The organism is Mesorhizobium sp. CA12, from assembly GCF_020165255.1.
Lineage (GTDB): Bacteria > Pseudomonadota > Alphaproteobacteria > Rhizobiales > Rhizobiaceae > Mesorhizobium.
Window position 1 is genome coordinate 1 of sequence record NZ_JAIUHT010000018.1, and the last position, 56882, is coordinate 56882.

The 56882-nt window shown below is 63.7% G+C and carries 53 protein-coding genes, 1 tRNA gene and 1 riboswitch (1 of these 55 running past the window's edge); of the genes, 28 read left to right on the forward strand and 26 right to left on the reverse strand.

Annotated elements, in window-relative coordinates:
* Window positions 1-89: 89 nt before the first annotated feature.
* Window positions 90-4112: a peptidoglycan-binding protein gene (locus tag LB520_RS24275; protein ID WP_224639653.1), complete on the reverse strand. Its 4023-nt coding sequence runs from the start codon at window positions 4110-4112 to the stop codon at window positions 90-92.
* A gap of 449 nt (window positions 4113-4561) precedes the next feature.
* On the opposite strand from LB520_RS24275, the gene LB520_RS24280 reads away from it, so the two are divergent.
* The 7 genes from LB520_RS24280 (at window position 4562) to LB520_RS24310 (ending at window position 13526) form a co-directional block, all read left to right on the forward strand.
* Window positions 4562-5026, forward strand: a complete 465-nt coding sequence (locus LB520_RS24280) for a MerR family transcriptional regulator (RefSeq protein ID WP_095766190.1) — start codon at window positions 4562-4564, stop codon at window positions 5024-5026.
* Window positions 5027-5260: 234 nt separating this feature from the next.
* The gene (locus tag LB520_RS24285) at window positions 5261-7057 is read left to right on the forward strand and encodes an acyl-CoA dehydrogenase (RefSeq protein WP_224639654.1); all 1797 of its coding nucleotides are present in this window, start codon (window positions 5261-5263) and stop codon (window positions 7055-7057) included.
* Window positions 7058-7109: 52 nt separating this feature from the next.
* Window positions 7110-8282, forward strand: a complete 1173-nt coding sequence (locus tag LB520_RS24290; RefSeq protein WP_095765911.1) for an acyl-CoA dehydrogenase family protein — start codon at window positions 7110-7112, stop codon at window positions 8280-8282.
* A gap of 33 nt (window positions 8283-8315) precedes the next feature.
* Window positions 8316-9524, forward strand: coding sequence for an acetyl-CoA C-acetyltransferase (locus LB520_RS24295; RefSeq protein WP_224627308.1), 1209 nt, complete (start codon window positions 8316-8318; stop codon window positions 9522-9524).
* Between the two features lie 14 nt (window positions 9525-9538).
* Window positions 9539-11758, forward strand: a complete 2220-nt coding sequence (locus tag LB520_RS24300) for a 3-hydroxyacyl-CoA dehydrogenase NAD-binding domain-containing protein (protein ID WP_224639655.1) — start codon at window positions 9539-9541, stop codon at window positions 11756-11758.
* A 229-nt stretch (window positions 11759-11987) separates the two neighbouring features.
* Complete coding sequence (locus tag LB520_RS24305; RefSeq protein WP_224639656.1) at window positions 11988-12629, forward strand: helix-turn-helix transcriptional regulator; 642 nt, start codon at window positions 11988-11990, stop codon at window positions 12627-12629.
* Between the two features lie 12 nt (window positions 12630-12641).
* On the forward strand, window positions 12642-13526 hold the full coding sequence (locus LB520_RS24310; RefSeq protein ID WP_411969937.1) for a thermonuclease family protein: 885 nt from the start codon (window positions 12642-12644) through the stop codon (window positions 13524-13526).
* Here LB520_RS24310 and LB520_RS24315 read toward each other — a convergent pair.
* Window positions 13489-15138 carry a lysine--tRNA ligase gene (locus LB520_RS24315; RefSeq protein WP_224639658.1) on the reverse strand — a complete coding sequence of 550 codons (1650 nt, stop codon included), beginning with the start codon at window positions 15136-15138 and terminating at the stop codon, window positions 13489-13491. The genes LB520_RS24310 and LB520_RS24315 overlap by 38 nt on opposite strands.
* 212 nt (window positions 15139-15350) lie before the next feature.
* Between LB520_RS24315 and LB520_RS24320 the strand changes: the two genes are divergently transcribed.
* Window positions 15351-15764, forward strand: coding sequence for a tellurite resistance TerB family protein (locus LB520_RS24320; protein WP_095765904.1), 414 nt, complete (start codon window positions 15351-15353; stop codon window positions 15762-15764).
* 78 nt (window positions 15765-15842) lie between these two features.
* On the opposite strand, the gene LB520_RS24325 is transcribed toward LB520_RS24320, so the two are convergent.
* Entirely contained in the window at window positions 15843-16694 is an 852-nt protein-coding gene (locus tag LB520_RS24325) for a transporter substrate-binding domain-containing protein (RefSeq protein ID WP_411966455.1), read from the reverse strand.
* 249 nt (window positions 16695-16943) lie between these two features.
* On the opposite strand from LB520_RS24325, the gene LB520_RS24330 reads away from it, so the two are divergent.
* The 3 genes from LB520_RS24330 (at window position 16944) to LB520_RS24340 (ending at window position 19173) form a co-directional block, all read left to right on the forward strand.
* On the forward strand, window positions 16944-17675 hold the full coding sequence (locus tag LB520_RS24330; protein ID WP_095765903.1) for a LuxR family transcriptional regulator: 732 nt from the start codon (window positions 16944-16946) through the stop codon (window positions 17673-17675).
* Window positions 17676-17773: 98 nt separating this feature from the next.
* Window positions 17774-18412 (forward strand): acyl-homoserine-lactone synthase, encoded by a 639-nt coding sequence (locus LB520_RS24335; protein WP_095765902.1) that lies wholly within the window; start codon window positions 17774-17776, stop codon window positions 18410-18412.
* Window positions 18413-18423: 11 nt separating this feature from the next.
* A complete protein-coding gene (locus LB520_RS24340) occupies window positions 18424-19173 on the forward strand; it encodes an enoyl-CoA hydratase-related protein (RefSeq protein ID WP_140845695.1) in 750 nt (249 codons plus the stop codon).
* Window positions 19174-19292: 119 nt separating this feature from the next.
* Here the strand turns inward: LB520_RS24340 and ppk2 are convergent, their stop codons facing one another.
* Complete coding sequence (ppk2, locus tag LB520_RS24345) at window positions 19293-20198, reverse strand: polyphosphate kinase 2 (RefSeq protein ID WP_224639659.1); 906 nt, start codon at window positions 20196-20198, stop codon at window positions 19293-19295.
* Window positions 20199-20383: 185 nt separating this feature from the next.
* Between ppk2 and LB520_RS24350 the strand changes: the two genes are divergently transcribed.
* The 3 genes from LB520_RS24350 (at window position 20384) to LB520_RS24360 (ending at window position 23572) form a co-directional block, all read left to right on the forward strand.
* Window positions 20384-21649, forward strand: coding sequence for an ATP-binding protein (locus tag LB520_RS24350; protein WP_095765900.1), 1266 nt, complete (start codon window positions 20384-20386; stop codon window positions 21647-21649).
* Window positions 21650-21757: 108 nt separating this feature from the next.
* Window positions 21758-22480, forward strand: a complete 723-nt coding sequence (phoU, locus tag LB520_RS24355) for a phosphate signaling complex protein PhoU (RefSeq protein ID WP_095765899.1) — start codon at window positions 21758-21760, stop codon at window positions 22478-22480.
* A gap of 87 nt (window positions 22481-22567) precedes the next feature.
* The gene (locus LB520_RS24360; protein ID WP_224639660.1) at window positions 22568-23572 is read left to right on the forward strand and encodes a magnesium and cobalt transport protein CorA; all 1005 of its coding nucleotides are present in this window, start codon (window positions 22568-22570) and stop codon (window positions 23570-23572) included.
* Between the two features lie 143 nt (window positions 23573-23715).
* On the opposite strand, the gene LB520_RS24365 is transcribed toward LB520_RS24360, so the two are convergent.
* Entirely contained in the window at window positions 23716-24234 is a 519-nt protein-coding gene (locus tag LB520_RS24365) for a GcrA family cell cycle regulator (RefSeq protein ID WP_095765897.1), read from the reverse strand.
* Between the two features lie 357 nt (window positions 24235-24591).
* On the opposite strand from LB520_RS24365, the gene LB520_RS24370 reads away from it, so the two are divergent.
* The 3 genes from LB520_RS24370 to LB520_RS24380 all read left to right on the forward strand — a co-directional run bounded on the left by LB520_RS24370 (window position 24592) and on the right by LB520_RS24380 (window position 27872).
* Entirely contained in the window at window positions 24592-25791 is a 1200-nt protein-coding gene (locus LB520_RS24370; protein WP_140845698.1) for an aspartate aminotransferase family protein, read from the forward strand.
* Between the two features lie 16 nt (window positions 25792-25807).
* Window positions 25808-26719 carry an ornithine carbamoyltransferase gene (argF, locus tag LB520_RS24375; protein WP_140845699.1) on the forward strand — a complete coding sequence of 304 codons (912 nt, stop codon included), beginning with the start codon at window positions 25808-25810 and terminating at the stop codon, window positions 26717-26719.
* 124 nt (window positions 26720-26843) lie between these two features.
* Window positions 26844-27872, forward strand: coding sequence for an Hsp33 family molecular chaperone (locus LB520_RS24380; RefSeq protein ID WP_140845700.1), 1029 nt, complete (start codon window positions 26844-26846; stop codon window positions 27870-27872).
* A gap of 202 nt (window positions 27873-28074) precedes the next feature.
* Here LB520_RS24380 and apaG read toward each other — a convergent pair whose 3' ends face one another.
* Window positions 28075-28467 (reverse strand): Co2+/Mg2+ efflux protein ApaG, encoded by a 393-nt coding sequence (gene apaG / locus LB520_RS24385; RefSeq protein WP_095765893.1) that lies wholly within the window; start codon window positions 28465-28467, stop codon window positions 28075-28077.
* A gap of 343 nt (window positions 28468-28810) precedes the next feature.
* On the opposite strand from apaG, the gene LB520_RS24390 reads away from it, so the two are divergent.
* A complete protein-coding gene (locus LB520_RS24390; RefSeq protein WP_224639661.1) occupies window positions 28811-29956 on the forward strand; it encodes a ceramide glucosyltransferase in 1146 nt (381 codons plus the stop codon).
* Window positions 29957-30038: 82 nt separating this feature from the next.
* Here LB520_RS24390 and LB520_RS24395 read toward each other — a convergent pair whose 3' ends face one another.
* The gene (locus tag LB520_RS24395; protein ID WP_224639662.1) at window positions 30039-31229 is read right to left on the reverse strand and encodes an O-succinylhomoserine sulfhydrylase; all 1191 of its coding nucleotides are present in this window, start codon (window positions 31227-31229) and stop codon (window positions 30039-30041) included.
* 56 nt (window positions 31230-31285) lie between these two features.
* Window positions 31286-31363: riboswitch (SAM riboswitch) on the reverse strand.
* 116 nt (window positions 31364-31479) lie between these two features.
* On the opposite strand from LB520_RS24395, the gene LB520_RS24400 reads away from it, so the two are divergent.
* Window positions 31480-32574 (forward strand): 2'-deoxycytidine 5'-triphosphate deaminase, encoded by a 1095-nt coding sequence (locus LB520_RS24400; protein ID WP_224639663.1) that lies wholly within the window; start codon window positions 31480-31482, stop codon window positions 32572-32574.
* A 177-nt stretch (window positions 32575-32751) separates the two neighbouring features.
* Here LB520_RS24400 and LB520_RS29200 read toward each other — a convergent pair whose 3' ends face one another.
* The 5 genes from LB520_RS29200 to chvE all read right to left on the reverse strand — a co-directional run bounded on the left by LB520_RS29200 (window position 32752) and on the right by chvE (window position 38336).
* Complete coding sequence (locus tag LB520_RS29200) at window positions 32752-32874, reverse strand: hypothetical protein (RefSeq protein ID WP_263481479.1); 123 nt, start codon at window positions 32872-32874, stop codon at window positions 32752-32754.
* Between the two features lie 186 nt (window positions 32875-33060).
* Entirely contained in the window at window positions 33061-34056 is a 996-nt protein-coding gene (gene araD1, locus LB520_RS24405) for an AraD1 family protein (RefSeq protein WP_224639664.1), read from the reverse strand.
* Between the two features lie 197 nt (window positions 34057-34253).
* Window positions 34254-35549 (reverse strand): multiple monosaccharide ABC transporter permease, encoded by a 1296-nt coding sequence (gene mmsB / locus LB520_RS24410; protein ID WP_224627329.1) that lies wholly within the window; start codon window positions 35547-35549, stop codon window positions 34254-34256.
* Window positions 35546-37078 carry a multiple monosaccharide ABC transporter ATP-binding protein gene (gene mmsA / locus LB520_RS24415; RefSeq protein ID WP_224639665.1) on the reverse strand — a complete coding sequence of 511 codons (1533 nt, stop codon included), beginning with the start codon at window positions 37076-37078 and terminating at the stop codon, window positions 35546-35548. Before mmsA ends, mmsB begins: the two co-directional genes overlap by 4 nt.
* A 187-nt stretch (window positions 37079-37265) precedes the next feature.
* Window positions 37266-38336: a multiple monosaccharide ABC transporter substrate-binding protein gene (gene chvE / locus LB520_RS24420; protein ID WP_095765887.1), complete on the reverse strand. Its 1071-nt coding sequence runs from the start codon at window positions 38334-38336 to the stop codon at window positions 37266-37268.
* 293 nt (window positions 38337-38629) lie between these two features.
* On the opposite strand from chvE, the gene LB520_RS24425 reads away from it, so the two are divergent.
* On the forward strand, window positions 38630-39619 hold the full coding sequence (locus LB520_RS24425) for a LysR family transcriptional regulator (protein ID WP_095765886.1): 990 nt from the start codon (window positions 38630-38632) through the stop codon (window positions 39617-39619).
* 102 nt (window positions 39620-39721) lie between these two features.
* On the forward strand, window positions 39722-40057 hold the full coding sequence (locus LB520_RS24430; protein ID WP_095765885.1) for a protamine-2 (modular protein): 336 nt from the start codon (window positions 39722-39724) through the stop codon (window positions 40055-40057).
* Window positions 40058-40677: 620 nt separating this feature from the next.
* Here LB520_RS24430 and LB520_RS29320 read toward each other — a convergent pair.
* The 7 genes from LB520_RS29320 to LB520_RS24465 form a co-directional block, all read right to left on the reverse strand.
* The gene (locus tag LB520_RS29320; protein ID WP_140843975.1) at window positions 40678-41631 is read right to left on the reverse strand and encodes a glycosyltransferase family 4 protein; all 954 of its coding nucleotides are present in this window, start codon (window positions 41629-41631) and stop codon (window positions 40678-40680) included.
* Window positions 41628-42485: a glycosyltransferase family 2 protein gene (locus LB520_RS24440; protein ID WP_224512952.1), complete on the reverse strand. Its 858-nt coding sequence runs from the start codon at window positions 42483-42485 to the stop codon at window positions 41628-41630. Before LB520_RS24440 ends, LB520_RS29320 begins: the two co-directional genes overlap by 4 nt.
* 144 nt (window positions 42486-42629) lie before the next feature.
* Window positions 42630-43427, reverse strand: coding sequence for a sulfotransferase family protein (locus LB520_RS24445; protein WP_224639666.1), 798 nt, complete (start codon window positions 43425-43427; stop codon window positions 42630-42632).
* Between the two features lie 104 nt (window positions 43428-43531).
* Complete coding sequence (locus LB520_RS24450; RefSeq protein WP_224639667.1) at window positions 43532-43876, reverse strand: hypothetical protein; 345 nt, start codon at window positions 43874-43876, stop codon at window positions 43532-43534.
* A 337-nt stretch (window positions 43877-44213) separates the two neighbouring features.
* Window positions 44214-44411: a hypothetical protein gene (locus tag LB520_RS24455; protein WP_224639668.1), complete on the reverse strand. Its 198-nt coding sequence runs from the start codon at window positions 44409-44411 to the stop codon at window positions 44214-44216.
* A gap of 104 nt (window positions 44412-44515) precedes the next feature.
* Window positions 44516-44872 (reverse strand): hypothetical protein, encoded by a 357-nt coding sequence (locus LB520_RS24460; RefSeq protein WP_224639669.1) that lies wholly within the window; start codon window positions 44870-44872, stop codon window positions 44516-44518.
* A gap of 4 nt (window positions 44873-44876) precedes the next feature.
* Entirely contained in the window at window positions 44877-45233 is a 357-nt protein-coding gene (locus LB520_RS24465) for a peptidoglycan-binding domain-containing protein (protein WP_140843985.1), read from the reverse strand.
* Window positions 45234-45710: 477 nt separating this feature from the next.
* Between LB520_RS24465 and LB520_RS24470 the strand changes: the two genes are divergently transcribed.
* Entirely contained in the window at window positions 45711-46838 is a 1128-nt protein-coding gene (locus LB520_RS24470) for an acyltransferase family protein (protein ID WP_224639670.1), read from the forward strand.
* 18 nt (window positions 46839-46856) lie between these two features.
* Complete coding sequence (locus LB520_RS24475) at window positions 46857-47477, forward strand: HEPN domain-containing protein (RefSeq protein WP_224639671.1); 621 nt, start codon at window positions 46857-46859, stop codon at window positions 47475-47477.
* Between the two features lie 102 nt (window positions 47478-47579).
* Here the strand turns inward: LB520_RS24475 and LB520_RS24480 are convergent.
* A tRNA-Gly gene (locus LB520_RS24480) sits at window positions 47580-47653 on the reverse strand.
* A 139-nt stretch (window positions 47654-47792) separates the two neighbouring features.
* On the opposite strand from LB520_RS24480, the gene LB520_RS24485 reads away from it, so the two are divergent.
* Window positions 47793-48062 carry a DUF6460 domain-containing protein gene (locus tag LB520_RS24485; protein ID WP_181166832.1) on the forward strand — a complete coding sequence of 90 codons (270 nt, stop codon included), beginning with the start codon at window positions 47793-47795 and terminating at the stop codon, window positions 48060-48062.
* 12 nt (window positions 48063-48074) lie between these two features.
* Here the strand turns inward: LB520_RS24485 and LB520_RS24490 are convergent, their stop codons facing one another.
* Window positions 48075-48977 (reverse strand): histone deacetylase, encoded by a 903-nt coding sequence (locus tag LB520_RS24490; protein WP_224639672.1) that lies wholly within the window; start codon window positions 48975-48977, stop codon window positions 48075-48077.
* Between the two features lie 123 nt (window positions 48978-49100).
* Between LB520_RS24490 and LB520_RS24495 the strand changes: the two genes are divergently transcribed.
* Window positions 49101-50435 carry an MATE family efflux transporter gene (locus tag LB520_RS24495; RefSeq protein WP_224639673.1) on the forward strand — a complete coding sequence of 445 codons (1335 nt, stop codon included), beginning with the start codon at window positions 49101-49103 and terminating at the stop codon, window positions 50433-50435.
* Here LB520_RS24495 and LB520_RS24500 read toward each other — a convergent pair.
* Both LB520_RS24500 and LB520_RS24505 read right to left on the reverse strand, forming a co-directional pair.
* Window positions 50428-51519: a quinone-dependent dihydroorotate dehydrogenase gene (locus tag LB520_RS24500; RefSeq protein WP_224639674.1), complete on the reverse strand. Its 1092-nt coding sequence runs from the start codon at window positions 51517-51519 to the stop codon at window positions 50428-50430. The genes LB520_RS24495 and LB520_RS24500 overlap by 8 nt on opposite strands.
* Window positions 51516-51863, reverse strand: a complete 348-nt coding sequence (locus tag LB520_RS24505) for a DUF952 domain-containing protein (protein ID WP_224639675.1) — start codon at window positions 51861-51863, stop codon at window positions 51516-51518. The genes LB520_RS24500 and LB520_RS24505 overlap by 4 nt, the downstream gene beginning before the upstream one ends.
* Window positions 51864-51975: 112 nt before the next feature.
* Here LB520_RS24505 and LB520_RS24510 point away from each other — a divergent pair, with 112 nt between their 5' ends.
* Window positions 51976-52407, forward strand: coding sequence for a hypothetical protein (locus LB520_RS24510; RefSeq protein ID WP_095765880.1), 432 nt, complete (start codon window positions 51976-51978; stop codon window positions 52405-52407).
* Between the two features lie 126 nt (window positions 52408-52533).
* Window positions 52534-53193, forward strand: a complete 660-nt coding sequence (locus LB520_RS24515) for a response regulator transcription factor (RefSeq protein ID WP_095766186.1) — start codon at window positions 52534-52536, stop codon at window positions 53191-53193.
* 97 nt (window positions 53194-53290) lie between these two features.
* On the opposite strand, the gene LB520_RS24520 is transcribed toward LB520_RS24515, so the two are convergent.
* Complete coding sequence (locus LB520_RS24520) at window positions 53291-54550, reverse strand: MDR family MFS transporter (RefSeq protein WP_224639676.1); 1260 nt, start codon at window positions 54548-54550, stop codon at window positions 53291-53293.
* A gap of 117 nt (window positions 54551-54667) precedes the next feature.
* Window positions 54668-55324: an O-methyltransferase gene (locus LB520_RS24525; protein ID WP_224639677.1), complete on the reverse strand. Its 657-nt coding sequence runs from the start codon at window positions 55322-55324 to the stop codon at window positions 54668-54670.
* 83 nt (window positions 55325-55407) lie between these two features.
* Here LB520_RS24525 and LB520_RS24530 point away from each other — a divergent pair, with 83 nt between their 5' ends.
* Entirely contained in the window at window positions 55408-56043 is a 636-nt protein-coding gene (locus LB520_RS24530) for a TetR family transcriptional regulator (RefSeq protein ID WP_224608724.1), read from the forward strand.
* A gap of 16 nt (window positions 56044-56059) precedes the next feature.
* Here LB520_RS24530 and LB520_RS24535 read toward each other — a convergent pair whose 3' ends face one another.
* Window positions 56060-56882: the final stretch of a PAS-domain containing protein gene (locus LB520_RS24535; RefSeq protein WP_176476946.1), read on the reverse strand. 2663 nt of this gene lie beyond the right edge of the window; 823 of the gene's 3486 nt are visible here — the last part of the coding sequence; its start codon lies off the right edge, out of view; the stop codon is at window positions 56060-56062.

Here is a 56882-nt window from a genome sequence, read left to right on the forward strand (position 1 = left end):
ACGCCCGCGCCCGCGCCGAAACAAAAACCATCTCAATCAGTTAACAGGCAAATGTGTGGCAGGGCGTCGCATATGCGACGCGTCCGCCGTTATTTGTGCGCCAAGAGCGCCTTGACGAGCGGCGCGTCGATCTCGCCCGTCGGCTTCATCTTGTTGTCGGTCTGAAAGGCCATGATGGCGGTCTTGGTCTTGCCGCCCATCACGCCGTCGGCGCCGCCGGCATCATAGCCGTTCTTGTTGAGGATCAGCTGGATGTTCTTCACCGCCTTCTTCATATCGATGCCGGCGGTCGTCTGCGGAGTGCTGTCCTGCCAGGACTCCGGAACGTCGGCCGAGTTGGCGGCCGCGTTGAGCGGCTTGGCCTTCCACAATTCCGTGGCGGCGCGCGCCCGCTCGAGTTGTTCGGGCCTGAGCGCATTGGCGATCTCGTCGCGCTTGGCCGCAGCGTCCTTGTCGCCGGTCTTGGCGACGAGCGCGAACCACTTGTAGGATTCCTCCAGGTTCTGTTTCATGCCGACGCCCTTGGCGGCCAGGATGCCGAGGTTGAACTGGCTGTCTTTGACGCCGAGGTCGGCGGCTTCCTGGAACCAGTGCGTCGCCGATTCATTGTCGGTCACGCCGTCCGCCGCCATGGCGAACAGCACCGCCAGATTGTGCATGGCGCTGGCATTGCCCTGTTCGGCGGCGAGCTGATAGTAGGTCTTGGCCTTCTTGATGTCGCGCGCGACGCCGATGCCTTTTTCGTAGAAATTGCCGATGCGGTATTCGGCCGGCGCGAAGCCGAGCTCGGCCGACTGCTCGTACCATTTGGCGGCCGCCTTCATGTCTTCCTTCACGCCGCGCGATTCCGCATAGCGCGAGCCGATCTCGAACAGCGCCTTGGCGTCGCCGCCGGCGGCCGCGTCGTGCAGCGCCACCGGACCGATTTCGGAAGGGATATCGAATTTGGCCGCGGCTGCCTGGCTCCCGGCCGGCGGCACGGCGCCTGTCGTGTCGACGGACGTGGCCGTCGGTGTGCTGGCGGCGGCGCCCTCGGCTGCCGGACTGGCCGTCATGGGGTCCTTGGCCATCGGCTGCGTGTCGCCATCCGTATCCGCCGCGGAGACGGCTGCGGCGGCGGGTTCGGGCGGCGTTGCCGAAGCCATGGGAGCCGGCACCGGCGCGGCAGGCGCAGCAAGCGCCACTGGCGCGGGCGCCGGTTCGGCGGGCATGGCTGCGGCATTTTCGGGACTGGAAGACGTAGAAGCGGCGAGTGCCGCGTCCTTGACGGGCTCGGCCTGCCTGACGGGCCGGGCCGCGCCGCTTTCGTCCTGTGCTGTTTCCGTGTCGACCGTCTGCGGAGAGACGACCGGTGCGGGCTGGTTGTTGGCCGTCTCGACCGGATCTGACAAAAAGGCCTTGCCCAACTGCAGGCCGGCCAGCGCCATCATGATCGCGGCCGCCGCCATCAGGATCGGCTTGCGCCGCGCCTTGAGCAGGTCGCCTATCCTCAGCGCCTTCACCGGGCCGGTCAGGGTCGATTGCCGCTTCAGCGTGTCGGCTTCCGCGGCTGCGGCCTGGGCCGCGCGGCGGGCCGCGGCGATGAAATCGGACTTGGCGGCATCGCTCTCGTTGCGCTTGACCGGCTGGCCGCCGCGCTCGTCGCGCACGCGTTTCATGATAGCGTTGAGGTCCGGCGCGCCGGAACCGGGCTCCAACGGCCGGTTGGCGGCCTTGGGGTCGAGCGGCTCGTCGATGTCGACGTTTGGCACGTCGCCGGCCGGCGCAGCGCCGGCAAGCAGCTGCGTGTCTGCTTCCTTCTTGCCCTTGAAAGCGCGCGCCAGGCCGCTGAACATCGATCTCCTGCGGCCGGCCGTCTCGCTCTTGTCGCCGATCGCATCCGGCCCGAGGGCCGCCATGGCTGCTGCCGCCGCGGCCTCGGCAGGCGTGCGCGGCGCGTCTGGCTCATCGCGCATGATCGCAGCCGCACGGCCTTCGAGACCGGCCATGTCCCCCGTGAGCGGCAGCGGCTGGTCGATATCCATCGAAGGCGCGTCCTGCACCGCGATCTTGCCGCCGCGGCCGCCGCGCTTGCCGGTCGGCTGCGGATCCACCAGTTCGCTGACCGCTTCGCTGGTCTCATCCGATTCGAGCGAGCCGAGCCTGTCGACGATCTTGAGCAGCGTGTCGTGGATCGCCTCGAAGGTGCGCGAATTGCGCTCGTCGGAGCGACGGGTGAGCGCTTCGAGCGTCTTCAGGTCCTGGGCGAGGCCGGCCACGGCGGTCGCGTTGCTCTGGGCCGTGCTGGACGTCGACTCGGCAAGCGATCTGACGGCGCTTTCAGCCGCCTCGCGCGCCACGGTCAGGATGGAATCGCGCGTGCCCGCCAGCGACTTCTCGATCTCGTTGAGGCGCGGGCTGATGTCCTCGAATTCGGGCAGCGGCGTGCCGGGCTTGGAAAGATGCGCCGACAGGCCGGCGACCTGCGCCTCCAGGCTGCGGATCAGCGCCGGATCGATGCCCGCGACCTGCTGCGCGGACATTTCCAGCCGGCTGGAAATATCCTCGAGCCGGCTCTCCAGCCCGCGGATCGCCGCGTCGTTGGCAGGATCCGGCGTGCGTGTCTCGATACGCTTGGCCAAAGCGGTGAAGCGGGCGTCGATCGCTTCCATGATGCCGGCGCTCTCATCCTGGCGCATGCGCTGATCGAGCCTGTCCGCGACCTCGTCCAGCCGACGCTCGAGATCGCGAAACAGGATATTGCCCTGTTCCATCGCATCGCCCTGGCGGCGCTCGATTAACGTGGACAGCGCCTCGAAGCGCTGTTCCAGGCCTTGGAAGATATGATCGGCGTCGGGCATGGCCTGCGCGCGGTCCATCTTGTCGGTGATCAAGGCGATCTGCTTGCCGAGCCGCTCCATGGCCTGCTCGGGCAGGTCTGCCCTGCCGGCCAACTGATCCACACGGCTGGTAAGAAGGTTGAGGTGATCAATGACTTCCGCGCCGGGCCGCGACTGCGCAACCTCTTCGATCTGCGCCGCCAGCGAAGCCATGCGCTTCTCGATCCGGCCGAAGGTCTCGGGGTCGAAGGCATTGGCCTGCGCGGCCACCGTCGAGGCGACGATGGCGCGGGAAATCTCGTCCAGCCGCTCGTCGATCATGGCCAGCGTCTCGCCGCCGCGCATAGTCTGCTGGCTGGCGAAACGGTCGACCGCGCCGGCAAGCGTGCGCACCTTTTCCTCCAGAGAGCGCAGCGAAAGCGATTCCGGCAGATTGTTGACGGCGCTGCTGATCTGTTCGAGCCGGTCGGTCAGCACCGAAAGGCTCGGGCCTTCCGCGCGCTTGCGCTGATCGGCGTCGACGCGGTCTTCGAAGGCGCTCCAGCGGCGGTCGAAATCGTCCCAGCGGCGGTCGACCTTCTGCACGCTTTCCTCGCGTGCCAGCGTGTCCAGCGCGCCCTTCACCTGTTCCAGCTCCAGCCGCAGCAGGTTGACGCTGCGGTCGTCGCTCTTTTCGGCCAGTGTCTGGATGGCGCCCGAAAGCCGCTCGAATTCGAGGCCGAGCTCGGCGCTGCTCTTATCCGGCAGGCCGTTGGCGCCGCGCTGCATAGCGCGGTCGATGTCCTGGCGAAACGCCTCGAATTCGCGCTGCAGACCGGCGGTCATCTGGTGGCGCAATTCCTCGCGCAGCCCGCGCAATTCGACGGCGATCTTGCCGACCATGGCGACGCTGTCTTCCTGGCCGCGCACCCGGTCGATGTCACGCGCGATCGCCTGATAGCCCTGGTCGAAGGCGGGCGCGGCGGGCGCCGGATTTTGCGGCGCGCGCGGTTGCGGCCGCTGATACTGTGAGCCAGGATTCTGCGCCGCCGGGTTCTGCTGCGGCCGGTCCAGGGGTCTTTGCGCGGCATAGGTGTCTTCGTACCAGCGCGGCTGGCCGTAAGGCTGCGTGCTTGGATAACGCGGCTCGACGGGCGGCCGCCGCAGGTCGGGGCGATCGGGCATGTCGGCGCGCGTGCGGTCCAGCCGCTGCTCCAGGGTTTCGAGCGAGCGGTTCAGTTCTTCGAGCGAGGCGTGCGGCCGGCGTTGCCTGCCGGCATTGAGTGTATCGAGATAGGACCGCTTGCTGTTCATCGATGCGCCCGTGTTCAGAATGGCCGGCCGGAGGCCGGTCTCCCATTAGCCTGTCGGAAACGAAGCGAGCCGAGCGGTTTTGCTGCGGAGGAAGACGGGCTTCCCGGGTTTTCACCCACGCTTCGAAAACCGTGAAAAATTCTCTACAGGATAAACACGGGTGACCGACATGCGCACATTTCGCCCAACGTGGTAAACAAGGCGTTAACCAAGCTTAAGAAGCCGCGCACAATCGTGAGCCGCCTGACTGGTGCGGCATAAAGCTCCGTTTTGACAACGCCCTTGCGTCACCTTGCGGCTGTCGATATAGGATTGACGTAAACGTAAAAGGTGCGAACCGTGCCTCTTGCGATTGTTTTGTTGCAACCACGATTGGAAGCACGCCCCCGCTTCCACTCAGGCGACGCTTGGTCCGCGACCGCGACGCCGCCAGGGGAAAGCCAGTGACCATGAAACTTGTTTCGCCCGGCGAAGCCGCGGCCAATACCAATGAGATCCCGGTCGAAGCCGGCGAGGAATTCGTCCGCATCGGCGAGATGGCCAAGAAATACGGTGTGACGCTGCGCACGCTGCGTTTCTATGAAGACAAGGGCCTGCTCAATCCGCATCGCGACGGCTCGACCCGTCTCTATACGCGCCGCGACAAGGCTCGCCTGAAGCTGATCCTGCTCGGCCGCAAGGTCGGGTTCTCGCTGCGCGACGTCAAGCAGATGATGGATCTCTACGATCCGACCGGCACCAACACCAGGCAGTTGCGGCTGGCCCTCGACAAGTCGGAGAAGCAACTCGCCCGCCTGCAGAAGCAGCGTGCGCTGATCGACGACGCCATCGGCGAGTTGAGCAACTCGATGTCCGTCGTGCGCCAGATGCTCGTCGAGCGCACCGCGGCGCCGCAGGCAAGCGCCGCCGGCTGAACGCACGCGTTCAACGGCGACAATCCAAAAACTGAAAGCCGCGTGGCCATAGCCGCGCGGCTTTTTTGTCGCCAGGATGCCTGACCACTCACAAAATTTTTGACTGCGACGAAGTTGACGTTTACGCAAACGTCAATATTTGCTATCGCAGCATCGACATTTGCCCGGCCTCCTGTCCAGGATGTGGACAGGCGACTTGCTGGTCGGGCCGGGACCGTAAGGGCGGAGGAAGGCATGACGATCTACAGGGCGCCGATCCAGGACACGCTGTTCGTGCTCAATGATGTGCTTGGCTATCAGCGCTATTCCAATCTTCCGGGCTTCTCGGATGCGACGCCCGACGTGCTCGAGGCGATCCTCGCCGAGGGTGCCAAGCTGGCCGAAAACGTCATGCATCCGCTGAACCGCGTCGGCGACATGGAAGGCTGCGTGCGCCATGACGACGGCTCGGTAACGACGCCGAAGGGCTTCAAGGACGCCTACGACCAGTATCGCGAAGGCGGCTGGATGGGGCTTGCGGCACCCGTCGAGTTCGGCGGCCAAGGCCTGCCCTACACGGTGCACCAGGCTGTTTCCGAATATATGGTTTCCGCCAACATGGCGCTGATGATGTATCCCGGCCTGACGCAAGGCGCGATCGCGGCGATCGTCACCCACGGCACGGAGGAGCAGAAGGCGACATGGCTGCCCAGGCTGATCGAGGGCACCTGGACCGGTACCATGAACCTGACCGAGCCGCATTGCGGCACCGACCTTGGCCTGCTGCGCACCAAGGCCGTTCCCAACGGCGACGGCAGCTACAGAATCTCCGGCCAGAAGATCTTCATCTCCGCCGGCGAGCACGACATGGCAGACAACATCGTCCACCTGGTGCTTGCCCGCGCCGAAGGCGCGCCGGAAGGCGTCAAGGGCATCTCGCTGTTCATCGTGCCGAAGTTCAAGCTCGATGCCTCGGGCAATCCCGGTGAGAGGAACACCGTCTCCTGCGGCTCGATCGAGGAGAAGATGGGCATCCATGGCAACTCGACCTGCGTCATGAATTATGACGAGGCGGAGGGCACGCTGCTCGGCGAATTGAACGGCGGCTTGAAGGCCATGTTCACGATGATGAACGAGGCCCGACTCGGCGTCGGCCTGCAGGGGCTTTCGGTCTCCGAGATCGCCTACCAGAACGCCGTCTCCTACGCCAAGGACCGCCTGCAGGGCCGCTCGCTGTCGGGCGTCAAGGCGCCGGACAAGAAGGCCGACCCGATCATCGTCCATCCCGACATCCGCCGCTCGCTGATGACCATGAAGGCCTTCAACGAGGCCGGCCGCGCGCTAGCGCTGTGGACGGCGATCAAGTCCGACGTCGCGCATCGCTCCGGTGACGACAAGGACCGCCAGGCGGCCGACGACTACACCGGCCTGATGACCCCGGTGGTCAAGGGCGTGCTCACCGACAAGGGTTTCGACCACGCGGTTATGGCGCAGCAGGTGTTCGGCGGCCACGGCTACATCGAAGAACACGGCATGAGCCAGTTCGTGCGCGACGCCCGCATCGCCATGATCTATGAAGGCGCCAACGGCATCCAGGCGCTCGACCTCGTCGGCCGAAAGCTGGCGCAGAATGGCGGTCGCGCCGTGCAGGCCTTCTTCAAGGAAGTCGGCGAGTTCTGCGAGGAAAACCGCACTGATGAGAAGATGGCGCCCTTCACCAAGGCGCTGAAGAAGGGCCTCAACGACCTGCAGGCGGCCACCATGTGGCTGGTGCAGAACGCCATGGCCAAGCCCGACAATGCCGGTGCGGCCTCGAGCGACTACATGCATCTCTTCGGCCTTGTGGCGCTGGGCTACATGTGGGCGCAGATGGCGAAATCCGCTGAGGCGAAGCTCGCGGACGGCGCCAACGGCGCTGGCGCGTTCTACGACGCCAAGCTCACGACCGCGCGCTTCTTCATGGAGCGCGTCATGCCGGAAACGGCGGCGCGTCTCGCCCGCATATCGAGTGGCGCGGACACGCTAATGGCGCTGCCGGCGGAAGCGTTCTAGGTTTGGCGGGCCGGCACCGCCGGCCCACAAGTGTCGGAACGCGGAGGAAATCGTGGCGACAAATCCAGCCGAAATTCTTGGTCTTCCAAAGCCCGCCTGGGCGGCGGACGAGGTCGGCATGCTCTACGATATGGCATCGCGCTTCATGGCCGAGGAGATCGCGCCGCGTTACGACGAGTTCGAGAAGAACGAGATGTTCGACCGCGAGAGCTGGCTGAAGGCGGGAGCGGCCGGCCTGCTCTGCGCTTCCATGCCGGAGCAATACGGCGGCTCGGGCGGCACCTTCGCGCATGAGAGCGCCATCATCGAGGCGATCGGCCATGTCGGCGTCGACGGCTTCGGCATCGGCCTGCACAATTCGATCGTAGCACCCTACATCCTGCATTACGGTTCCGAAGAGCAGAAGCAGAAATGGTTGCCCAAGCTCGCAACCGGCGAGCTGATCGGCGCCATCGCCATGACCGAGCCCGGCGCCGGTTCCGACCTGCAGGGCGTCAAGACCCGCGCCGAGAAGGACGGCAACCATTACAAGATCAGCGGCTCGAAGACCTTCATCACCAATGGCCAGCTCGCCAACCTGATCATCGTCGTCACCAAGACAGATCCGGACAAGGGCGCCAAGGGCACGTCGCTGATCGTCGTCGAGACCGATGAGGTGGAGGGCTTCGAGCGCGGCCGCAACCTCGATAAGATCGGGCTGAAGTCGAACGACACGTCCGAGCTGTTCTTCAATGACGTGCGCGTGCCGACCTCCAATCTGCTCGGCCACGAGGAAGGCAAGGGCTTCGTCCAGCTGATGCAGCAATTGCCGCAGGAGCGGCTGCAGATCGGCACCGGGGCGATCGCCATGATCGAGCGGGCGCTGGCGCTGACCATCGACTACGTCAAGGAACGCAAAGCCTTCGGCAAGGCCGTCATCGATTTCCAGAACACCCAGTTCAAACTGGCCGAGTTGAAGACCGAGGCCACGATCGGCCGCGTCTTCTACAATGATTGCGTCGCCCGCCATATCGACGGCGGCCTGGATCCGGTCACCGCCTCGATGGCCAAATACTGGCTCAGCGACCTGCAAGGCAAAGTCGTCGACGAATGCCTTCAACTGCATGGCGGCTATGGCTACATGAATGAATATCCGATCGCCCGCATGTACCGCGACGCCCGCGTCCAGCGCATCTATGGCGGCACCAACGAAATCATGAAATTGCTGATCGGGCGCTCTCTGTGAGCGCGGCGGCCGGCAAAGCCAAGGAGCACGAAAATGACTGAGGCTTACGTCTATGACGCCGTGCGCACGCCGCGTGGCAAGGGCAAGAAGGATGGCTCGCTGCACGAGGTGCCGGCGGTGCGGCTCGCCGCAAGGACGCTTGAGGCGCTGCGCGACCGCAATGGGCTCGACACCGGCAATGTCGACGACATCATCTTCGGTTGCGTCGATCCGGTCGGCGAGGCGGGCTCCGTCATTCCGCGCGCCGCCGCCTTCGAGGCCGGCTACGACACCAAGGCACCCGGCATGCAGATCTCGCGCTTCTGCGCCTCGGGTCTCGACGCCATCAATTTCGGCGCCGCCAAGATCGCGCAAGGGGCGGATGAGATCGTCATTGCCGGCGGCGTCGAATCCATGTCGCGCGTCGGCATGGGCATGTCGGGCGGCGCCTGGTTCATGGACCCCTCCGTTGGCCTGCCCGGCTGGTTCGTGCCGCAGGGCATCTCGGCCGACCTGATCGCCACCAAATACGGGTTTTCCCGCGATGACGTCGATGCCTACGCCGTCGAGAGCCAGAAGCGCGCCGCCAAGGCCTGGGGCGAGGGCCGTTTCAAGAATTCGGTGATCCCGATCAAGGACCAGAATGGTCTCACCATCCTCGATCATGACGAGCACATGCGGCCCACGACCGACATGCAGTCGCTGGCCTCGCTCAATCCATCCTTCGTCATGCCCGGCGAAATGGGCGGCTTCGACGCGGTCGCCGTGCAGAAACATCCGGAAGTCGAGGAAGTGAACCACGTCCACCATGCAGGCAATTCCTCGGGCATCGTCGATGGCGCCGCCGCCGTGCTGCTCGGCTCCAAGAAGGCCGGCAAGGCGATGGGGCTGAAGCCGCGCGCCCGCATCCGCGCCTTCGCCAATATCGGCTCGGAACCGGTGCTGATGCTGACCGGTCCGGTCGACGTCACCGAGAAGCTCCTGAAGCGCGCCAAGATGAAGCAGTCGGACATCGACCTGTTCGAGCTCAACGAGGCCTTCGCCTCAGTCGTGCTGCGCTACATGCAGGCCTTCGACATCCCGCACGACCAGATCAACGTCAATGGCGGCGCGATCGCGATGGGCCATCCGCTCGGCGCCACCGGCGCCATGATCCTGGGCACGGTGCTGGACGAGTTGGAGCGCCGCGACCTCAACACCGCGCTGGTCACGCTCTGCATCGGCGCCGGCATGGGCACCGCCACCATCATCGAACGCGTCTGACGGGGAGAGAAGAGATGAGCTACACCAATTTCACCCTCGACGCCGACGCCGACGGCATTGCACTGATCACCTGGGACATGCCGGACCGCTCGATGAACGTCTTTACCGAGGAGGTGATGCGCGAGTTGAACGCCATAGTCGATCATGTGGCCGGCGATGCCGCCATCAAGGGCGCGGTCATCACCTCCGGCAAGGACTCTTTCTCCGGCGGCGCCGATATCACCATGCTGCAGAAGATGCTGGCGACCTTTGCCGTCGACAAGGAGAAGGACCTCGACAAGGCGACCAAGGCGCTGTTCGATAATGCCGGCTATATGACCGGCCTGTTCCGCAAGATCGAAACTTCCGGCAAGCCTTGGGTGTCGGCGATCAACGGCACCTGCGTGGGCGGCGCCTTCGAGATGTCGCTCGCCTGCCACGGCCGCGTCGCCGCCGACAGCGACAAGGTGAAGATGGCGCTTCCCGAAGTGAAGATTGGTATCTTCCCCGGCGCCGGCGGCACCCAGCGCGTGCCGCGGCTGACCGACCAGCAGCAGGCGCTGCAGATGCTGACCACCGGGCAGAACTTGACGCCGCAAAAGGCGAAGGCGATGGGCCTGATCCACGAGATCGCCGAGCCTTCGAAACTGGTCGAGACCGCCAAGGCGATGATCCGGAACGGCCTGAAGCCGGTCGCGCCCTGGGACGAGAAGGGTTTCAAGCTGCCGGGCGGCCCGATCTATTCGGCGGCCGGCGCCAATCTCTGGCCGCCGGCGATCGCCATCCTGCGTCGCGAAACCTACGGCAATTATCCTGCCGCGGCCGCGATCCTGAAATGCGTCTATGAAGGCCTGCTGGTGCCCTTCGACACGGCGCTCAGGATCGAGCAGCGCTATTTCACCGAAATCATGCAGTCGAAGGAAGCGGCGGCGATGATCCGCTCGCTGTTCGTCTCGCTGCAGGAATTGAACAAGGGCGCGCGCCGGCCGGCCAACGTACCGGAGACCAAGTTCAAGAAGATCGGGGTCCTCGGCGCCGGCTTCATGGGTGCCGGCATCGCCTATGTCACCGCACGAGCCGGCATTCCCGTGGTGCTGCTCGACCGCGATCTGCCGTCGGCCGAGAAGGGCAAGGCGCATTCCGACAGCCTGATGGCCGATCAGGTCAAGAAGGGCCGCGCCAAACCCGAGGACAAGGACAAGCTTCTGTCGTTGATCACCCCGACGGCGGACTATGCCGACCTTGCCGGCTGCGATCTGGTCGTCGAGGCGGTCTTCGAGGATTCGAGCGTCAAGAAGGAAGCCACGGAGAAGGCCGAAGCGGTGCTGAAATCGTCGGCAATCTTCGCTTCCAACACGTCCACCATACCGATCACCGCCCTGGCGAAGAATTCGGCGCGGCCGAAGAACTTCATCGGCATCCACTTCTTCTCGCCGGTCGACAAGATGATGCTGGTCGAGATCATCCTCGGCAAGAAGACGGGCGACAAGGCCTTGGCCGTCGCCTTCGACTTCGTGCGCGCCATCAAGAAGACGCCGATCGTCGTCAACGACACGCGCGGCTTCTACGTCAACCGCTGCGTGCTGCGCTACATGTCGGAAGCTTATAAGATGCTGATCGAAGGTGTGCCTGCACCGATGATCGAGAACGCCGCCAAGGCTGCCGGCATGCCGGTCGGCCCGCTGGCGCTGACCGACGAGACGGCCGTCGACCTTGCTCAGAAGATCATGAAGCAGACCATCAGGGATCTGGGCGAGAAGGCCGTCGATCCCGGGCAGATGGCGCTGATCAACACCATGGTCGACACGCATGGCCGCTTCGGCCGCAAGAACGGCAAGGGTTTCTACGATTATCCGGCGAAGCCGGCGAAGAAGAAGCTGTGGCCGGGCCTGAAGGATCTCTATCCGCAGCTGAAGCCCGAAAAGATCAATTATGAGGAGCTGAAGCAGCGCCTCTTGGTGACCATCGCGCTGGAAGCGGCGCGGGTGATGGAAGAAGGCATTGTCACCGATCCGCGCGAGGCGGACGTCGGCTCGATCCTCGCTTTCGGCTTCGCTCCCTTTACCGGCGGCGCGCTATCCTACATCGACGGCATCGGCGCCAAGCGTTTCGTCAAGATCGCCAAGGGGCTGCAGAAGAAGTATGGCGCCGAGTTCAAGGCGCCGAAGCTTCTGCTCGACATGGCCGAGAAGGGCGAGACCTTCTACCAGCGCTTCGACCCCTATCAGAAAGGCGAGGTCCGAGAGGCGGCCTGATCAACCCAAGATGTATGTCTGGGGGCGAATGGCCCGCACCATGGCCACGGCGTCCAGCCGTGGCCCTTATAGGGTCGGCGACAAAAGCCGGCTCGATTAGTGTGCCGAACCAGGCCCATCTGTGCCTGCGTATCACTTTCCATCCCGGCCCACCGCGACCGGTGGACAATGGTGTGGTCGCGCGCTAGACAGGCTTGAGGCATTTTTTCCTGTTTGAAGGAGAGCGCGCGTGCTCTCACACGATCGCGTATGGGCCGCCATTGACGCTCTCGCCGAGCGCTATTCGCTATCGGCTTCCGGTCTTGCCCGGCGCGCGGGCCTCGATTCGACGGCCTTCAACAAGTCGAAGCGCCTGTCGTCCGATGGCCGGCCGCGCTGGCCCTCGACCGAATCGCTGGCCAAGATCATCGAGGCCACCGGCGCGTCGCTCGAGGAATTCACCGGACTGGTCGAAGGGCGCGGCGGCGTCTCCATAGCCCAACAGCGCAGCGCCGTCCCGCTGCTTGGCTTCGCCCAGGCCGGCGCGGGCGGCTTCTTCGACGATGCCGGCTATCCCGCAGGGCAGGGCTGGGATCTGGTCGAGCTTCCGGCGCGGGCGACCGAGACGTCCTACGCGCTGCAGGTGCAGGGCGATTCCATGCTGCCGCTCTACCGCAATGGCGATGTGCTGATCGTCGAACCGGGCGCGCCGACGCGCAAGGGCGACCGTGTCGTCGTCAAGACCACCGCCGGCGAGGTAATGGCCAAGGTGCTCGACCGGCAAACGGTGAAATCGATCGTGCTGGTTTCGCTCAACCCCGCCCATCCGGACCGTGACATTCCGACGCGCGATATCGAATGGATGGCGCGCATCGTCTGGGCGAGCCAGTAGGGCCCCGGACCGGTGCGGCTTCTTCAAACAGCCCTGACGATTCTGGCAATTCCCGTGATGGCGGCGCTCGTCGTAATCGGCGGACGGACGGTCAAGGGCCACGAAAGCGGCATCACGGTCGATCAGATCGATCCCATCGCCGATGCGCTTCCCACCGGCGGCGATACCCTTTCCGGTTCCGATACGGAGCGAGAGCCCGCGACCTCGGCCATTCCGGCGCCGGCCGCTCCGCAGCCGCCGAAGCCCGCCGCTCGTTCGAGGGCCATCGATCCCGACGTCGTGGCGCCGCCGGACCTGTCTGACCAGGAACTCGAACGGGTGGAACCGCGCGCACCGCTCAGTGATCTGGCGCTGGCCGGGCCGCCCAAGCCGCCCAAAACGAAGATGCCGGGCGACTGGAACGGCACAAAATTGTTCCAGCCGGTCGCCACCGCCGCCGGGCTTATCGAGTCGAAGGGCTACGCGGTCGCCGTGTCCGGCGTGGATGTCGTCAAGGCCGACGAAACCTGTAGCGACGCGGGCAAGAGCTGGGCCTGCGGCACGCGCGCCAGAACAGCCTTCCGCGCCTTCCTGCGTGGCCGTGCGGTCGCCTGCACGGTGCCGCCGGACGGGGGCCGCGACATCATTACCGCCGAATGCCATATCGGCAACCAGGACATCGGCCAGTGGTTGGTCGAGAATGGCTGGGCGCGCGCGGCGCAAGGCGGTCCCTATGTCGAGGCCGGGGGCAAGGCCCGCGCCGCAAGGAAAGGTATTTTCGGCCCGGCGCCGAAGCTTGACGGCCTACCGGCGCTGCCGGCCGCGTCAGGGCCGGCGCCGGTCGCGCCGGATTCGATCCTGCCGGCTGATGGGGGCGCGGTTACGCCGCCAGTTGACCAGCCAGCGCCCGCTCAATGAGCGCGCGCGTCTCGGCGATGCCGTAAAGCGCCGCGAAGGAACCGAAGCGCGGCCCGCGTTCCTGGCCGATCAGCACCTGGTAGATCATCTGGAAGAAGGCGACCGACACGCCGGGTCCGCCTTCCGGGCTCTGCTTGGAATGATCCTGGTAGCGCTCGATCTTACGCGCGACATTGAGCGCGGCGTTCTGGATCGCCTCGCCATCGGCGCCCTGCGGCAGCGCGCCGAGCGCGTCGGAGAGCTTGGCCAGCGCCTCGCGCTCCACCTCGTCGGCGGCGCGGTAGACCTTGGTCGGCTTCACGAAGTCGTCGAAATAGCGGATCGCGTAGCCGGTCAGGCGGTCGAGCTCCGGATGCGTCTTCGGCGTCACGCCCGGCGCATGCCGCGAGATGAAGCCCCACAGCACCGCCTTGTCATGCGCATTGGAGGCGCTGACCAGGTTGAGCAGCAGCGCGAAGGGCACCGGCAGGTCGATGGCCGGCGGGCTGCCGTCATGCATGTGCCAGACCGGATTGCCGAGCCGCTCCTTCCAGTCCTGGCGCGGATAGGCGCCAAGGAAAGCGTAATACTCGTCCACCGCCTTCGGGATGACGTCGAAATAGAGCTTCTTCGCCTGCCGCGGCCGCTGATACATATAGAGGCCGAGGCTCTCCGTCGGCGCGTAGGTCAGCCATTCGTCGATGGTCAGGCCGTTGCCCTTCGACTTCGAGATCTTCTGGCCTTCCTCGTCGAGGAACAGCTCGTAGACGAAATGCTCCGGCGCGCGTCCGCCGAGGATGTTGCAGATGCGGTCGTAGATCGCCGCGTTGGTCTGGTGGTCCTTGCCGAACATCTCGAAATCGACGCCGAGCGCTGCCCAGCGCATGCCGAAATCCGGCTTCCACTGCAGCTTCACACGGCCGCCGGTGACAGGCACCGTCGTCTCGGTGCCTTCGTCGTCGAAGGTGATGGTGCCGGCCTTGGCGTCGACATTTATCATCGGCACGTAGAGCACGCGGCCGCTCTTCGGCGAGATCGGCAGGAACGGGCTGTAGGTCGCCTGGCGCTCCGGCCCGAGCGTCGGCAGCATCACGCCCATGATCTCGTCATAGCGTTCGGCGGCGCGCCGCAGCACCTCGTCGAAACGGCCGGCCTTGTAGTACTGCGTTGCGCTGGCGAATTCGTAGTCGAAGCCGAACGTGTCGAGGAAGCGGCACAGCATCGCATTATTGTGGTCGGCGAAGCTCGCATAGTCGCCGCCGAACGGATTGGGCACCGAGGTAAGCGGCATATGCAGATAGGGCTCAAGCGCGGCGCGGTCCGGCACGCTCTCCGGGATCTTGCGCATGCCGTCCATGTCGTCGGAGAAGCACAGAAGCTTGGTCTTGACCTTATCTTGCGTCAGCACCCGGAAGGCATGCCGCACCATGGTCGTGCGCGCCACCTCGCCGAAGGTGCCGATATGCGGCAGGCCGGACGGGCCATAGCCGGTCTCGAACAGGACGGTCTCGGGAAAGTCCTTGCCCTTGTAGCGGGCGATGACTTTCTTGGCTTCCTCGAACGGCCAGGCCTTGCTCTCGGCCGCCGCGGCAAGCATCTCGGGAGTGAGATCGATGATGTTTGATCCCGTCATGTCAAAGTTCCAGTCATGGCCGTCTTCGCGGCGGATAAGGATTTGTCGACCGGTCTCTAGGCGTGACAGGCTGGAGCGTCAACGATTTGCGGCGCTTTTCCTTGCGACGCCGCGATAGCGCTCCTACGTTCGGGGCCTATCATCCAGTGCATGTCATCCAAAAGTGTGTCACGGTTTTGGAAAGATGACATGCGCGCCTTCAGGAGTTTTGAATGCCCTCATTGACGCCGCACGAAGCCCTGATCCACCTGATGGTCATCACATCGGCCTCCGATCGCGACATGACCGATGTCGAGCTGGAGCGTATCGGCGACGTCGTCCGCTCCTGGCCGGTGTTCGTCGACTTCAACCAGGACAGGCTGGTTGCAGTGGCACAGGCGTGTCAGAAGGCGCTGCATGAGAAGGACGGGCTGGAAGGCGTGCTGGCGCGCGTCGCCGAGGCGCTGCCGGAGCGGCTGCGCGACACCGCTTATGCGGCTGCTTTCGAGGTTGCCGCCGTCGATCTCGAAATGCGCATGGAGGAAGTGCGCGTCCTCCAGCTCATCCGCCTCAAGCTCGACCTCGATACGCTGACCGTCGCCGCGATCGCCCGCGCGGCCAAGGCGCGCTTGCGCTCGCTGACATGAAGCAATCCAGGAAAAGTCTGAGCGGTTAGGCTCGGCGACTTCGCCGCAGCCTTCTGTTCGGAATTTCTGGATAACCGGTTAGAAAAAACTCACCGGGAAATAGCGCAGGTAAAACTCGGCGAAGGTGCCCTTGATCGAGATTTCCTGCAGCGCGTAGTCGAAGGCGGCGGCAAGCGCTGTGTCGTTCTTGCGGGTGGCGATCGCCATGCCCGAGCCCAGATATTCCGGCGCCAGATACGGACCGCCGGCGAAGCGGCAGCAGCCGGCGGCGTCCGAGCCGCCCAGCCAGAAAGCAAAGCGCATGCCATCGCCGAAGGCGGCGTCGACCTTGCCGGCCTTGAGGTCGGCATAGAGGTCTTCCGGTGTATCGAAGGTCACCACCTGCACGGTGTTAAAGTAGTCCCGCAGCATTTTCTCATGCGCCGAGCCGGCGACGACGCCGACCCGCTTGCTGCGCAGCTTGTCGAGGATCGGCTCGCCGAAGGCCTTCGCCTTGGGCATGATGAAGCGCGCCGGGAATTGCATGTAGGAGCGCGAGAAGGCGTATTTCTCGCGGCTGTCCGGCGTCGCGGCGATGCCGGCGATGATCGCCTCGCCTTCGCCTTTCTGCAGAGCATCGTCCAATTCGTTCCACGGCAAAGCCTGGACCTGGCATTTTTCGGCGACGCCCAGTTCCGCGCAGATCGCCCGCGCCAGATCGATGTGGAAACCCGACAGGCGGCCGGCGCCGTCGAGGAAGTTGAACGGCGGAAAATCGGTGGTGGTGAGGAATCTGAGCCGCGGCAGCGCGGAAAGATCGGGCTTCGGCAGCCGTTCCTTGGCGTCCCACAGCACCGGCACCTGCGGCTCCGCCGCCTGAGTCGGTCCGGCAAGGGGCAGCGCGCCGGTCAGTGCCGATATCAGGGCCAGAAATATCCACCGCAATTTCACGACAAGGCTCCGCCCAGACAGCTTTCTTGGCTTTTCGTATGAAAAGGGGGGCAGGCACAACGGTTTTTGATTTCAAGCCGCCAAATTCAGCGTATGCTTTAGCACGTGTGCAAGTGACCTTGCGTGCCGGAAGGGGGAAGCTGCCGGTTTTGCTGAGGAGATTGCGACGCGGGGGTTGATGACGAAGGGGGGTTCGGGCATCTACCGTCGGTAATGAAAAAGCAGAAGCAACATGGGGTAGATGTTGCGATGGGCCTGTTCGACAGAACGCTGGAATACATAGACCAGTTGCAGCATGCTGGCACCGCGGCCGCGGTCTGCGAGAGGCTGCTCGGCATCACCTCGAGCTTCGGCCTGACCGCACTGATGGCGGGAACCGTGCCGCAGCCGGGCACGCCGCGCGGCCGGCAGAAACAGCATGTGATGCTTTGCGATTGGCCCGGCGAATGGCTGGAGCGCTATGTGGCGCGCAACTATGTCGACCACGACCCGGTCGTCAGCCACATGAAGCAGCTTCAGGCGCCGTTCCAATGGCGGGACGCTTCCAAGAACGCCCTGATCGACAAGAACAGCGACGAAGTCATGGGCGACGCGCGCGAGTTCAAGCTGCGCGACGGCCTGGCGTTTCCGCTGGTCACGCTCGACGGCCAGATCGTGATGGTCTCGCTGGGCGGCGAATCCGTTGAACTGTCGGATGCGGAATTCGGAATGGTCTCGCTCGCGTCGACCTATGCGATCGGCCGCGCCATGCAACTGCACACCAAGGCCGACAGCGTCATCGATCACATAGAATTGACGGCGCGTGAGCGGGAGTGCCTGCAATGGGCCGCCGTCGGCAAGTCCGAATGGGAGATCTCGCAAATCCTCGGCATCTCGGAACACACTTCCGAGAAACACCTTCTTAACGCCAAGAGCAAACTCGGGGCAGCCAACCGGGTACAGGCGGTCGCGGAGGCGATTAGGCGCGGTTATATTAGCTAGGTCGGCCGTGCCGACCTGGAAATTCTTGCCTGCGCCTTCGCGCAATATTTTAAGGGACATCACGGCCGTATCTTCCTCTTAAGCCCAGGAGACGGCTAATGCTCTTTGCCCTTACCACTCAGGAACTGATGGAACGCCCCGACCTTTGGGAGGCGGTCCATCGCTTGCGCTACAAGATCTTCGTCGAGGAGATGGGTTGGACCGATCTCGACCGTCCGGACCAGCTCGAGATCGACCAGTTCGATCATGACGAGGCCGAACACCACCTCGTCATCCGCAACGGCGAACTGGCTGGTTACCAGCGCATGCTGCCGACCACACGGCCGCATCTTCTGACGGATGTTCTGTCGGATCTCTGCGAAGGACCGTCCCCTTCGGGGCCGAATGTGTGGGAACTGACCCGCTACGCGGTGGCTCCGGGTTTTCGCGACGGCAAACGCGGCGTCTCGACGGTCGGCACCGAGCTGATCGCCGGCTTCGTCGAATGGGGCCTGAAGCGCAACGTCAACCAGGTCATCATCGAGTTCGAGCCGATGTGGGTGCTGCGCGCCCTGCAACTGCACTTCCTGGCGACGCCGCTCGGTTACCAGCGCACCTATGGCAACCAGCAGGTCGTGGCGACGCTGCTCACCTTCACCGAGCATACGCTCGATGTCGTGCGGGCCCGCCGCAACCACCATCTGCCGGTGCTGAACCGGGGCTATCCCGGTCTGCTCGGCCTCAAGCAGGCTTCGTGATGGAGGCGGTCATGAGTTTCCATCCCGAACCGGAACTGCGCGGCCATACGCTGGTCGTCACCGTGTCCTCGCATGACGGCCGGCCGGTGCTCGACAGGCACGCCTATGCGAGCCTTGCGAGGACCTTGCGCGATGCGGCGGTCAACGACGAGGTCCGCGTCGTCATGCTGCGCGGCCTTGCCGGGTGCTTCTGCCTTGGCGGCGACTTCTCGGAGTTCCTCGACGCCACCAAGCACCGAGAGCTGATCGCCGCCGTCACCGACATGTTCCGCATGTTGGCGACCTTCCCCAAGCCGGTCCTTGCCTGCGTCGACGGCGATGCCGTCGGCGTCGGCTGCACCATCCTGTTCCATTGCGACATGGTGATCGCTTCCAGGGGCAGCACCTTCAGGGTGCCGTTCGTCGATTTTGGCCTGGTGCCGGACGCGGCGACCAGCATTCTGGCGCCCCAGAAGCTCGGCTATGCCGGCGCCTTCCGTTTCTTCTGCTTGGGCGATACGCTGGGCGTCGAAGACGCCAAGGCGCTTGGCCTGGTCGGCGAGATCGTGACGCAAGGCAGCGCCGAGGAAGCAACGCTGGCGAGGGCGAAACAGCTGGCCAAGAAGCCTGTTGCGGCATTGCTGCAGACGCGCAGCCTCCTCAAGGGAGATACGGACGTGTTGTGCGACCGCATCGACCACGAGATCACGCTGTTCCAGCAGGCGCTTCAGGATGACACCACGCTGAAGCGGCTGCAGCGGATTGCTCGCCTGGCCGCCTGAGCGCCCGGCATGAAACCTCAGCGCCGCGCGAGCCGAAAGGCGCGCGGCGCTGTAACTCGTCCGGAACCGCGTTACCCCGCGGGTAGGGCAGGCCAGCGGTTCCAGACGAAGAACAACAACTAGTCTTTAAGGAATTCCGGCCCCTCGCCGATGATCTTCTTGTCGGGCTTGCCGACGGCGTCGAGGTCCCTTCCGTCATAGGGCAGGGAAAGCAGGATACGCTGGATCACCGCAAGCCGGGCGCGTCGCTTGTCATTGGCCCGCACGACGACCCAGGGCGAGAACTCCTTATGTGTGCGCTCGATCATCTGGTCGCGCGCCCTGGTGTAGTCGTCCCACTTGCCGACGCCGGCGATGTCGATCGGCGAGAACTTCCAGTTCTTCAGCGGCGACCAGCGGCGGTCATGGAACCGTTCGAGCTGCGTTTCGCGGCCGATATTCAGCCAGAATTTGAAGAAATGGATGCCTTCGTTGCAGATCATCCGCTCGAAATGCGGCGTCTCGTCCAGGAATTTCTCGTGCTGCTCCGGCGTGCAGAACCCCATGACCGGCTCGACGCCGGCGCGGTTGTACCAGGAGCGGTCAAAAGTGACGAACTCGCCCGAGGCCGGGAAATGGTCGACATAGCGCTGGTAATACCATTGCCCCGCCTCGGTCGGCGTCGGCTTGGGCAGCGCGACGTTGCGGGCCGTGCGCGGGTTCATATATTGCCGCAGCACGAAGATCGTACCGCCCTTGCCGGCCGCGTCCCTGCCCTCGAAAAGCGCCATCACCCGCTTGCCGGTGGCCTGTAGCCAGGCCTGCGCCTTGACCAGTTCGATCTGCAGCTCCTCGAGCTTCTTTTCGTAGTCCTCGCTTTTCATCTTCTTGTCGTAAGGATAGCCGCCGGCGGTAAGCTTGTTGTCCTCGATCCAGTCAGGCAGCACCGGATTGTCGATGTCGAACTCGCGCTCCTTGCCGCCGATCTTGATCTTGATCGGTGCCGTGGCCGGCACCGCTTCAGCCGTTTCCTTGGCTTTTTTCATCCGGACGAACCTTTCCAGTTTGCGGACTCATGCTATGGAGCCTGTGCAGCGCAAAGACGCTGCAGCATTTTGATCTTGCGCATGAACCTTCGCGAAAATCGATCCTGATTTCCAGGGTCCCATGCGTCAGGCCGGTCCAGCGAGCCGGCTGACCGGTCGAACGGGATGCGGGGTGGCGCGGGCCTATGGCAGAGACGGGCGCGGGACAAGACAACAAGGGGCGAGCCTTGGCCGGACGGCTGGCGCGCAACCGCTGGCTGCTTGGCGCAGGCGTTCTCGCGGTCCTTGCCGTTTATTTTTTCGCCGGCTCATCCGCCTATGTGCTGCTGCTGGCCCTGGCCGCGCTGGCGGCCGCGGCGATGCTGCCCGCAGATGCCGAACGCCAGCCGGCCGATGTGGGGGCAGCGATCGAGGCTAGCGGGCTGCAGAGGCTCTCCGGCGAATATCTGGCCGCCGCGGTCGCCGACCCGCTGATCATCTTCGACCATTCCGCCACCATCGTTCACGCCAACGCTGCCGCCTTCGCCGCCTTTGGAGGACTGGCGCCCGGTATGTCGCTGTCGCTCAAGTTCCGCGCCCCGGAAATGCAGGCGCTGCTCGACGGCATCCTTGCCGGGGAAGTCGCTTCCGATGCGGTCGACTACACCGAAAAGCTGCCGGTGGAACGCACATATCGGGTCAGCGCGTCCACGGTCGGCCATGCTACAGGCCTTTACGTGCTGGTGTTCAAGGATCAAAGCGAGACGCGTCGCATCGATCGCATGCGCGCCGACTTCATCGCCAATGCCAGCCATGAGCTGCGCACGCCGCTTGCCTCGATCGCCGGCTTCATCGAGACGCTGCGCGGGCCGGCGCGCAACGATCCGGCGGCGCGCGACCAGTTCCTGCAGATCATGCAGAACCAGACCGGCCGGATGGCCCGCCTGATCGACGATCTGCTCTCACTGTCGCGGTTGGAGATGAAACCCTATCTGGGACCGGGCACGGAAGTCGATCTTCGCCAGACGATCGACAGCGTCATCGATTCGCTGGGGCCGCTGGCCAGTGAGAACGGCGTCGTCATCGAGCGGGAGTTCGCCAACGCGCCGCTTGTCGTCCCCGGCGATCGCGACGAGTTGTTCCAGGTCTTCGAGAATCTCCTCGAGAATGCCTGCAAATACGGCCAGTCAGGCGGGCGCGTCACCGTATCGGTCGCCGGCGGCGAGGATGGCCAGCAGCCGGGCTTCGACGTCACGATAAGGGATTATGGTCCGGGCATTGCCGAAGAGCACATCCCGCGCATCACCGAGCGCTTCTACCGCGTCGATGTCGAAAACAGCCGCGCCCAGAAAGGCACCGGGCTTGGCCTTTCGATCGTCAAGCATATATTGACCCGTCATAACGCAAGATTGTCCATCAAGTCGGAAGTCGGCAAGGGCGCGGCGTTCACGGTTCATTTGCCGGCTCGCTGATCGTATATCGGTTACCAACCGGGATTTTCTTCTTTCTGTCATGCGGTTCACGTATCAGCGACGGATTGAGGGAACGCACCAGCCGGCTCAAGCCGGGAAGGCATATCCATGCAGTCCGTTCATATCGCCAGTGCCTATGATGAAGAGCTGAAATTCCTGTCGAAGCGCATCGCCGCGATGGGCGGCCATGCCGAGCGCATGGTCGAACAGGCGGTCGCGGCCCTGGTGAATGTCGACCATGGCCTCGCGCAGAAGGTCATTCAGGACGATCTCGTCCTCGACGAAGGACAGCGCGAGATCGACGACAAGGCCATCATCATCATCGCCAGGCGCCAGCCGATGGCGACGGATCTTCGCGAGATCGTCGGCGCGATCCGTATCTCGGCCGATATCGAGCGTGTCGGCGACTTGGGCAAGAACGTCGCCAAGCGGGTGGCCTCGGTGGACGGCCGCCAGCCGAATAGCCTTTTCCGCGGTATCGAGGCGCTTGCCAATCTGGCGCTGACGCAGCTCAAGGAAGTGCTCGACGTCTACGCCTCGCGCTCGGTCGAGAGGATTGGCCTCGTGCGCGACCGGGACGACCAGATCGACGCCATGTACACCTCGCTGTTCCGCGAGCTCTTGACCTACATGATGGAAGATCCGCGCAACATCACACCGTGCACGCATCTTCTGTTCTGCGCCAAGAACATCGAGCGCATCGGCGATCACGCGACCAATATCGCCGAGACGATCTATTACATCGTCACGGGCGACCAGATGCCAGCCGACCGGCCGAAAGGCGACAAGACCGACAAGGTCGTGCTTCCCGGCCCGGTGCCAGCTAAGTGAACCGCCGCCTCTCGAACGGCTTCCTGATTTAGGATAAGCTCCTCCAGGGACAGCGATTTTGTCAGTCGCAGTCTCGGGAGGTTTGCGATGGAACAAGTTCGAAACCTGACCCCGGCCCCAACGTCGGGCATCATTGCATCCAGCGTCTATTCGGGCGGCAAGCGCATCGCCGACATCGCCATCGAACAGGCCGGCGAATGGACGGCAAAACCCGGCCATGTCGTCTGGATCGGCCTGCTCGAGCCCGATCGCAACCTGCTGCTCCGGGTGCAGGCGCAATTCCATTTGCATGATTTGGCGATCGAGGATGCCGAGCATCCGCATGCGCGCCCGAAGATCGAGCAATATGGCGACGCCCTCTTCATCGTTGCCCGCACCGCGCAATTGATCGACGGCCGTGTCACTTTCGGCGAGACGCATCTGTTTGTCGGCGCCGGCTACATTGTCAGCGTCCGGCACGGCCCGTCGACCTCCTACGCCGCCGTGCGCCAGCACTGGGAGAGCTGCCCGCATTCGCTCGCCAAAGGCGAGGATTTCGTCCTCTACGCCATCCTCGACTTCATCGTCGACAACTACATGCCGGTGCTGGAGCAGATCGAGGACGAGGTCGAGGCGATTGAGGACAAGGTGCTTCTGAAGCCGATGACCGGTTCCGATATCGAGCGGCTTTACATGCTGCGCCGCGATCTGCTGCGGCTGCGCAATGCGGCGCTGCCGCTGGTCGAGGTCTGCCGCCGGCTGACCAGCGCCGACCTGCCGCAGATACATGCCGCCATGCATCCGCTGTTTCGCGACGTGACCGACCACATCCGCACCGTGCAGGAAAAGATCGACTCCCTGCGCGAGGTTCTGGCCTTCGCCTTCGAAGCCAGTCTGCTGGTCGGGCAGAGCCAGGAAACCGCGATATCCAAGAAGCTCGCCTCATGGGCGGCCATCCTGGCGGTGCCCACGGCCTTCGCCGGCATCTACGGCATGAACTTCTCCGACATGCCGGAACTGAAGATGGAATACGGCTATCCGGCCGTCCTGGTGGCGATCGCGCTCATCTGCGCGTTCCTGTACTGGCGGTTCAAGAAGAATGGATGGCTGTGAAATAGGGGAGTAAGTCAGTAAGGGAGTAGGGGGCGAGTAGCGAATAGGGAGTAGCGAGTAGGGGAAATAAGTTGCCCTCTTCGCGAAACTCCATCCAGCTCTATTCGCTATTCGCTATTCGCTATTCGCTATTCGCTATTCGCTCAGCGCGCCCTGCGCCGCTCGCCCGCCGGCTGGAACGCCACCCGGGAATGATACTTGCAATAGGGCCCCGTTTCGGCGGCGTCGTTGCCGCAGAAGTTGAAGTCTTCCGACAGCGGATCGCCGTTCGGCCATTTGCAGGTGCGTTCGGTCAGCTCGACGAGCTGCAGATGCCGCGAGATCGGCACGACCACGTTCTCGACCGGCCGGATATAGTGGCGCGCGACCGGCTCGGCGTCGAACTGCACCTGCAGCGCGGTGGCGCCGATGGTGGTGGTCACGTGACGCGTGGCACTCGCGGCGCGGGTCACCGATTTCTGCATCGAGGCGCCTTGCGTCGCCTTCTTCTGGCGCGCCGGAGCAGCCGTTGCGCGGCCCCGGCCCGACAGCTTCAGGCGATGCACCTTGCCGATGACGGCGTTGCGGCTCACCCCGCCGAGCTGTGCGGCGATCTGGCTGGCGCTCAGACCCTCCGACCACAATTTCCTGAGAAGTTCGACCCGCTCGTCAGTCCAGTTCATGAGACCGCGCTCCTGCTGAGGCGTACGGCAGTCAGAATCCTTTCCCGCCCCCGGCTCTCGCCGGGCAAACAACACCACATATACCGGGTGATTAGGTCCGCCGCACGAAATCTAGTTATTTCTCGACTACAAATACCTTATGCGCTGACTCGGTGACAAGAGTCCCCAGGGCAACACGATTCGGTTTTTTCGGTTTTCCCCAACTTGCCGGCCTACTTATGAGCCGACGTGGCGTCAGGGGCTTGCCACGCGCTTCTGCGTGACGTTTTCGTTGACTTCATGGCCGAAAAACATGATAACCCGCAAAGGCCGCCGCATTGGCGGCTTTTTTGATTTCCGGTTCCGGAGACGCATATAATGAGCGGTTCGGCGCTTTACGAGACCTTTGCCCGCGCACCCCTGGCGTTCGACCGTGGGGAGGGGACCTGGCTGGTCACCGACAAGGGCGAGCGATATCTCGACTTCGCCGGCGGCATCGCGGTGAATTCGCTGGGCCACAGCCATCCGCATCTGGTCGCGGCGCTCACCGGGCAGGCCGCCAAGCTGTGGCACGTCTCCAACCTCTATGAGATCCCGGAACAGCGCCGGCTGGGCGAGCGGCTGACTGAGGCGACCTTTGCAGACAAGGTGTTCTTCACCAATTCCGGTGCCGAGGCACTGGAATGCGCCATCAAGACGGCCAGGCGCTATCAATTCGTCAAGGGCCGTCCCGAGCGCTTCCGCATCATCACCTTCGAGGGTGCCTTTCACGGCCGCACGCTGGCGACGATCGCCGCCGGCGGCCAGTACAAATACCTCGAAGGCTTCGGCCCGAAGGTCGAGGGATTCGACCAGGTGGCTTTCGACGACATCGACGCCGCTGAAAAGGCGATCACGCCGGAGACCGCGGCGATCCTGATCGAGCCGGTGCAAGGCGAGGGCGGCATACGCCCGGTGCCGACGCAATCGCTGAAGCGGCTGCGGCAACTCTGCGACAAGCACGGCCTGCTTTTGATCTTCGACGAGGTCCAGTGCGGCATCGGCCGCACCGGCAAGCTGTTCGCACATGAATGGTCAGGCGTCACGCCCGATCTGATGGCGATCGCCAAGGGCATCGGCGGCGGCTTCCCGATGGGCGCCTGCCTTGCCACCGACGAGGCGGCGACCGGCATGACGGCCGGCGTGCACGGCACGACCTTCGGCGGCAATCCGCTGGCGATGGCCGTCGGCAACGCCGTGCTCGACGTGGTGCTGGCCGGCGGCTTCCTCGAGGACGTGCAGCGCAAGGCGCTGCTTCTGAAGCAGGGCCTTGCGGCGGTGGCCGATGAATTCCCCGACGTCATCGAGGGCATCAGGGGAACCGGCCTTATGCTCGGCCTGAAATGCGCCATGCCCAACGCCAAGGTGAATATGGCGCTGCGCGACCAGCACCTGCTTGCCGTGCCGGCGGGCGACAACGTCATCCGCCTCCTGCCGCCGCTCACCGTCACCGACGAGGAGATCGGCGAGGCGCTGGAGCGCATTCGCGGCGGCGCCAAGCGCCTGACCGACGCGATTGCCGCCGAAGCCGCCAAATAATTTCTGGAACCTGCCGATGAGTGTTCGCCACTTCACCGATCTGTCCGCCGTTTCCGCGGGCGACCTGCGCATCATGCTTGACGACGCGGTGGCGCGAAAGACCAGGCTCAAGGCGGGTGAGCGTTCAAAACCGCTCGATGGCAAGGTGCTGGCCATGATCTTCGACAAGCCGTCGACGCGCACGCGCGTGTCCTTCGATGTCGGCATGCGCCAGCTCGGCGGCGAGACCATCATGTTGACCGGCACCGAGATGCAGCTCGGCCGTTCGGAGACCATCGCCGACACGGCGAAAGTGCTGTCGCGCTATGTCGACGCCATCATGATCCGCACCACCTCGCACGACCGGCTGCTGGAGCTCACCGAGAACGCCACCGTTCCGGTCATCAACGGGCTGACCGACGACACGCATCCCTGCCAGCTCATGGCCGACATCATGACCTTTGAGGAGCATCGCGGTCCGGTGTCCGGCAAGACCTTCGCCTGGACCGGCGACGGCAACAATGTGCTGCATTCGCTCCTGGAGGCCTCGGCGCGGTTTAGCTTCAACCTCAATGTCGCGGTGCCGGAAGGCAGCGAGCCTTTCGAGAAATATGTCGACTGGTCGAAAGCCAATGGCGGCAAGGTCCGGTTTTCCAGGTCCGCCGAGGAAGCCGTCGACCAGGCCGACTGCGTCGTTACCGACAGCTGGGTCTCCATGGGCCAGGAGCATCGCGCCCGCGGCCACAACGTCTTCCTGCCCTATCAGGTCAATGCGGCGCTGATGGCGAAAGCCAAGCCCGATGCATTGTTCATGCACTGCCTGCCGGCGCATCGCGGCGAGGAGGTCACCGACGAGGTGATCGACGGCCCGCATTCGGTGGTCTTCGACGAGGCCGAGAACCGGCTGCACGCCCAGAAGGCGGTGCTGGCCTGGTGTCTGGGCGCGTGAGAAGGGCTGGACCTGACCGCTTCCGGCCCGATCGGGCTCAACTTGATCTGGGGACATGTGATGCCTATTTGCGGGCCATCACGTAAATCGAACGCGCTTCGACGCATGCGGCTCACCGGGCGGCATGGCTGCGCCCCGGAGTATTGTCATGTTGGAAACCCAGACCTTGGCTGAGCATAAACCCCAACTCGGTGAATTCGGCTTCGCCGGCGACGATCACGTCGTGCCTTACGAGGTCGCGCCGCTCGATGTGCGCGGCCGCACCGTGCAGCTCGGGCCGATGCTCGACGCTATTCTGAGCCGCCACGATTACCCCGAGCCGGTCGCCCGCCTGCTGGCGGAAGCCTGCGTGCTCACCGTGCTGCTCGGCACTTCGCTGAAGTTCGAAGGCAAGTTCATCCTGCAGACCCGCACCGACGGTCCGGTCGACATGCTGGTGGCCGATTTCACCACGCCGCATGCGCTGCGCGCCTATGCGCGCTTCGATGCCGACCGGCTGCAGGCGCTGACCGCCGCCGGCGAGACCTCGCAGCAGACGCTGCTCGGCGACGGCGTCTTGGCCTTGACGATCGACCAGGGTGCGCATACGCAGCGCTACCAAGGCATCGTCCAGCTCGACGGCACCTCGCTCGAGGACGCCGCGCGCACCTATTTCCGGCAGTCGGAGCAGATCCCGACCGATATCAAGATGTCGGTCGCCAAGCTGGTCACGCCCGGCCCGGCCGGCGCGCGCGAGCAGTGGCGCGCCGGCGGTATCCTGGCGCAATTCCTGCCGCAGTCGCCGGAACGCATGCGCGTTCCCGATATTTCTGGCGGCGACGGCGATCCGCGTGACGTTGCGGACCAGCCGGCCGACAATTCCTGGCAGGAGTTGCTGGCGCTGCTCGGCACGATCGAGCCGACCGAGTTGATCGACCCGACAGTGGGCGCCGAGCGATTGCTCTACCGGCTGTTCCACGAACACGGCGTGCGCGTTTTCCGCGGCGTCCCTGTCGCCGACCAGTGCTCCTGCTCGCGCGACAAGATCCGCGGCATTCTCGAAGGCTTTTCGGCTGAGGAGATCAAGGAATCGACCGAGGAGGGCGGCATCCATGTCGCCTGCGAGTTCTGCTCGACCCAATACGACTTCGACCCAGCTGAATTCGCGAAGTGAGCTCTCTTCCTTCTCCCCGTTCCACGGGGAGAAGGTGCCCGAAGGGCGGATGAGGGGCGGCGCCAACGTTGGCGATCATAGCGACACGCTGGCGACGCGGTCGTCCGCCTCCAGGAAAATCTCAGAAGCCCGGCGCCGCCCCTCATTGCCCTGCCGGGCATTTCTCCCCGTGAAACGGGGAGAAAGAGGCTGTCGCTGACGGCTAATTCACCGTGCGCCTTGTCCCTGGCATGTCGAGCGAGAAAGCCGGAATGGCGATATCGAACGTCTCGCCGCGGCCGTTGCGCATCGTGTAGTGGCCGACCATGATGCCTGACGGCGTCGAGAGTGGGCAGCCCGAGGTGTACTGGTAACTGTCGCCGGGATTGAGTTCCGGCTGGTCGCCGACGACGCCGGCGCCGCGCACCTCCTCGACCCGGCCCTGACCGTCGGTGATGTGCCAGTAGCGCGACACAAGCTGCACGAACTCGTCGGAGCGGTTGTCGATCGTCACCTGATAGCCCCAGACGTAGCGGTTCTCGGACGGATCGGAGCGGTCCTCCAGATAGAAGGGCCTGACCAGCACTTCAATGTTGCGCGTCACTGCGCGATACATGGGCCACTCCGGTTGCCGCCGCGGAACATATGTCACGCTCCGCTCTTGATAAACGCAGCGCCGACCATCCTGCCAGCCTTGTAAGTGCAGGTGCCGAAAAACAATGTCATTTAGGTGACACATGACAATGTTGGTGTGCACAAACCGTGCCGGGCGACTCGGGCGCTCTGTAACAGTTGAAACGGCCGCGTGCGGCCTAAAGCAATTCCAGGAAAGCGCGAGCGGTTAAGCTCGGCGCCTTCGCCGTAGCCTTCCGTCCGGAATTGCGTGAAAACAAGGAGATGGAGTGGGTCGCCGTTTGCGTGAAACGGTGAAACTCTCTATCGGGGGTGACCAGATCTCGATGGAACTGACTATCGCAGCCGGCCTGGCTTCGTCAGCGCTTCTTTCCGTCAATCTCGCCAGCATCCTGCTCGCCTCGTCGCGGCTGAAGCGGCGGCATGTCATCGCGCCGCCCTCCAGCGCGCGGCCGCCGGTCTCCATCATCGTGCCGTCGCGTGGCGTCGAGCCGTTCACGCCGGAGACCTTGCAGCGCGCCTTCTCGCTCGATTGGCCGCGCTATGAGCTGATCTTCTGCGTCGCGCATGCCGAAGACCCGGTGGTCAAGCTGATCGATGCGGCGATCGCGCGCCACCCCAAAATTCCTGCGCGGCTGCTGATCGGCGACGATCGCGTCAGCGCCAATCCCAAGCTCAACAACTGCGTCAAGGGCTGGCAGGCGGCGAGACACGATTGGGTGATCCTCGCCGATTCCAACGTGCTGATGCCGAGAGACTATGTCCAGCACCTGATGGCGGCATGGCGGCCGGATACCGGCCTCGTCTGCTCGACGCCGATCGGCTCGCGGCCGGACGGGTTCTGGGCCGAAGTCGAATGCGCCTTCCTCAACACGCTGCAGGCGCGCTGGCAGTATGCCGGCGAGGCGGTTGGCCTTGGCTTCGCCCAGGGCAAGAGCATGCTGTGGAACAAGCCGATGCTCGATGCCAATGGCGGCATCCAGGCCTTGGCCGCCGAGATCGCCGAGGACGCGGCGGCCACCAAGCTGGTCAATGGCCTGGGGTTCAACGTCAACCTCGTCGCCTCGCCATTCGAGCAGCCGCTCGGCCAGCGCAGGCTCGCCGAGATCTGGTCGCGCCAGACGCGCTGGGCGCGGCTGCGGCGGGTTACCTTCCCACTGTTCTTCGCGCCGGAGATCCTGACTGGCGCTGCGGTGCCGCTGCTGCTGGCGCTGATTGCAGCGGCAAGCGCCGGCGTCAGCCTGCCCACGACGGCCTTGGGCGTGCTGGCGATCGCCTACCTGCCGGAATGGCTGCTGGCCTTTGCGAAGGGCTGGTATTTGTCGCCGCGCAGCATCACCGCGATGATCGTGCGCGATGCCCTGCTGCCGGCCATCTGGGCGCGCGCCTGGTTCGGCGGCGCCGTCGAATGGCGCGGCAACGCCATGACCATCCGCACCAAGGCGATGACCGAGCTGGAGGAGCTCGCCTAGAGCAATTCCAGGAAAAGTGTGAAACGGTTTCCCGTCCGGAATTGCGGCTCTGGAAGGCTCGGGCCGCGGCGTTCTCAGCCTTCTATTTTGCCGCCTTCAGGGCCTGTTCCACGTCTTCCAGCAGATCGTCGCTGTCCTCCAGGCCAACGGAGAGCCTCAGCGTGCCTGGCCCGATGCCGAGCTCGGCGCGGGCCTCGTCGCTCAGGTTCTTGTGCGTCGTCGTCGCCGGATGGGTGATCAGGCTCTTGGCGTCACCGAGATTGTTGGAGATCAGCACGATGTCGAGCGCGTTCTGGAAGGCAAAGGCCGCCTGCTTGCCGCCCTTGACGTCGAGGCAGATCAGCGTCGAGCCTCCCGACATCTGCTTCTTGACGAGATCCGCTTGCGGATGATCGGCGCGGCCCGGATAGATGACACGGGCGATCTCCGGTCGGCCGGCAAGGAAATCCGCGATCTTGCCGGCGCTCTCGGTCTGCTGGCGCACGCGCAGCGGCAGCGTCTCCAGGCCTTTGAGCAGCGTCCAGGCGTTGAAGGGCGACAGGCTGGGACCGGTGTGGCGGAAATAGTCGTGCAGGTTCTCGTCGATCCATTTCTTGTCCGACAGGATGACGCCGCCCAGGCAGCGGCCCTGGCCGTCTATATGCTTGGTCGCCGAATAGACGACGATATGGGCGCCGAGCTGCAGTGGCTTCTGCTGCAGCGGCGTGGCGAAGACATTGTCGACGATCAGCCTGGCACCGATCGAATTGGCGAGCCTGGCGACGGCGGCAATATCGACCACCTCCAGCGTCGGGTTGGTCGGGCTTTCCAGGAAGAACAGCTTGGTGTTCGGCCTTGTCGCCTTTTCCCAATTGGCGATGTCGGTGCCGTCGACCAGCGTCGCCTCGATGCCGTAGCGCGGCGCCAGCGTCTCGACCACCCAGCGGCAGGAGCCGAACAGGGCGCGTGCCGCCACGATATGATCTCCGGCCTTGGCGCTGCAGAGCAGCGCGGCGGTTACTGCGGCCATGCCGGAAGCGGTGGCGCGGGCATCCTCGGCGCCTTCGAGCGCGCACATGCGCTTTTCGAACATGTCGACGGTCGGGTTAGCGTAGCGCGAATAGATGAAGCCCGGCTCTTCGCCCTTGAAGCGGGCTTCCGCCGCTTGCGCCGTCTCGTAGACATAGCCTTGGGTGAGATACATCGCCTCGGATGTCTCGCCGAAACCGGAACGCAGCGTTCCGCCATGCACGAGTGCCGTCTGAGGATTCAAGTTGCGCTTCTTGGTGCTCATAGCCCTGCTTTCAGACACAAAAAAACCGGCCGCGAAGTCGCAACCGGTCCATATAGCCTTGCGGCTCGACGGTCCTTTAGCGACTTATTTAACGTGGCTGCAAGCCGACCGGCCAAATCACCACGGGATAACGACCCTTTAGACCCGCGCCGCGCTTGCGTCAATTGCCGGCTTCATTAAGAGGTTTGTACCAGCCGGGCGGCAAGAGCCTGCATAGATCCTCGCCCGGCCTTGTGAACGGAGCCAGCCTTTGCGGCAAACAGGCATTCTTCCGGATCAGGACATCGCAGCGCTGTTCGAGGCGAAGGCGCTGAAGTCGCCGCGCGCGCTGGACGCCGACCAGATCCAGCCGGCCAGCCTCGATCTAAGGCTCGGCGACAAGGCGTTTCGCGTGCGTGCCTCGTTCCTGCCGGGTCCGGATCATCTGGTCGCCGAGAAGCTCGAGCGGCTGAAGCTGCACGAGATCGATCTCGCCGCGGGCGCGGTGCTGGAAACCGGCTGTGTTTACATCGTGCCGCTGCTCGAAAGCCTGGCGCTGCCTTCGAACGTGTCCGCCTCGGCCAATCCGAAGAGCTCGACCGGCCGTCTCGACATATTCACGCGCGTCATGACCGACCGCGGCCACGAGTTCGACAAGATCGCGGCCGGCTATCACGGACCGCTCTATCTCGAGGTCAGCCCGCGCACCTTCCCGATCGTCGTGCGCGCCGGCTCGCGCCTTTCGCAGATACGCTTCCGCACCGGCAATGCGGTGCTGTCGGAGAGTGAGCTGCGCGACCTTCACCGCGCCGAGATGCTGGTCGCTACCGAGCCGCCCAATATTTCAGGCGGCGGCATCGCGCTCTCCATCGATCTCGACGGCGACAAGGACGGCCTTGTCGGCTACCGCGGCAAGCACCACACCGGGCTGGTCGACGTCGACAAGCGCGCCGCCCAGGATGTCGTCGATTTCTGGGAGCCGATCTACAAGAGCGGCGCCGGCGAACTGGTGCTCGATCCGGACGAATTCTATATCTTGGTCAGCCGAGAAGCCGTGCACGTGCCGCCGCTCTATGCCGCCGAGATGACACCCTTCGATCCGCTGGTCGGCGAGTTCCGCGTCCACTATGCCGGCTTCTTCGATCCGGGCTTCGGCCACTCCGCCGCCGGCGGCAGCGGCAGTCGCGCGGTGCTTGAAGTGCGCAGCCACGAGGTGCCTTTTATCCTCGACCACGGCCAGATCGTCGGCCGTCTCGTCTACGAGCATATGCTGAAACGCCCGCAGGCGCTTTACGGCACCGAACTCGGCTCGAACTATCAGGCGCAGGGCCTGAAGCTCTCCAAGCATTTTCGGGCAGCGCGGTGAGGTCCAAGTGGGGAGATGTCCGGAAGGGGACGCGCCGTCCCATCTGTTCTTCGTCATTCTAGGGCGGAGCAAGGAGCGAAGCGACGCGCGCAGACCCTAGAATCCATGCCGTGACGCCTGAGCGCCGCCACGGTGCCGAACGCTCACCAGCCAATTCCGCGAGAGAACTCGAACCATTCAGGATGATCTTCTGGAGCCTTGGCCGGTCTTGTGCCCGGGCATGCGGTGGGTAAGGTCATTGGCGACACCGAAATAGCGTGCCACCTTCTGGCTCGCGGTCATGTAAACATAGCCTGTCATGTTGCGATCTTAGCTGGCGCTGCGCCAACGGTTATTCTGGACGGCAGCAGTCTACGCCCAATGTCACGGCATGGATTCTAGGGTCTGCGCGCGTCGCTTCGCTCCTTGCTCCGCCCTAGAATGACGAAGTGGAAGAGGCAGCTTCCTTCGCGCCCCTCTGGCCTGCCAGTCACCGGGAGATCGGCGCTACAGCGCCTTCACCGCCACCTTGACCGGCTTCTCGATCTCCAGCGGATTGCGCAGCGGCAGGCCGAAATCCGGCGCCTCGATCTCGAACGTATCGCCGGCCTCGGTCCTGATGCCATCGGCGAAGGAGAGCGTCGCGGTGCCGAACATATGCACATGCACGTCGCCCGGCTGGCGGAAGGCCGAATATTTGAAATGGTGGTGCTCGAGATTGGCGATGGTGTGCGACATGTTCGCTTCGCCCGACAGGAACGGCTTTTCCCAGAGCAGCTTGCCGTCGCGCCAGATGCGCGAGGCGCCGCGGATGTCGGCGGGCAGCTCGCCGATCAGGATTTCAGGGCCAAACGAGGCGTTGCGCAGCTTGGAATGGGCGAGGAACAGATAGTTCACCCGCTCGGTGACGTGATCGGAGAACTCGTTCGACAGCGTGAAGCCGACGCGGAACGGCGCGCCGTCATCGCCGATGACATAGATGCCGGCGATCTCCGGCTCCTCGCCGCCATCCTGCGCGAAGGCCGGCGATATCAGGGGTGCGCCAGGCGCCACCGCCATCGTGCCGTTGCCCTTGTAGAACCATTCCGGCTGCACGCCGACCTGGCCTTTGGCCGGCTTGCCGCCTTCGAGGCCCATGCGGAACATCTTCATGGAATCGGTGAGTTCCGCCTCCCCGCCCTCGCTGAGCTTCTTGTGCATGGAATCGCGCGTTGCCGCGGAGCCGAGATGCGTGAGCCCCGTGCCGGTGAGGTGCAGATGCGCGGGATCCGGATGGTTGATCGGCGAGACCAGCCTGCCCCTCTTATAGGCGGCATCGAGATCGACCGTCTCGCCATAGCCCTTGCGCTCGATCAGCGCTTCGAGGCCCGTGCCTGTCCGCGCGGCCTCCATCGCCAGCGAATAGACGCTGCGCGCGCCGTTGATGACCCTGGTCTTGCCGCCGCCATTGCGGGCGACGACGCGGATCGTCTCGGCGTCGTCGAGGATCTGGGAGATCAGCATGTTTGAACCCTCTCTCATCTTGCCTGGCTGCCCGCGGGCAAACCTTGACCGGCGCGGCGCGAAGAAATCCGTGCCACGGTTGAAATTCTTCGTCCGGATTGCGCTCGCGAGCCCGGTCCTTGCCTGGACTTCTTGGCGCCGACGGGTTGCCGGCAGCTTCGCGATCTGAAACCCGTATGCCTCCTTAAGTCAGGTCTTCAGGCCTTGTTCTTGTTGTAGACGTCGAAGATGACGGCGCCGAGCAGCACCAGGCCTTTCACCACCTGCTGCCAGTCGACATTGACGCCCATGATCGACATGCCGTTGTTCATCACGCCCATGATGAAGCCGCCGACGACGGCACCGATCACCTGTCCGACGCCGCCCATTGCCGAGGCTCCGCCGATGAAGACGGCCGCGATGACGTCGAGCTCGCTGCCGAGACCGGCAGCCGGCACGGCCTGGCCGAGGCGCGCCGCGATGATCAGGCCGCCCAGTGCCGAGAGCACGCCCATGTTGATGAAGACCAGCAGGGTCAGCCTTTCGGTGTTGATGCCCGAAAGCTGCGCGGCCTTGGCGTTGCCGCCCATGGCGTAGATCCGGCGGCCGATGGTCATGCGCTTGGTGACGAAGACGAACAGCGAGATCAGCACGCCCATCACCAGCAGCACGACCGGCAGGCCCCTGTAGCTGGCGAACTGGAAGACCAGGAACAGCGCCAGCGCGCTGCCCACCAACGTCTTGACGACGAACAGCGGGAAGGGCTCCGCCTCATAGCCGTGACGCTCGCGCTTGCGCCGCGTCCTGAATCCGAAATAGGCATAGGCGAGCACCGCGATGAGGCCGAGCACGACCGTCGTCATGTGCAGCGTCAGTCCGCTGCCGACGATCGTCTTGCCGGCGGCATTGACCGTCGGCGGGATCAGCGTCAGCGGGCCGATCACGTCCGGAATGAAGCCGGAACTCAGCGCCTTGAAGCTGTCCGGCAGCGGACCGACCGAGGAGCCACCGCCGAGCAGCGCCTGGCAGATGCCGCGGAAGATCAGCATGCCCGCCAATGTCACGATGAAGCTCGGTATCTTGTGATAGGCGATCCAGTAGCCTTGCGCAGCGCCGATGAGCGCCCCGACGATCAGGCACACGATCGAGACCACCAGCGGATTCGAGAACATCCCAAGCGGCCAGATCACCATCATCATCGCCGCCAGCGCGCCGATAAAGCCGGCGACCGATCCGACGCTGAGGTCGATATAGCCAGCGACGATCACCAACAGCATGCCAAGCGCCATCACGATGATGAACGAGTTCTGCTGCACCAGATTGCTGAGATTCACCGGTTTGAACAGCGTTCCCGACGTCGTGTATTGGAAGAACAGCATGATGACGATCAGCGCGATGATCAGGCCGTATTCGCGCAGGTTCGTCGTCAGCGCCGAGACGGCGACGCGCGGACCCTGCTGCTTGACGTCCTCGGCGAGCCCGCTTTGCGGCGCGGGAGCGCTTTCTGTGCTCATGATGCTTTTCCTTCTCCGCGAACGATGGCGCGCATGATTTTTTCCTGGCTTGCGTCGCTTGCAGCCATTTCGCCGACTATACGCCCTTCGTTCATCACATAGATACGGTCGGAGATACCGAGCAGTTCGGGCATTTCCGACGAGATGACGATGATCGCTTTGCCCTCGGCGGCAAGGCGCGCGATGATCGTATAGATTTCGTACTTCGCGCCGACGTCAATGCCGCGGGTCGGCTCGTCGAGGATCAAAACCTCCGGATCGGCGAACAGCCATTTCGACAGCACGACTTTCTGCTGGTTGCCACCCGAGAGGTTGCCGGTCAGCTGGTAGACGCTGGAGGCGCGGATGTTGGTCTTCTTGCGGTAGTCATTGGCGACGCTCATCTCGCGCATGTCGTCGATGACGCCGCGGCTGGAAACGCCGGAGAGGTTGGCCAAAGTCACATTGTGCTTGATGTGGTCGATCAGGTTGAGGCCGTAGGTCTTGCGGTCTTCGGTGACATAGGCGATGCCGCTCGCCACCGCCTTGCTCACCGATGAGAGGTCGATAGCCTTGCCGTGCAGCGACACCTCTCCGGTGATGTGCCGGCCGTAGGAGCGTCCGAAAAGGCTCATCGCGAATTCGGTCCGGCCGGCGCCCATCAGCCCGGCGATACCGACAACCTCGCCCTTGCGCACATTGAGGTTGATGTTCTTGATCACCTGCCGCTCGGCATGGATCGGGTGGTAAACCGACCAGTCCTTTACCTCGAAGATGACGTCGCCGATCTTCGGCTCGCGCGGCGGGTAGCGGTCGTCGAGCGAGCGGCCGACCATCGAGGTGATGATGCGGTCTTCCGAGATGTCCTTCCTCGGCAAGGTCTCGATGGTGCGCCCGTCGCGGATCACCGTCACCTTGTCGGCGACGCGGTTCACCTCGTTGAGCTTGTGCGAGATCAGGATCGAGGTCATGCCCTGGCGCTTGAACTCGAGCAGAAGGTCGAGCAGCGCCTGGCTGTCCTTCTCGCTGAGCGAGGCCGTCGGCTCGTCGAGGATAAGGAGCTTCACTTCCTTGCTCAGCGCCTTGGCGATCTCGACCAGCTGCTGCTTGCCGACGCCGATATTGGTGATCAGCGTCTTGGGGTCTTCCTTGAGCCCGACCTTCTTGAGAAGGGCGCCGGTACGCGTCTCGTTGGCGTCCCAGTCGATGACGCCGTAGGTGGCGTGCTCGTTGCCAAGGAAGATGTTTTCCGTGATCGACAGCATCGGCACCAGGGCAAGCTCCTGGTGGATGATGACGATGCCGATATGCTCGCTGTCGTGAATGCCTTTGAAATTGCATTCCTGGCCGCGGAAGATGATCTGGCCCTCATAGGTGCCGGATGGATAGACGCCCGACAGCACCTTCATCAGTGTCGACTTGCCGGCGCCGTTCTCGCCGACGACGGCGTGGATCTCACCTTCCTCGACGCTGAGATTGACGTTCGACAACGCCTTCACGCCGGGGAACGTCTTGGTGATGTCGCGCATCTCCAAAATCGTTGAGGCCATCAGGATCTGCTCCCTGGCGCAGGCCTTCCACTCGCGGAAAGCGTCTTGCGCGAAATCAACATGCCACAGTTTCGCTCATGCCTTGGCGGCATATGGCGCTGCGGTAGCCGGCAAAAACAATACCGGGGTCGCTTGCGAACGAAAAGGGGCCCTGCAGTCGCGCAGGACCCCTTCCTTTGAGACCGGATTACTTCAGCTCTTCAGCCTTGATGTAGCCGGAGTCGACGACCAGTTCCTTGTAGTTCGACTTGTCGACCTCATGCGGCGTCAACAGGATCGAGGGAACGACCTTGACGTCATTGTTGTAGGTCTTGGTGTCGAGGCCGTCCGGCTTGCCGCCGGAGAGCACCTTGTCGACCAGCTGCACGGTGGCCTTGGCCAGCTCGCGGGTGTCCTTGAACACGGTCGAGTACTGCTCGCCCGAGATGATCAGCTTGACCGAGGCGGTCTCGGCGTCCTGGCCGGTCACGATCGGCCAGGGCTGGGCTTCCGTGCCGTAGCCGACGGCGCGCAGCGAGGCGGTGATGCCGCGCGACAGGCCGTCATAAGGAGACAGAACGCCGTCGACGCGGCTGCCGTCCGAGTAGTTGGCCGAGAGCAGGTTGTCCATGCGCGCCTGGGCGGTGGCGGCGAGCCAGCGCAAGGTGCCGACCTTGTCCATGCCCATCTGGCCGGACTTGATCTTGATCGAGCCGTCGTCGATCAGCGGCTGCAGGACGGACATGGCGCCGTTGTAGAAGAAGAAGGCGTTGTTGTCGTCCGGCGAGCCGCCGAACAGCTCCACATTCCACGGCTTGGTGTTCGGGAAGCGCTCCTTGAGGCCCTTGACCAGCGAGTTCGCCTGGATCACGCCGACGCCGAAATTGTCGAAGGTGGTGTAGTAGTCGACATTCGGGGTCTTCTTGATCAGGCGGTCATAGGCGATGGTGACGACGCCGGCATCATTGGCCTTCTGCAGCGCGTCGGCCATGGTGGTGCCGTCGATCGAAGCGATGATCAGCGCCTTCGGGCCTTTGGTGATTTCGTTTTCCAGCTGGCTGAGCTGGTTCGGGATGTCGTCCTGCGCATATTGCAGGTCGACGGTGTAGCCGAGCGCTTCGAGCTGGGACTTGACGGCGTCGCCGTCATTGATCCAGCGCTGCGAGGTCTTGGTCGGCATCAGCACGCCGACGAGACCCTTGTCGGCGGCGTGCGCCGAATAGGTCGTGGCGGCAATGCCAAGGGCCGCGATGGCGGCCAGCGTCTTGATGATCTTCACGATTACTCTCCCTGGTTGATGGACGCGACACCTCGGGGCTTCGCGGGCCGCGCAGTCGAACAGGTGCGCTGGCGCGCCACTGTCGGCTTTATCGATCTCCGGTATCCTCCCAATCGGCCCCGCGGCGCAGTTTCAATCGATACGATTTCGCTCGTCGCCGACCCCTGCGCATCGGAACGCGCGGAGGGTGGGTCGCTTTGACATAACTGTCAAATGCGATCTTTGCTGGTTGCTATATCGATACTGGTATGGCTTAAGCGATCGATAGAAACCCGCACAGGAGACCGAAAACCATGGCGGCGTTGCGCGATCCCGATGCGATTTCAGGTGGTTACGAGAAATTGCCGCGAGATGGCGAGACGTTGCTGCGCAGCGGCCTCAGTCTCCGCCATATGCGCATGATTGCCGCCTTGGACGATCACGGGCGGGTGAGCGCCGCCGCCCAGGTCATGAACATCTCCCAGCCGGCCGCCTCGCGCATGATCGCCGAGATGGAAGCGGTGCTCGACGTGAAGTTGTGCGAGCGGCTGCCGCGCGGCGTGACGCTGACCCCCTACGGCCAGGCGCTCGCCCGGCGCGCCCGCTCCATCCTGCTCGAGATGCGGGAGGCCGATCGTGAGATTTCCGAGCTCAAGGCCGGCAAGGGCGGCTCCGTATTCCTCGGCGCGGTCACGGCGCCGGCGATCGAGCTGGCCGTGCCGGCGATCCGTGAGATCCGCCGCATCTATCCGCGCATCGAGATCACAATGCAGGTCGAGACCTCGAACGTGCTGGCCCGCGAGCTGATCGCCTCGCGCCACGACTTCATCATCGCGCGCATCCCGGACGATCTCAATCCGCGGCTCTTCGAATCGCGCGTCATCGGCGTCGAGAAGGCCTGCCTCATCGTGCGCCGCGGCCACCCGCTGGCGAGCGGCAAGATGGTGCGGCTGGAAGACACCGCGGCCTATGACTGGGTGTTCCAGTCCGGGGGCTCGCCATTGCGCCAGGCGATGGAAAGCAACTTTTTGAATCGCGACATTCCGCTGCCCGACCGCATCCTCAACACCTCTTCGCTGCTGCTCACCTTGGTGATGGTGGCGCAGTCGGACGCCATCGCGCCGGTCTCGATCCAGGTCGCCAAGTTCATCCAGGGCGGCGATGGGCTGGCCGGCGCCATCGATGTCGTGCAGACCGAGTTCGACATCGAGGTCCGGCCCTACAGTCTGATCACGGTCAGGAACCGGGCGCTCTCGCCCGCCGCCAAGATGCTGCACGACTTCATTTTGCGCGAGGTGGGCTGATGGAACGAGAATGCTACTTGCACGTTCAAACCGATCGGTCGCTCCCTGGAGCCCGTCGCGGGTGAGGAAGGGGTGCCGTGCCCAACAGCTCGGGAGGTTTTTATGGAACGTCGGTTGTTTCTCACCGGAATGCTTGGCGTTGCGGGGGCGGCAGCGCTTGCAAGCCTGGCCGGACCCAGCAAGGCCGTTGCCGGTATTCCCGCCGGCAACGGAATTCTGGATGAATTGGACAAGCCGGATCCGGCCATCTACGAGGAGGATGACCAGGCCGATCTGCTGCAGCCAGCCCAGTACTACCGCCGTCGGTATTACCGTGATCGGTACTACCGCCGCCGCCGGCGCCACGTTTGGAGAAGGGTCTGCCGGCGCTACTGGCGCCATGGCCGGCGTCATGTCCGCTGCTGGCGCCGCCGCGTCTGGATCGGCTTCCGGCTCTAAGGGCCCACCGGGTGAATCGCTGACTGGGTCTTGCATTGATGTGCAAGACCCAAACGCTCACTTTACAAACAGCCGAACTCACTCTCGCGCAAGCTGCTCGCCTGAGGGCGACCCGATGCAATTCCGCCCCGCGATCGCCGGCAGCCGGCCTGAATCGGACGCGCAATTTGGCCCCTTGTTGAGGTCTGGCTCAAATCCTTCCGCTGCAAGCTGGTGGAGCGGGTAGCGGGAATCGAACCCGCGCGTTCAGCTTGGGAAGCTAGCCCTTTCGGCATGATACCAGAAGCTTGGCTGTAAAACCGTGCCAAACCGGTGCAAAGCAAATCAATAGGTTACGGTGCAGTTGTAAAACCTATTGACCGCCTACTTTTTGAACGCCGGCATCGCCCGGCGTATCGCGACCTCGTGCGAGCCGCACATTGGGCGGCGGACCTTGCCCCTGAGTTCAGAAACCAGGTAGGCCCGGCCGACAGGCCCTTTTTGTTGAGCACGATCGTCTCGCCGTCGAGAATGAAGTTTTCCGCTGTCAGCGCGAGCCAACGCCGCCGTTACGCATGAAGACATCCCCAAACGGCAATATCAGATCAGGGTTTCGCAGCGCACATCTGAATCCGCCCATCTTATAGGTTGCCCCCTCGGTCCGCAGCGAGCACCGAGCTAAACATCTGCGCGTAGTGCTCCGCCTGCACGCGCCAATCCCACTCCCGGATAGTCTCGATCATGCGGACGGCCATCCGCGACCCGAGCGATGGCGTGTCCCGCAACAGGGCGAGCTTGTTCGTAAGCCCTTCCGCAGTTCCATCGAAGAACAGTCCGTTGTCGCCATCCCGGATCAACTCGGGCATGTTTCCCACACGGGTCGTCACCAAGGGGACACCGCATGCCGCCGCTTCCAAACATGGATTGGGAGTGCCTTCGCTGCGACTGGCGCAGACATAAACGTCGAGATTCCGGTAAAAGTCGAGCATCTCGTCGCGGTTACGCCAGCGTTGCTCCCGAACCGCAGTCAGTAGTCTCACGCCCGGCATGGCAGCGACCGCGGGCTCAATGACATCGTGGAAGCCGCGATGTGCCGGACCATGGTTGCTGAGACTTCCCGCCCATCCGACGCGGAGCTCGCCAGAACAGGGTCGTGGCTCCTGTGTAGGACAAAAGAATGTCGTGTCGACTCCGTTGGGCGTGTAGTGGACCGGAACACGCAGTAGAGGACCGTATTCGTGCTCAAGCCTCCGATTATTGACAAAAACAGCGCGCGCCAGCCGCTGCAGGGTGGCGAGCCCGGGCTCGCGGAATTCGCCCTCCAGCTCTCTGTGGCTGCAGATCCCGATCAGCAGCCTATCAGACCGCCGGGCGAGGATCGATTCCGGTAGGGGCAGCTTCGCGATTTGGAACCAATAAAAGATGAGCACGATGTCCGCGGCGTTTACGTCGGACTCAGTCACATCGTGCTGAAATCGCTTGATGATCTCGAACCTTCTTTCCAGCACGCGCCGGAGATTTTGGGTCTTACTATCGATCGCCCAGCCGGGCCGGTCAGCGATCGCCAGGATGCGGGGGAGGTGCACATCGCTCACGAGGCGTACCGCTCAAGCCAATGAGCCGACCATGGATTGGACTCGTCCAGATCGTCGTCCGTTGCAATGGTGCGTACCTGGGTAGTATCCGGCAGCTCGATATCCCCTGGTCGCAAGCGGGGGCGCCATCCGTGCCAACCAAGACCATAGATCTCCTCGCTCAGGTACCGGCGGCCAGAATACTTGCGCGCGGCGTGCTCTGCGCTCAGGAACAGATAATGCTTCATGCGAAAACGTTCGGGGTAGAGCCGCACCGGACCCCCGAAGCGTATGCGATGGCCGCCTGACCACGCAATCTCCATGGGGCCGTCCTGTCTCTTGTACGCACGGACGCAGTGTGGCGAGGTCGGCCGGAACGGGTAATAGGTCCGCAGCGTGTGTTGATAATCGGAATTGTCGTGATCGGGGGCTTCCCTAGTAGGAATGAACGTGAACTCGGAAGACTCGATCGCATTGAAGCCGAGTGAGTCGGCTGCCGCAATGGCGGAGACCAATGACGAGTGCGAAGTCGGCGGAAGGTGGATCTCGTCAGCGTCAAGATGCATGAACCAGTCTGCTTCGAGCGATTGAAATAGTTCCTCCTTGCGACGAAGAAGGTGCTCCCAGCAATACCAGCCGCTATGCGGGATGCTTTCGAATCCTATCAATCCGGCTCCGCGGTAGCGCTGGGCAATCTCAAGCGTTCGGTCCGTCGACTGATTATCGCAGATGTAGACCTGCACGCCTTGACGAAACAGATTCTCAAGACATCCGGCGACAAACCGCTCTTCGTTGCGTGTTGTAAGGACCGCGACGACTCGCGGCGAATTACGGTCACGCGCAGCATTCGCAGTGTGGGTATTGAGATCGACCAAGCCCCTCAATCCTTCGTTATGTGCTTCCAGACGCCATGCTGGCTGATCAACTGATATGGCCTAGTTAATGAACTTGGCCGGAATGACAAGTCTGAAGGATCAGAGCGGTCCCCGTCGCGAAACGTTAGCCAAGCAGGAGTTTTGTTAAGCAGGTATTTCTGCCTCAATCGTACATTCAGGCTGACACATCGGTTCGGAATAATCTTCTACCCAATCCGAGAGATCCAAGCGCGCGAGTTCCGCAGTCTTCCAGATGTCGGCTTCAAAATGATCTTTGAGATCTCTTGCAAGAGAAGGATCGAGGGTAAACGCTGGCGACACGACTGGGGCGACGTAACGAGGTTTCAGCGTCCGGGCGAGATTTGGCTCTACACCCAGGAAGCTCTCAATCGACGCCAGCGTGACACCTGGCCTATCCCACAATTGGTCGGCCCGATACACATGAACGCTATCCCGTGGAAAAAGGCGGTAAATGCGCGTCAGATGGCCCGAGTAATATCCGCGCTCTATGTACGAATAGATTCTATGAACACCATTGAGGCTTTCCGAAACCCGGCGTCTCCCGAAGGACGACACAGCCGCAGCAAATGACAGGGTCTCAGCTTTTCGTTCAATCTCCATGCGCCAATGCGACATCGCCCGGAAGAGAGGGTGCCGCAAGGCCAGAATGAGCTTGGCTTCAGGATTGTACCGGTGGATTCGTTCGATCGAGTTTGGCCAGTAAGAATAGATCGGCGTCGAGTCACCGCGTATTGCCGGCTGGGACCAGTCGAAATAGCTGTGCAGCCGCGAGTGGTCTGGATTATCCCAATTTACGCCGACCTCGTCATCGAAGTGATGGATTTCCTTTACCGCGGGCAGGTCTATGCCAGGGTGCTGAGACAAGAACGTATGCAGGGCCGTGGTGCCGGCTTTTTGAGCCCCCACAATGAAGAAATCCAACAAATTGTCCCCGGTCTCCATGGGGGACCTGTAGAGCAGGGCTTGGTGTCTTTTCAAGTCCATGGTTTCGGCCGACCACTAGCGGGTTGACACTGACCTGGACATCATCGAGAGGGCTCCTCCTTCCACACCGGCACCGTCTGGACCTTGAGTGCCTTCAGGCGGCGGATGCGCAGGCCGAGTGCTTCCTTGCCGGTGGGCGCGAACGCCTCAAGGTCGAGGCGGCCATGGTCGGCGCCGTTCTCGCAGCGCATGCGGTCCATCAGGGAATCGACGTCGACATCGCCGAAGATCAGCATCAGGTCGGCCGGCTGGTAGCAGTGCTGACGCTTGCAGTAGCGGCAGCGAACGCGCACCAGGCGCATGGTGTCGTTCAGGTTCGACAACGGATAGACACTTCGCTTCGGGCTGTAGCTTTCCGGCATGAAAGCCCGCGCGTCCGGAGACACGCGGGCTCTCGAATTGCCAAAAATCGTCGGCCGGTCGGCGTGAGGTCGAGGTAGAGCTATGGCGGCGGTTTGCCAGTCAGTAGGTGTAGGCGCCGAGCAGCCAGCCGGCGGCACTCGGCGCTCGCCTTTGTGTGCCGGTCGCATTCGGCCGGCGTGTAGAACTTCACGGCGCAGCCGGAAGCCATGGTGTGGTCGATCTTGTTCTGATCGTTGACGGTCTTTCCCTGCGCGCCCGCCAGGCTGCTACCGATGGCCAAGCGCAGGGCTGGCACACTGTCCACGCCGGAAGTCCCACACCCCGCCAGCAGCGATGCAGTTGTCAAGAGAACAGCTGGCTTCAATGCCTTTGTGAATCGCATCTAGATTGTCCTTTTCTATTCTGGCGCGCACCTCTTCCGCCGCGGTATTTGATGACCTCGTAGACGGTGACGACCCCGCCCGAGACGGCGAGCGCAATGATTGCCCAGGCGATGACGCCGGCAAGCAGCCTGTTGCCGCCGACCACGCCGGCGATAAGCGTGACGACGGCGCTCACAGGAACACCCACCAGGTGAAGGCGATGCCGGCGGCGAATCCGACGACAAAGCCGCCGATCGCCATGCCCGCCTGCTGGAACAGCTTGGTCAGCAGGGTCCAGCATCAGCGCCTGGCCTCGGTTTGGAACGCCTCGACGCCCTTGGCCTCGCCGTGGCGCGAGACGAGCACCAGGGCGCCTGCAATGCCGGCGATGCCGGCGAGCCACACCCAGCCGGGAACGTCGCTGGCGATCGCGGTCAGCGGCTCCACATAGCCCTTGGCAGCGTCGAGATTGCCAAGGATGCCCTTGACGCCGACGCCGACGCCGACGGCAGCGGAAATGCCGACCATGTAGCCGCCCATCTTGGTGAGCCAGTTCGCCTTGACCTCCGGCACCTTGTCGCGCACGACCTCGGGCGCGGCGTTGGCGCGCTCAGGCGCGATCGCGCGCGGTTTGGCCTTCTGAAGGGCAAGCAGCATGTCGTCATCGATACCGTCGCCGGCCGGCAGTCCGTTGTCGGCACGGAACGCGCGGGATGGCCGTCGCCGTCATCGTGCCGATCCTGCCGTCGACGGCGCCGACCTCGGTATAGCCGAGATCCTTCAGCTGTTGCTGCACGCGCTCGACGGTGGCCTGATCGGGCATTGCGGCGACTGCGGCGACGTGCTCGGGAGTAGGCGCAGCCTGCGCGGCTGACGACGCCTTCACCTTGTCGAGCATCGCCTTGACCCTGTCCGGCGCGACCAGGGCCTTGTTCAAGCCGTCGCCGGCATAGTAGCTCTGGCCGCGCTTCAGCGTGCGCTTGTCCTTTCCCGTGCCCCTGACCGTCGACGTCAGCACCGGGAACGATGCCCATTCCTGTGCCAGACCAAAGGCCGAACGAAGTGCGCGACTTCGTGCCGGCCATGAACTCTGCGAAGCCACGCTCCTTCAGCAGCTCATAGCCAAGCGCCATTTGCATCGGCCCGTCGAGCAGTTCCTTGCCGGTGAGGCCGAGCTTCTTCTTCAGGCGCAGCAAGGTGGCGCGCATGAACTGCAGGAAGCCGGCGGCCGAGCTGCCGAAAGACCTAGTCCAGCGCGTCCCGGCCGCGATCACCTCGTCGATCGTCATCGAGGTCAGCGGCTTGGGCAGCTTCGCCTGATTGTTGCCATACACGGTATCGAAGCCGTGCGGCGCCTCGATGCTGCCAATGAAGGCAAGCAGCATCGCCGCGCCGGGAGGAACGGTTTTGTCCATGAATAGAACCTCTTTGGTGGTTGTTTCGGCTGGGTTAGTTCGGGTAAGAAGATCGCTTCGTCCCCGGGTGGAACCATTAAGTGAATATTCAGCACAAGCTAATAGATGCTGCTACAGCGTCGCGGCGCCTTTATATCGCGCCTTTAGATGGCCTTCGTTTCGTGGCCTTCCTGGCTGTGTTTTTTCACCACATGTCCCAGTTTAAGGCCGTGGCTGTGCTGGATACGCTGCACAACTACGGCTGGGTCGGCGTCGAGCTCTTCTTCCTGATCTCGTCGTTCTTGTTCTTCCACCTGCTCGACGCTGAATATCTGAAAACCGGAACCATCAGCATCAGGCGCTTTTTCGTTCGCCGCTTGCTGCGCATCTATCCGCTGATGATCTTGTTCCCAATCGCGATGCTGGCCTATTACGGGAGCGCCGACGGTCTAGGCTACTATCGGCTTGCCGGGCTGGCGCTGTTTCTGGACAACGCCATCTCTTGGTTCGGGAGCTACAACAAGTCGATCCCTAACATCGCGCATCTGTGGACGCTGTCATTCGAGTTTCAGGTCTATCTGTTCATCCCGTTCGTCTTTCTTGCCTATCGAAAGTTCGGCAAGAAGGTCTTTCTCGGCGCTATGGCGGCAGTCCTGATCTACAGCTTCGCTGCCCGTGCAGTTTTTCAGGCCCTAAACCCCCCACAGTTCGTGGTCTGGGAAACGCCGTTCCTGCGACCTGAGAGTATCCTGATGGGCATGGCACTCTACATCGTCCGGCCGCGTTGGCATTGGGGCTACTCGTTTGCGGGCGCTGCCGTTGCCGGCTACGGCTTCCTGTCCCTGCAGCCGCCATGGATGTCGGCCACTGCTTCGGCTTTCAGCTACCCGCTGGCGGCGATCATGTTCGGCGGACTGGTCGATGCCGGGTTGCGGGCGCCGGTCCTTGCGGCACTCCTGTCGTCGGCGCCGATGCGCTTCCTCGGACGCATCTCCTACGGCCTCTACGTCTACCACTATCTTTGCATCGTCTCGGCGCCAGGCAGAATGATACACCAGATGGGCTGGACCACGATAAAGCCTGAAGAGAATGCAATCGACTATTGGGCGATGTGGGCGACCGCGCTTCTAATGACCATCGCCTTGGCAACGATCAGCTACTACGGGTTCGAAAAGTGGATCGCGCAATACAAGCGCCGATTTGAAGCAGTTGAAGGTCGATCAGCCTGACGCCTGTGGCTGTTCCCCATGGGCAAGTCGGTCCGCTTCGATCTGCGCTTGCCGTGCCCTGACATCCGGATCGGCCCGCTGCACCTCAGCAGGCTCTGTATCAAGGCTGAAGCCCTTTGGGGAACATTGGGGAAGCCCATCTCAGCGCCCCCTCAATGGAAGAATGCCATGTCAGGGTGCCGCAGAGAGGGCGATGAAGATCAGAGGACCACCTCGGTGGGCCTTTACCATTACGCCGTATCCTACCATAAAGCCGCGCGCGCTCTGGCAGATATAGACACCGGGGCGACCCACCGGGATTCGCCTGTCTACTTCCTCCACTACCACGCGGTCGAGCTCTATCTGAAGGCTTTCCTTCGCCTGCATGGAGTGTCTGTCGCCGAACTTGCAGGCAAGAAGTTCGGCCACAGAACTGATCGGCTGAGCGGCCGGGCATCCACCCTCGGTCTGCTTCTAAACGGCGAAGATGTCGAGGTCCTAAGGTTCATGGCGGAGACCGATATCGTGATTCGATCGCGATACATCATCACCGGATATTTCACGATGCCGACCCTCAAGGCGATGGATCGGACCTGTCAAAGCCTGCGTGAATCGGTGGGTGATGCGATCCGGAAGAGCGGTACTTTCGTCCGAGGCTGATCACCGATCAGTTCAGATCAGGAACAAAGGCTGTAAAACTGGCTGTAAAACCGGTCGAGGACGAGAAAGAGAAGATTGCCCTCAAACCCTTTCGTTGCAGGCTGGAGCGGGTAGCGGGAATCGAACCCGCGCGTTCAGCTTGGGAAGCTGACAAGCTACCATTACATCATACCCGCTTCGGCCACCTCGTTAACATGAGGCCCGGGCTGCAAGCAATCGGCAAAGCGGAACCGCGGCTCCATTGCTTGATGCCTTTCCGCGGAATGCGTATCTCTGATATCGCCCCGCCCCGAATCGGGCGGCTCGAACCGGAGGATGGCCTTGTCCGCACTGACGCGCTTTCTCGGCGACACGCCGCTCAGGGTATTCCTGAAGCTGCTCGTGGTCTCCTTCCTCGTCGGCCTGGTCATGCATGCCTTCGGCTGGTCGCCGATGGACGTCTTTTACGGCATCCGCCAGTTCTTCGTCGATCTGTGGAATCTCGGCTTCCACGCCATCGACCGCTTCCTGGGCTATATCCTGCTCGGCGCCGCGATCGTCGTGCCGGTGTTCATCCTGCTCAGGATCGCCAGCTACAGGAAATAGCTCGCCGCGGCCTCACGCATATCGCGACGCCACCTCGAACAGGATAGCGTGACGCGCGGCCAGCGCCGGCACGTCGGTCGAGTAACCGCCGCCGATGACGCCGCACAGTGGCACGCCCTGCTTGCGGAAATGGCCGATGACCATGTCTTCGCGGGCGCTGAGACCGTCGTCGGTGAGCGCCAGCCGGCCGAGCCTGTCTTCGGCATGGACATCCACGCCGGCATTGTAGAAGACGATGTCCCAATGCCTTTGCCCGGAGAGTTCCGGCAGGATGGCGGCGAGCCGTTCGAGATAGGCGTCGTCGCCGGTGCCGTCCGGCAAGGCGACGTCGACGTCGGAGGCGATCTTTCGCACCGGGTAGTTGTGCTCGCCATGCATGGAAAAGGTGAAGGCACGCCGCTCGTCCTTGAGAATGTCGGCCGTGCCGTCGCCTTGGTGCACGTCGAGATCGACGACCAGCACGTTTTCGACGGCGCCTTCGGCCAGCAGCGCCAGCGCGGCGACGGCGACATCGTTGAAGGTGCAGAAGCCGGCGCCTTGCGCGCGCCTGGCATGATGGCTGCCGCCGGCGGCGTTGCAGGCAATGCCATGTTTAAGCGCCAGCCTGGCAGCCAGCACCGTACCCGCGGTGGCGAGCTGCGCCCTCAATGACACGCGCGGACCGATCGGAAAGCCGATCTCGCGCTCTATTTTCGCCGGTACCTGGCAGGCGATCACCTGATCGACATAGTCGGCCGCGTGCGCCAGCTTCAGGCGTGCGGCCGGCGCCGGTTCCGGCATCGAAAGCGCGCCGTGCACGGCTAGACCGCGTAGGCGCAAAGCCTCCATCAACAGCGGATATTTGCTCATCGGAAAGCGATGGTTGACGGCGAAGCCTGCGTCATAATCGGGGTGATGGACGATCTGCAGCGGCATGAATTGGTGGCTGCGCCAGGTTTGCAATTCGGTTGGCAGTCCGGCGGATATGGTTGCGTGATGCCGGCAAACTGGGGCACATCGGGTCCTCGATCAAGCCGGAATCGGACAGGCAGCAATCCCTTGGACGCGACTCAAGCCAACGCAAGGTCTTTCGTCGTCACCAACCGCTCGGTGCTGGCGATCGCCGTGCCGATGACGCTTGCCTATCTGACGACGCCGCTGCTCGGCATCGTCGACACGGCGGTGGTCGGCCAGTTCGGCGACGCGGCCCTGCTTGGCGGCCTGGCGGCGGGATCGCTGGTCTTCGACGTCGTCTTCACCAGCTTCAACTTTCTGCGTTCCGGCACCACCGGCCTCGTCGCCCAGGCCTTCGGGCGCGGCGATGCGCTGGAGGAGCAGGCGGTGCTGTGGCGCGCCGTGCTGATCGCGGTCGTCGCCGGCGTCATACTTGCCGCCCTAGCGCCGCTCTTTGCCGTCGCCGGCCAATGGTTCATGGGCGCCGAGCCGCGCGTCAGCGAAGCGATGTCGGTCTACATCCGCATCAGGCTGCTCGCCGCGCCCTTCTCGCTGATCAACTACGCCATACTGGGCTACGTGCTGGGGCGAGGCGAGGGCGGGCTCGGGCTGATGCTGCAGGCGGTGCTCAACGGCATCAACATCTTGCTCTGCTTCCTGCTCGGTCTCGAGCTCGGCTGGGGCGTTGCCGGCGTCGCCTGGGCGACCGTCACCGGCGAGTTCCTGGCCATGCTGCTTGGTCTTGCCATCGTGCTCAGCCGTTTCCGCAAGCTGGAACGGCCGTCGCGCCGGCGTATCCTCGATTTGCCGGCCTACCGGCGCATGCTGTCGCTCAATCGCGACATCATGATCCGCTCCTTCTCGCTGCTTGCCGCCTTCGCGCTGTTCACCAGGCAGGGCGCGCAGTTCGGCACGGTGACGCTCGCCGCCAACGCCGTGCTGATGAATTTCTTCCTCATCGCCGGCTATTTCCTCGACGGCTTCGCCACCGCCGCCGAGCAGCTTGCCGGCCGAGCCATCGGCGCGCATGCGCCCGCCCCGTTCCGGCAGGCAGTCCGGCTGACGCTGATCTGGGGCTTTGGCCTCGCCGGTATCGCCACACTCATCCTGCTGACCGCCGGCGCCAGTCTGGTGGCGTTGGTGACGACGTCTCCGGAGGTTCGCGCGGTCGCCGACACCCATCTGCCCTGGGCCGCCTTCACGGCGCTGAGCGGCGTGCTGGCCTTCCAGATGGACGGTGTCTTCATCGGCGCCACCTGGTCACGCGACATGCGTAACATGATGTTGTTGTCGTTCCTCATCTTCAGCGCTGCGCTCATCACCCTGGCGCCGGCCTTCGGCAACAGCGGCCTTTGGGCATCGCTGCATGTTTTCCTGCTGGTGCGCGGCTTGAGCCTGCTGACGGTGCTCAGGCTCAGGGTGAAGACAGCTTTCAGCTGATCGGTTTTGAAGCCCAGCGCTCGCAAGCCGAGTCGCGCAGATCCCTGATCGAGCCAAGCCGCTCACGCTCCACGTATCGCGCCATGCCGGCAATGATGCGCCCGGGCAGCGCCGGCCCGGCATAGATCATGCCGGTGTAGAGCTGGACGAGATCCGCGCCGGCGCGGATTTTCTCCAGCGCCGTTTCGGTGGAATCCACGCCGCCCACGCCGATGATGGCAATGCTTGGGCCGAGCAGCTTGCGCATACGGGCGAGAACCGCGGTCGAACGCTCGAACAATGGTTTCCCTGAAAGACCGCCGGTTTCATTCGCCACGCCGCCGCTCCGCAATCCCGTCCTTGCAAGCGTCGTGTTGGAGACGATGACGCCGTCGATCTTCTTCTCGGCGATCTCGGCGGCGATGTCTTCCAGCTCCGCCTCGACGAGATCCGGCGCGATCTTGAGGAAGACCGGCGGCTGCGCGGGGGCCGCGGCACGTGCTTTCATCACACGTGACAACAGCTCGCCGAGCTGCTCGCGCGCCTGCATATTGCGCAGGCCCGGCGTGTTGGGCGAGGAGATGTTGACTGTCAGATAGCTCGCATAGGGCGCGAAGCGGGCGACGCCGCGCTCATAATCGGCGATGCGGTCGGCGTTGTCCTTGTTGGCGCCGATGTTGACGCCGACGATGCCTGGCCGTCCCTTGCGCGCGGCAAGGCGCTTTTCGGCGGCCGCGTGGCCTTCATTGTTGAAGCCCAGCCGGTTGATCACCGCCTCGTCCGCCGTCAGCCGGAAGATGCGCGGCTTCGGATTACCGGCTTGCGGCAGCGGCGTGACGGTTCCGGCCTCGGCGAAGCCGAAGCCAAGCCCAAGCAGCGCGTCCGGCACTTCGGCGTTCTTGTCGTAGCCGGCAGCCATGCCGAGCGGGTTTGGAAAGTCGAGGCCGCAAAGGCTGATCTTGAGCCGCGCGTCATGCGTCGGGCGCCGCGGCGCCGTCGCGCCGACTGGCAGCCCGCAGCGCAGCGCCGCGATCGACAGGCCATGCGCGGTTTCCGGATCGAAGGAGAAAAGCAGCTTCTGGCCGATCCGGTCGAGCACGCTCATTCGCCCTCCAGCGTCGGGAATTCGTGGCCGCCGGCGCCGAGCGGCAGCGGTTTCACCCAGAGAACCGCATCAAGGTCGAGCTCGGCGTAGAGATGCGGGAACAGGGCGCCACCGCGCGAGACCTCGTATTTCAGCGCATTACCCAGCCTTGCAGCGTCGATCGCGATCAGCAGCAGGTCCGTCTGCTCGGCGAAGTGCTTTGCCGCCGTTTCGCGAACCTGGCCGGCGGTGGAGAAATGGATGAAGCCGTCGGCGATGTCGACCGGCGCGCCGGCGAAGCGCCCGTTCTTCTCGGCTTCGCGCCAAAGCGCCTCGGGCGCGATCTTGTAGATAATCTGAGACATTGTCGCGCTATAGTCCGAACCGAAGGTGCGGGGAAGGCTCGAAGCTCGACTCTTCCCCATTTCCGGCGCAAACCTGTGATAGCCCGCCTTCACTGGCTCATGGAGGAACAACATGCGTCTGCAGCACATCGTGATCCCCGCGGCGCTTTGCTCGCTGGTTGCCGCATCCGCCTATTCCGAGGAAACCGACCACTACCGTTTGGAGAAGTCGGCCAACGGCTATGTCCGCATGGACACAAGGACCGGCGCCATGTCTGTCTGCGAGGAGCGCTCAGGCCAGCTCGTCTGCAAGATGGCCGCCGACGAGCGGGCCGCCTACCAGGACGAGATCGACCGGCTGGACAATTCGGTCAAGGCGCTCGACGCGCGCGTCGCCAAGCTCGAGAATTCGCTCTCGGCCCGGCTGGAATCGCAACTGCCGAGCGAAGAGGATTTCAACAAGACGATGGGCTATATGGAGCGCTTCTTCCGGACCTTCAAGGACATCGTCAAGGACCTGGACAAGGAAGATGGCGACGGCAAGCTGAACCAGCAGAAGACCTGATTGCAAAGCCGCCTTGGGGAAAACCCCGCGCGCGGCCTTTGCCGCTTGAAAACGCGCCGCGTCGCCGCATAATCATTCCGTCCCCGCAAGAAGCACACAATGATGATGGGATCGGGGGAGGACTATTTGCCGTCGGGCCACACTTTCGTCATTGCCGACGACCATCCGCTTTTTCGCGGCGCGCTGAAGGAGGCGCTTGCCGGCATCGGCGACGTTGCCGCCATCCACGAGGCCGGCGATTTCGAAAGCGCCAAGGCGCTGGTGCTTGCCAATGAAGATATCGATATGGTGCTGCTTGACCTGTCGATGCCGGGCGCCAGCGGCCTCTCCGGCCTGATCTCGCTGCGCGGTATCCATCCGGCGGTGCCGCTGGTGGTGGTATCGGCGCATGACGATCCCGTCACCATCCGCCGCGCGCTCGATCTCGGCGCTTCCGGCTTCATCTCCAAATCGGCCAGCATGGACGAGATACGCGGCGCCGTGCAGGCGGTGCTTGCCGGCGACATTGCCGCGCCGGCCGGCATTGAGCTCGGCGTCGAGCGCGACCCGGAAATCTCCGACCTGATCAAGCGGCTCCAGGCGCTGACGCCGCAGCAGACGCGGGTGCTCGGCATGCTGGCGGAGGGCCTGCTCAACAAGCAGATCGCCTATGAGCTCGGCGTCTCCGAGGCCACTATCAAGGCGCATGTCTCGGCCATCCTGCAGAAGCTCGGCGTCGACAGCCGCACCCAGGCGGTCATCCAGCTGTCGAAGATCGGCGGCGACCCGCTGCAGCCGGTCGGCTGATCGCAGGCACCTCAGGCGAAGCTTTTCACCCTAACCGAACCCGACCAGCGCTGATCGATCATGCGGTCGCCTCGCGTCGGGTCGATGGCTGCGCCCGTCAGCGATAGTTTTCGACGGCGGAGCCCAACTGCGACGCGGCATCATCCTCGGTCGGGCCTGAAGGATTCCGCGCCCGCCCGATCGCGGCGCCGAGGCCCAGCGAAGCGATCGCCACCAGTGGAATGCCGGCGATCCAGGGCAGGCGCGGCGCGAGCGCATAGAGCGCCGTACCGATCGACGGTCCGAGCGAGTCCTTGAGGTCGACCGCCACAGACGAGGCGGCCATATAGGAAGCGCGTCGCGGCGATGGCGCGAGCGCGTTGACGGCGGTCGGCACGAGCGGCCCGACCAGCATCTGTCCCACCGAGCAGAAGCTGACTGCGGCGACCAGCGAAAGTATCGCCGGCGAGGTCGCCAGCAGGGCAAAGGCGGCGATCGTCGAGATGCCGGCGCCGGCTGCCAGCCAAAGCGCTGATCGCGTCTCGGCAAAGCGGCTGACCAGCATCTGCAAACCGACCGTCAGGGCGGCCGCATAGGCAAACAGCGCGCCGACACCGGACGGGGTGAGCGTGCCGGCATCCTGCGCATAGAGCGGGATGACCGCTTCGATCCAGTTGCCGGAAATCTCGAACAGCACGACCCAGGCGAGCAGCTTTGCCAGGCGGCCGTCGTGGAAGGCCGGCAGCAGCGCCGACAGGCCTTCCTCTTCCTCCGTTTCCCCATGGTCGGCTGCGGCATGGCCGCGCGTCTCGGCGAATGCGGCAAGCATGACGATGCCGCCGAAGAGCAGCATACCGCCGCCGGCCAGGAACACGCTGCCAAGCGAAACGAGCGCCAGCAGCGCGCCGCAGGCCGGGCCGAGGATCTGTCCGGCGCTCGAGCTGACGCGCGCCATGCCGAACCAGCGCGGATGCGCCGACGGCTCCGTCACATCGGCGATTGCCGTGAGGATGGTCGGGTGAAGCACCGACTCGCATATGCCGGTCAAAAGCAGCACGGCCGCGGTGGCGGCGACGCCATGGGCGAAGAACAGCGCGACGAAGCCGCAGCCGACGCCGAGCGAGGACAGGATCAGCACCGGCCGCCGGCCGACCCGGTCGGCGATGCCGCCGATCAGCGGCGCGGCGATCAATTCGCCGCCGGCATAGCAGGCAAACAAAAGCCCGATCGCGCCGATCGGAATGTTCGCCTCGCCGCTCGCCCAGAGCGGAAAGAAGGGCACCAGCGCGCCGTCGGCGAAACCGGCGCAGAAGAACAGGAACAGGCCGAGCAGAGCCGGGCGCGGCAGCCCGCGCCAGGACGATGGGAGGAGGGTCATGATGTCACCTACGCGTCAAAGGCCGAAGGCCGGAGCCAGAAAGCCGGGATTGCGCGTTGGTTGACGTAAACGCCTACGGCTGCCTCCGAAGCAGCATGGGGTAGTTTCGAGCAGGCCTTAGCCGAGCCGCATCGACAGCTCCACGTCGTCGCCGAACGGCGTCGACATATAGCCACCGGCCGGCGCGCGCACCCGATCCAGATAGTCGGGCGAGAAATCGGCATTGTCGGCGATGACCAGCGCGCCCGGCCTGAGCCGGCTCTCGACCAGGCTCAATATCTCTGGATAGAGCGCCTTGGCGCCGTCGAGCAGCAGGAGGTCTATCCGGTCAGGCAGGTCGGTGCTGAGCGTTTCCAGCGCGTCGCCCTCGCGGATCTCCACCAGGTCGATGAGGCCGCCTTCGGTGAGATTGGCCTTGGCCCGGGTTACCTTCGACGGCTCGAATTCCGTCGTGATCAGCCGGCCGCCGCCATTGTCGCGCAGCGCCGCGGCAAGATAGAGCGTCGAGATGCCGAACGATGTGCCGAATTCGACGATGATGCGCGCGCCGGTGCTGCGCGCCAGCATGTAGAGCAGCGTGCCGGTCTCCGGCGAGACCGCAAGCCACAGGTCCTTCAGCCTGCCGTAGAACTGGCGATACTCGGTCTTGCTGTGGAGCAGGCGCGTCCGTTCCTCGCGCGAGTACTGGGCGATCGCCGGGCTGGTCGCCGCGTCGGCTTCCTTGAACAGGCGGGCGAGCAGCGGTGCCAAAGGGGTTGCGGTCAAGGTGGTCATGGCTGTCTCCGGCGGGGTTCTTGTGTTGCTTCAAAAATACGAATAATCCTTCAGGTTTCCAATTCGCATTTCGGCGCGCGACCATGATCCAACGCTCAAGCCCTTCAATTTCCACCCGAAAACAGCCCAAACAGGCGCGCGCCACGGAGCTGGTCGCGGCGATTTTAGAGGCGGCTGCTCAGGTTTTGGCTGCTGAAGGCGCGCAGCGTTTCACCACCACGCGCGTTGCCGAAAGGGCGGGCGTCAGCGTCGGTTCGCTCTACCAGTATTTCCCGAACAAGGCGGCCCTGCTGTTCAGGTTGCAGAGTGACGAATGGCGCCAGACGACAGAGCTTTTGTGCGGCATTCTCGAAAATACCGGGCTATCACCGCTCGAGCGGACAAGAACGCTGGTCCACGCCTTCATCCGCTCCGAATGCGAGGAGGCGGCGGTGCGCGGCGCGCTGAACGACGCCGCGCCGCTCTATCGGGATGCGCCGGAGGCTGAGGAGGCGAGGGCGGCGGCGAGCCGGACCGTCGAGACCTTCATGCGCGAGACGCTTCCTGACGCGCCGGATAGCGGCCGCGCCCTGGCCGGCGACCTGATCATCAAGACGCTGAGCGCTGTGGGGGCGGATTTCTCGGAAAAGGAGCGAACGGCCGATGAGATCGAAGCCTATTCCGATGCGCTGGCCGACATGTTCTGCGCCTATCTCCGAAGCCTCGGGCATCGCGGCTGATAGCAGTGCTTTGTCTCTATTCGGCGGCCGGCGCCAGCGGCCTGACGCGCGCCATCATCGAGCGCAGCACGGCCGGCTTCAGCGGCTTGTTGATCACCGGAATGTCGAGCCGGCCGGCAGCCGCGCGCACCTCGCTGGAGCGGTCGGCGGTGACCAGCACGCAGGGCAGGTCCTGCCCGTAGGCGGCGCGCAGCGTGGCGACCGCATCGAGCCCGGTGCCACCGTCGAGATGATAGTCCGCTAGCACGAGGTCCGGCTTCGGCGCGCCGGGCTTCAGGAGATCGCCTGATCCCGAAGCCGTCTCGACACGGCATCCCCAGCCTTCGAGCAGCAGCCGCATGCCGTCGAGGATGCGCGCGTCATTGTCGATGCACAGCACATTGAGCCCGGCAAGCGTCGAGGCGGAGCGGGCCGGCGCCTTGCCGGCCTCGCGCGGCGGCGCGGCGACCGCCGCGACCGGCAGAATCACGGAAAAGCGCGTGCCCTTGCCGGGGTTGGAGTAGATGCGGATTTCGAGCCTCAGCACCCTGGCAATGCGGTCGACGATGGAGAGCCCCAGGCCAAGGCCTTCGGCCTCGCGCGCGCCCTCGTCGAGGCGCGTGAACTCGTGGAAGACTGTGCTGAGCTTGTCGCCGGCAATGCCGATGCCGGTGTCGATCACCTGGATCTCGGCCAGCTCGCCGCGTCGCCGCACCCCAACCAGAATGCGCCCCTGGCGCGTGTATTTGATGGCGTTGGAAACGAGATTCTGGATCAGCCGGCGCAACAGGTTCCGGTCGGTCATGACGCCGAGCGAGGATGGGATGATCTTCAGATCGAGCTTCTTTTCGGCGGCAAAC

What these genes read in the sequence shown, in the direction of transcription:
- mmsA (WP_224639665.1), bottom strand. Translation starts at nt 37,078, where the DNA reads ATGGCCTCAACGATTTTGGAGATGCGCGACATCACCAAGACGTTCCCC.
- LB520_RS24475 (WP_224639671.1), top strand. Translation starts at nt 46,857, where the DNA reads ATGGGCAAGTCGGTCCGCTTCGATCTGCGCTTGCCGTGCCCTGACATC.
- ppk2 (WP_224639659.1), bottom strand. Translation starts at nt 20,198, where the DNA reads ATGAAAAAAGCCAAGGAAACGGCTGAAGCGGTGCCGGCCACGGCACCG.
- LB520_RS24350 (WP_095765900.1), top strand. Translation starts at nt 20,384, where the DNA reads ATGGCAGAGACGGGCGCGGGACAAGACAACAAGGGGCGAGCCTTGGCC.
- LB520_RS24365 (WP_095765897.1), bottom strand. Translation starts at nt 24,234, where the DNA reads ATGAACTGGACTGACGAGCGGGTCGAACTTCTCAGGAAATTGTGGTCG.
- LB520_RS24525 (WP_224639677.1), bottom strand. Translation starts at nt 55,324, where the DNA reads ATGACCACCTTGACCGCAACCCCTTTGGCACCGCTGCTCGCCCGCCTG.
- LB520_RS24330 (WP_095765903.1), top strand. Translation starts at nt 16,944, where the DNA reads ATGGGCCTGTTCGACAGAACGCTGGAATACATAGACCAGTTGCAGCAT.
- LB520_RS24425 (WP_095765886.1), top strand. Translation starts at nt 38,630, where the DNA reads ATGGCGGCGTTGCGCGATCCCGATGCGATTTCAGGTGGTTACGAGAAA.
- LB520_RS24520 (WP_224639676.1), bottom strand. Translation starts at nt 54,550, where the DNA reads ATGACCCTCCTCCCATCGTCCTGGCGCGGGCTGCCGCGCCCGGCTCTG.
- LB520_RS24460 (WP_224639669.1), bottom strand. Translation starts at nt 44,872, where the DNA reads ATGCTGCTTGCCCTTCAGAAGGCCAAACCGCGCGCGATCGCGCCTGAG.
- LB520_RS24285 (WP_224639654.1), top strand. Translation starts at nt 5,261, where the DNA reads ATGACGATCTACAGGGCGCCGATCCAGGACACGCTGTTCGTGCTCAAT.
- mmsB (WP_224627329.1), bottom strand. Translation starts at nt 35,549, where the DNA reads ATGAGCACAGAAAGCGCTCCCGCGCCGCAAAGCGGGCTCGCCGAGGAC.
- argF (WP_140845699.1), top strand. Translation starts at nt 25,808, where the DNA reads ATGAGTGTTCGCCACTTCACCGATCTGTCCGCCGTTTCCGCGGGCGAC.
- LB520_RS24295 (WP_224627308.1), top strand. Translation starts at nt 8,316, where the DNA reads ATGACTGAGGCTTACGTCTATGACGCCGTGCGCACGCCGCGTGGCAAG.
- LB520_RS24320 (WP_095765904.1), top strand. Translation starts at nt 15,351, where the DNA reads ATGCCCTCATTGACGCCGCACGAAGCCCTGATCCACCTGATGGTCATC.
- LB520_RS24300 (WP_224639655.1), top strand. Translation starts at nt 9,539, where the DNA reads ATGAGCTACACCAATTTCACCCTCGACGCCGACGCCGACGGCATTGCA.
- LB520_RS24275 (WP_224639653.1), bottom strand. Translation starts at nt 4,112, where the DNA reads ATGAACAGCAAGCGGTCCTATCTCGATACACTCAATGCCGGCAGGCAA.
- LB520_RS29200 (WP_263481479.1), bottom strand. Translation starts at nt 32,874, where the DNA reads ATGACAGGCTATGTTTACATGACCGCGAGCCAGAAGGTGGCACGCTAT.
- LB520_RS24390 (WP_224639661.1), top strand. Translation starts at nt 28,811, where the DNA reads ATGGAACTGACTATCGCAGCCGGCCTGGCTTCGTCAGCGCTTCTTTCC.
- apaG (WP_095765893.1), bottom strand. Translation starts at nt 28,467, where the DNA reads ATGTATCGCGCAGTGACGCGCAACATTGAAGTGCTGGTCAGGCCCTTC.
- LB520_RS24280 (WP_095766190.1), top strand. Translation starts at nt 4,562, where the DNA reads ATGAAACTTGTTTCGCCCGGCGAAGCCGCGGCCAATACCAATGAGATC.
- LB520_RS24500 (WP_224639674.1), bottom strand. Translation starts at nt 51,519, where the DNA reads ATGAGCGTGCTCGACCGGATCGGCCAGAAGCTGCTTTTCTCCTTCGAT.
- LB520_RS24490 (WP_224639672.1), bottom strand. Translation starts at nt 48,977, where the DNA reads ATGCCGCTGCAGATCGTCCATCACCCCGATTATGACGCAGGCTTCGCC.
- LB520_RS24485 (WP_181166832.1), top strand. Translation starts at nt 47,793, where the DNA reads ATGGCCTTGTCCGCACTGACGCGCTTTCTCGGCGACACGCCGCTCAGG.
- LB520_RS24370 (WP_140845698.1), top strand. Translation starts at nt 24,592, where the DNA reads ATGAGCGGTTCGGCGCTTTACGAGACCTTTGCCCGCGCACCCCTGGCG.
- LB520_RS24360 (WP_224639660.1), top strand. Translation starts at nt 22,568, where the DNA reads ATGGAACAAGTTCGAAACCTGACCCCGGCCCCAACGTCGGGCATCATT.
- LB520_RS24430 (WP_095765885.1), top strand. Translation starts at nt 39,722, where the DNA reads ATGGAACGTCGGTTGTTTCTCACCGGAATGCTTGGCGTTGCGGGGGCG.
- LB520_RS24335 (WP_095765902.1), top strand. Translation starts at nt 17,774, where the DNA reads ATGCTCTTTGCCCTTACCACTCAGGAACTGATGGAACGCCCCGACCTT.
- LB520_RS24395 (WP_224639662.1), bottom strand. Translation starts at nt 31,229, where the DNA reads ATGAGCACCAAGAAGCGCAACTTGAATCCTCAGACGGCACTCGTGCAT.
- LB520_RS24340 (WP_140845695.1), top strand. Translation starts at nt 18,424, where the DNA reads ATGAGTTTCCATCCCGAACCGGAACTGCGCGGCCATACGCTGGTCGTC.
- araD1 (WP_224639664.1), bottom strand. Translation starts at nt 34,056, where the DNA reads ATGCTGATCTCCCAGATCCTCGACGACGCCGAGACGATCCGCGTCGTC.
- LB520_RS24530 (WP_224608724.1), top strand. Translation starts at nt 55,408, where the DNA reads ATGATCCAACGCTCAAGCCCTTCAATTTCCACCCGAAAACAGCCCAAA.
- LB520_RS24315 (WP_224639658.1), bottom strand. Translation starts at nt 15,138, where the DNA reads ATGACGGGATCAAACATCATCGATCTCACTCCCGAGATGCTTGCCGCG.
- LB520_RS24380 (WP_140845700.1), top strand. Translation starts at nt 26,844, where the DNA reads ATGGCTGCGCCCCGGAGTATTGTCATGTTGGAAACCCAGACCTTGGCT.
- LB520_RS24510 (WP_095765880.1), top strand. Translation starts at nt 51,976, where the DNA reads ATGCGTCTGCAGCACATCGTGATCCCCGCGGCGCTTTGCTCGCTGGTT.
- LB520_RS24505 (WP_224639675.1), bottom strand. Translation starts at nt 51,863, where the DNA reads ATGTCTCAGATTATCTACAAGATCGCGCCCGAGGCGCTTTGGCGCGAA.
- phoU (WP_095765899.1), top strand. Translation starts at nt 21,758, where the DNA reads ATGCAGTCCGTTCATATCGCCAGTGCCTATGATGAAGAGCTGAAATTC.